The organism is Bacillus sp. iso_77, assembly GCF_056173625.1.
Genome location: NZ_CM149683.1, coordinates 1323277 through 1380947, shown reverse-complemented (window position 1 = coordinate 1380947; position 57671 = coordinate 1323277). Strand labels below are relative to the sequence as shown.

The window sequence follows — 57671 nt, the reverse complement described above, 5'->3', positions numbered from 1 at the left end:
CATTTTTACCAGTACCTGCAACTTTGTAAATTTCAACGCCTTTTTCACGCGCATATTTACGTACAGATGGCATAGCAATAACGCGTTTGTTAGGATCAGCATCTACTTGCTCTTGTGCGCCAGCACCAGTTGCTGCTGCCGCTTCTTCTTGAGCAACTTCTTTCTTTTCAGGCTCGTTACCAGCTTCAGCAGTACCTTGTACTTGAGCTTCAGTTTTCGCTTCGCCTTCTTCTTCGCTGCCTTTAAATTGAAGATTTTCGTAACCAGGTGCATCAAACGTAATGATTGTTTGTCCTACAGTTGCAACTGTTCCCTCTTCAACTTTTAATTCTAATACTTTTCCTTTAACAGGTGAAGGAATTTCTACAACTGCTTTATCATTTTGTACCTCTGCTAAAACGTCATCTTCATTGATTTCGTCGTTTGGTTTTACAAACCACTTAACGATCTCACCTTCGTGGATACCTTCTCCGATGTCCGGAAGTTTAAATTCAAATGCCACTGTTTTTCGCCTCCTAGATTATGTTAAACCCTTGTTCTGTCAACATTACACGGTCATGTAATTGATAAAGGGGAAGAGAAATAAATTCTTTTCCCCTCTGTCATTTAATTAAAATTCAAGAACTTTCTTAGCTGTTTCAAGCACGTCTTTATGGTTTGGAAGCCATACGCTCTCAGCTTGAGAGAAAGCAAATACAGTATCAGGTGCAGCTACACGAAGTACTGGTGCTTCTAGGCTAAGAATTGCTCTATCATTGATTTCAGCTACTACGTTTGCTGCAATACCAGCTTGTTTTTGTGCTTCTTGAACAACGATCGCACGGCCTGTTTTTTCAACAGAAGCGATGATTGTTTCAATATCAAGCGGGCTCACTGTACGAAGGTCAACGACCTCAGCAGAAACGCCTTCTTTTTCAAGTTCTTCAGCAGCTTTAAGTGATTCGTGAACCATTGCACCGTAAGTGATGATTGAAAGGTCAGAACCTTCACGTTTCACGTCAGCTTTACCGATTTCAATTGTGTACTCTTCTTCAGGAACTTCCTGACGGAAAGAACGATAAAGTTTCATATGCTCAAGGAATACAACCGGATCGTTGTCACGGATTGCAGAAATTAAAAGTCCTTTTGCATCGTAAGGTGTTGAAGGAATAACAACCTTGATACCAGGCTGTTGTGCAATAAGACCTTCTAAGCTATCAGCGTGAAGCTCAGGTGTGTGAACTCCTCCGCCAAATGGAGAACGGATTGTCACTGGAGAATGCCAGCGTCCACCAGAACGGTAACGCATACGAGCCATTTGTCCAGAAACAGAATCTAATACTTCGTAAACGAATCCGAAGAATTGAATTTCCATTACTGGGCGGAATTCTTGTAGTCCAAGGCCAATTGCAAGACCGCCAATACCAGATTCAGCAAGTGGAGTATCGAATACACGATCCTCACCAAACTCTTTTTGCAATCCTTCAGTCGCACGGAATACGCCGCCGTTTTTACCAACGTCTTCTCCGAAAACAAGAACGTTTTCGTCATTTTTCAGTTCTGTGCGTAACGCATCAGTGATCGCTTGAATCAATGTCATTTGCGCCATGGCTTACTTCGACTCCTTCTGTTTGTAGATTTCAAGCTGTTCAACCAAGTTAAATGGTTTCACATCGTACATGTTTTCAATCAAATCAGTGACTTTCTGCTTAGGCTGTTCGTCAGCTTCTTTGATTGCTTGTTTGATTTGTTCTTTTGCATCTTCGATGACTTTATTCTCTTCTTCTTCAGACCAAAGGCCTTTGTTTTCCAAGAATTTGCGGTAGCGTACCAATGGATCTTTTTGCTCCCACTCATTTTCATCTTCTTTTGTACGATATCTTGTTGGATCGTCACCAGCCATTGTATGTGGGCCGTAACGGAATGTAAGAGTTTCAATTAATGTTGGACCTTCACCATTTACAGCACGCTCACGAGCTTCAGCAGTCGCTGCATATACAGCTAATGCATCCATACCGTCAACTTGTACGCCTACGATACCAGCTGCAGCTGCTTTTTGTGCAATCGTTTGTGCAGCAGATTGCTTTTCAACAGGTGTAGAGATCGCATATCTGTTGTTTTGGACAACAAAAATCGCTGGCGCTTTGTAAGCCCCTGCAAAGTTAATACCTTCGTAGAAATCACCTTGTGAAGCTCCACCATCACCAGTGTAAGTGATTGCAACAGCATTTTTACCGCGCTTTTTCAAACCAAGAGCTACACCAGCAGCTTGAATGATTTGTGCACCGATAATAATTTGCGGAGAAAGTGCATTCACATCTTCAGGCATTTGGTTTCCAACAAAGTGTCCACGAGAGAACAAGAATGCTTTTGTTAGTGGAAGACCATGCCAGATTAATTGTGGTACATCACGATATCCTGGAAGAATGAAATCTTCTTTCTCAAGTGCAAAGTGAGTTGCAAGCTGAGAAGCTTCTTGTCCAGCTGTTGGCGCATAGAAGCCAAGACGTCCTTGACGGTTCAATGAAATTGAACGTTGATCTAATACACGTGTAAACACCATACGGCGCATTAATTCTTTTAATTGGTCATCTGAAAGATCTGGCATTGCCGCTTCGTTTACGACTTCGCCTTTTTCGTTTAAAATTTGGAACGTTTCAAACTGCTTTTTGATGGCATCGAATTGCTTTTTGCTATCAACAATTGCTTTTTTTGTTTTTGCAGCCATTCTAAAGTCACCTCTTCCTTTCTTTTAACAGTCAATTTGTCGTGAATCCATTTATACATACAGATATAGGATAACCCAAAATGCTCATATGACTCCTGTATATAATAGCCACAAAGATCATTGTCGAAACATTGGATGATCGCTTGCTTTTGAGTTTTTCTAACTGTATTAACGATAGTTCACAAAAAACTAATACAACTTCTGTTAACAAGGAATAGTTTACAACAAGAAAAATAGTCCGTCAATTGATTTAACGGCTTTATTTAAATAAATGTATTCGCTTTACTTTTTATGGTGACCTGTATCAATCTGTTTAATCAACAGCACAAACTGTACTAGTATAGAGTGGATCACTGTACTACAATAGCACATGTTTGTTTTTGTCGAAAAATAAAAAAAGAGCTATTTTCAGCTCTTTTGATCGTGATGGACAAAGGGCTAAAATGAACTTCATTTTAACCCTTTCTCTTCTTTTCAGTTTGACATCTTGGAAAAACGAGTAACGACACGCAGGCACTTTGGGAGTAGCAGCGATAAACAGAGCTAGCAAATATGCAAGTACTGTTTTTAGCTGTTTTGTGATTCTTTCTGAGCTGTTTTGTATAAAGCTTGTTTATATTCGTTCAATTGATCTGTATATTGATTGAACTTCTTGCTTTCTTTTCTAACTTTACTATAGGAACGATTCACTGTCTTTAATTTGGATTTCAGCTCAGCGTATCCTAAGTCTTTTCTTTTTAAGGATTCATACAAGTGCTTGTCTTGTTTCAGCGCCTTTTGATACTCACGGTAAAGCTGATCATACGATGCGTATCTTTTTTCAATTGATTTGACTGTTTGTTCTGCTTTGTCTTTTACTTCCGCATCTTTTATCTGTTCAGCGAATTCCTTTACAGATTGAAATTCTTTTTTCGATTGATCCATGCTGTCTTTTTCTGTTTTTAAATGTTCTTCACGCTTTTCTGCCGATGCTAATGCTTGATCAGACAAGTTTGAGACTGTTTTTGTGTGGTCTTTTGTTGTTTGAATCATTTTTTTATACAACTGCTGCTCTTTTTTTTCATAGCTTTGCAGTGCGCCTTGTTCTTTTTCAAAGGATGCTTCTTTTTCGCTCATTTTTGTCATGGCATCTTGCATCTCATAAAGCGGATTTTGACCTCCGCAGCCCGCAAGCAAGAGGGTGCATATCCCCGCTAAAGTTGCACCTGCTTTTATTCTTCTTTTCATCTGTTTCAATTACAAGGTCCCCCTTTACATCTCCACATACCACTATAATTTTTCAGGGCGGTTGTGACAAGGAAAGAGGATGGTTTTTTGAGGGGAAAGAAGATTTTTTTCATGCTCTAGGCTCATGACTATACAAATAGTGCATTCATACATAGTTTATATTACACGCTTCGCCTTCACTTATGAGAGGCCGAGTGTATTTCCAAAGGAGGTCAAAAGTATGTCTAATTATAGTCATGGAAGTATGTATGGTGGATACGGCGGTTACGGTTATGGATACGGCGGCGGTTGTTGCTATCCAAGTTATGGTGGTGGATACGGTTGCGGTTACGGTGGTGGACGTACATTCGCTTTAATCGTCGTCCTATTCATTCTATTGATCATTGTTGGCGCAGCATTCTTAGGCGGCGGTGGCTGCTGCTAATGGCTGAATAAGCCTCTGACCGGTCTCATACGACCGGTCTTCTTTATTTCATTGCATATGTTGTGTATCATTTTATATACTTTACATACAAAGGAAATAGGAGTGAAGTTTTGTGATTACCATGGATGATATCGTACGAGACGGGCATCCCGTCTTAAGACAAACAGCTGAAGCGGTCGAACTCCCGCCAACAGAAGAAGAAAAACAGCAATTAGCTGACATGATTGAATTTGTCAAAAACAGTCAGGATGCAGACATTGCTGAAAAATATGAACTTAGACCCGGTGTTGGCCTAGCAGCTCCGCAAATCAATATCAGTAAACGAATGATCGCTGTTCACTGTGAAGACGAGGGCGGAGAACTTTACAGCTATGCATTATTCAATCCTCGCATTGTTAGCCATTCAGTCAAAAGAGCTTATTTAGCTACTGGAGAAGGCTGTTTATCTGTTGATGAAGCCATCCCTGGATTTGTCCCGCGCTATGAAAAAATTAGGGTGAAAGGTACAACGCTTGAAGGTGAAGACATTGATATTCGCCTAAAAGGGTTTCCGGCCATCGTTTTCCAGCATGAAATTGACCACTTAAATGGCATTATGTTTTATGATCATATTCAAAAAGATCATCCATTCGCCGAGCCAGACAACGCGGTTGCGATCGGCAGATCATAACATAAAAACAAGACCCGTCCATCAGCGGGTCTTGTTTTTTATTCATCAATAAGGCCTAATTCAGTCACAGCGTGGAATATGCCATCCTCATCTACAGGTTTGGTGACAAAGTCAGCTAATGTTTTTAATTCATTGACTGCATTCCCCATCGCAACGCCTGTTCCAACAAAAGAAATCATTTCTCGATCGTTCAACCCGTCACCGAAGGCAATTGTGTCCTTTTGATCGTACGGAAGTCTTTCAATGACTCGTTTAATTCCTTCAGCCTTCGATCCACCTTTTGGCAGGACATCAGTAGACAGCTCATGCCACCTGACGAGATCAATTTCTTCACGGAACGCTTCATATAGATGTTCCTCTTCTGCTTTACAAAATAGTAGCATTTGATAAATGACGTTTTCTTTAAAGAATGACAAATCATGCTCGGGATGCTCTGTTTTTAAAGTGCCAATCCCTTCATGGATAAATGGATGGTTCGGCACAGATGCCTTCATCGTCTTCTCTCCCATGAAAACAAGCGGATGATCATGTTGATCCGCTGTTTCATAAATTTTATCCATCAGCTCTTGCTTAAGCGGATTGCCGTAAATGACTTCTCCTTCGTACATGACATACTGACCGTTATAAGCAATAAATGAGTCAAGCCCTATTTCTTCTAAAATAGGCTGGATGAGAAAAGGCGAACGGCCAGATGCAATGAAGAGATGATGCCCTTTTTCTTTTAATAAACGAACAGCTCGCTTCGTTGATTCAGGTATTTTTTTATCATGGTCATATAAAGTACCGTCGATATCAAAGAAGATGACTTTTTTATTCATATCTCGTCTCCTGTCTCTTGTTATGTATACCCTCTCCCCTTCATCATACAGAAAGATCTTCACTGACGAAACCACTTCCTCTTAAAACGCCCATTTCCCACATATAACCATGTAACATTAAGTGGAAACATCATATAATACAAGTATATAGAGAGAACGGAACAAATGGCTGAATGAGACTCATACCGAAAGGAGGCGATCCGCGATGCTTCGTCGTCTGCGCAAGAAAATTCGAAGACAATGGAAGGACATGCTTCGTAAAAAATCGATTGCTTAAAAGGATCTTCCGCACATTTGCTGAAGGTCCTTTTTTCTCTGAGACTTTTCTTATGCGCGTTTTTTTAATATAATAGAATAAGCGAGTGTAACATACGGTATTTAAGGAGAGATTTGGATGATATATAAGGTATTTTTTCAGGCAAGTACGACTGAGGTACCTGTGAGAGAACACACAGATTCACTATACGTTGAAGCGGTTTCTGAAAGAGACGTACGCGATAAGTTGAAAAAACATAACTACAATATTGAATTCATTCAGCCTGTAGACGGTGCTTTTTTAGACTATGAACGAGAAAGTGAAAATTTTAAAGTATTGGAGCTATGAGAGGAATGAAATTTGTAAAAAACGATCAGGCGGCAGTTTTTGCGCTCGGCGGATTAGGCGAGATCGGTAAAAACACGTATGGCGTTCAATTTCAAGATGAAATCATTTTGATTGATGCTGGTATTAAGTTCCCTGAAGATGAACTTCTAGGAATTGATTACGTCATCCCTGACTATACGTATTTAGTTAAAAACGAAGATAAAATCAAAGGTCTTTTTATTACTCACGGACATGAAGACCACATCGGCGGTATCCCTTACCTTCTCAAGCAAGTGAATATTCCAGTTTACGGAGGCAAACTCGCAATCGGCCTCCTTCGTAACAAATTGGAAGAGCATGGTCTATTAAGACAGACCAAACTTCACATCTTTGAAGAAGAAGATACGATCAAATTTAGAAAAACAGCTGTATCTTTCTTTAGAACGACACACAGTATCCCAGATTCTTATGGAATTGTCGTGAAGACACCTCCTGGTAACATCGTACATACAGGCGATTTCAAGTTTGACTTTACTCCTGTTGGCGAGCCTGCCAATTTAACGAAAATGGCTGAGATCGGGAAAGAAGGCGTTCTTTGTCTTCTATCTGACAGTACAAATAGTGAAATTCCAGAATTTACGATGTCCGAAAGACGTGTAGGTGAAAGCATTGATGACATCTTCAGAAAAGTAGATGGACGTATTATCTTTGCTACATTTGCATCTAACATTCACAGACTTCAGCAAGTGATCGAGTCCGCTGTTGCCAACGGTCGAAAAGTTGCGGTGTTTGGACGAAGTATGGAGTCTGCCATTGATATTGGACAAGATCTTGGCTACATTAAATGTCCAAAAAACACGTTCATTGAACACAATGAAATCAACCGTCTACCAGCAAACAAAGTAACCATTCTTTGTACTGGTAGTCAGGGCGAACCGATGGCCGCTCTTTCTCGTATTGCCAACGGTACGCACCGCCAGATTTCAATTAACCCTGGAGACACTGTTGTCTTCTCGTCTTCACCGATCCCAGGTAACAATATTAGCGTAAGCCGTACCATTAACCAGCTTTATCGTGCTGGTGCTGAAGTCATTCATGGCTCACTCAATAATATTCATACCTCTGGACACGGCGGGCAGGAAGAACAAAAGCTGATGCTCCGTTTAATTAAACCTAAATTCTTCATGCCGATTCACGGTGAATACCGCATGCAAAAAACGCATATTAAACTGGCGAATGATTGCGGAATTCCTGAGGAAAACTGCTTTATCATGGATAATGGTGAAGTTCTTGCACTAAAAGGTGACGAAGCAAGTGTCGCTGGCAAAATTCCTTCAGGTAACGTATATATCGACGGAAGCGGAATTGGTGATATCGGCAACATCGTGTTAAGAGACCGCCGCATTCTTTCAGAAGAAGGTCTTGTCATTGTTGTTGTCAGCATGGATATGAAAGAATTCAAAATTTCTGCAGGTCCTGATTTAATCTCAAGAGGTTTTGTCTACATGAGAGAATCTGGAGACCTCATTAATGACGCGCAAGATCTCATTTCAAAGCATCTTGAAAAAGTAATGGAACGTAAGACGACTCAATGGTCAGAAATTAAGAACGAGATTACTGACACTCTTGCTCCTTTCCTTTATGAAAAAACAAGACGCCGCCCAATGATCTTACCGATTATTATGGAAGTGTAATGACGTACAAAGAGACACAGCCAATTGGCTGTGTCTCTTTTTTATGCGCAATAAAAAAACCCGCATATCTGTACGATACGTGCGGGTTCAGTCATTGTTTTACGATTGAATCGGGAGATGCTGAAAACTTCTCACATCAAACAATCCTTGTGTTGTCATTTTCACATCAGGAATGACTGGCAGTGCTAAGAAGGATAATGTCAAAAACGGATTAAAGTCTAAGACAAATCCTGTTTCCTTTAAAGCATCATGAAGTGCATGAAGGCTTTCATTGACCGTATGTGCAGATTGATCTGATAATAAACCGGAAATCGGTAATGGAAGCGTATGAAGAACTTTTCCGTCTTTTACAACGGTCAAACCGCCCCCTGCTTCTTTTAACGTCTCAATGGCTTTGATCATATCAGCATCATTTGTTCCAACGGCAATTAAGTTATGCGAGTCATGGGCAACTGTTGTTGCAATCGCCCCCTCTTTTAAGCCGAAACCGCTGACGACCCCTATCCCAATTTCAGATAGACCTTTGTGGCGTTCGACAAGTACTATTTTTAATACATCTCGATCAATATCACTCGTAAATTGTCCATCGCTTCCAGAAGGAGATATTTGTTCTAATTGCGTTTCAAGCTGATTCGGTATAATGCGAATGACATTCATCTTTTGATGATCTGTTATAGGCAGCGTTAGATCTTTCTCTTGAACGTCCACTGCATGTACCGATTGCATGAGCGAAGAATTTGGCGTGATCTTGTCGACACTTGGCAAATATTCTCCATGTTCAGAGACCAATTCTCCTGCGATAAAGACGCTTGTAATTCCTACCTCATGTAAGTCAGAAATGAGCATAAAGTCCGCGTCAAAGCCTGGTGCAATTGCTCCCTTTGTTTTGAGACCGAAGCACTCCGCTGCGTTTAAACTTCCCATTTGATATGCTAAAAAGGGGTCCAACCCTTCTTGTATCGACATCCGTACTTGTTCATCAATACTTCCTTGAGCCATTAAATCATCTAAATGTTTATCATCCGTACAAAAGAAAAAGCGTCTTGCATTCTTCTCATTGACAGCAGGTAATACGTTTTTCACGTTTTTAGCAACAGAGCCTTCTCTCAGCATGACATACATGCCTCTTTTGACACGTTCAAGAGCCTCTTGAGCTGTTGTCACCTCATGATCCGTTTGGACATTAGCTGTTCGGTACACATTAATTAATCGGTCCGTTAATCCTGCTAGATGGCCATCAATGAGTTTATGTTCATGTTGAGCATCAAGCAGTTTTTGCAGCATATCTTCTTCCGCTTGTTCCACCGCGACATAATCCATCACTTCGGCAAGACCAAGCACTTCTTTCTCCTGATAAAGAGGCTTTAAATCTTTTGCTTTTAGTGTAGCACCTGATCGTTCAAAGCTGACTGCCGGTACACAGGATGGCAGCATGAAATATATATTTAGAGCAGCTTTTCTCGCTTCTTCGAGCATAAAACGGATACCTGCAACACCGGATACATTGGCAATTTCATGCGGGTCTGTTACAACAGTTGTCACTCCGTGAGGAACGACAGCTTTGGAAAATTCAGCAGGAGTCACCATCGAGGATTCGATATGAACGTGGCCGTCAATGAAACCGGGAACAAGCATTTGACCTGTTGCATCCAGCTCCTGTTCTCCTTCATACTCCCCAATTCCTACTATTTTTCCATTTTCAACAGCGACATCAGCGTCTATCCATTCCTGGTTAAACACGTCCATAACCTTCGCATGTTTAATCACTAGGGCTGCTTTTTTTCTCTTTGCAGCTACCTCAATTTGATGTCTGAAAAGCTCCTTATCCAACGACACTGCCTCCTCCGAGTAAACAATATAATGTTTCTTATCGTAAACGAATCTGATTGCCCAGTCAATGACATTTAGAGAAAATCAACCATATCAAAAGATTGATTTTCATTTCTGAATAGTGATAATTGGCTGAAAAATAACCATGTTCTATTTTGCTGTTCTTTTAGAAAGTAAACGGCTCTTTTCCACTTTGTTCTCTCCCGCAATGTCCGCCCCATATGTACACTTCTAAAGCAGAAAACACCCCTTCTCGGAGTGTTTAATAGTCGTTCTGCATTTCCCGTTTTTCAAAGCGCCCGATATCTGCCACTGCCCCAATGACAATGAGGATATCTTCTTTTTGAATCATTTCATCTGCGAGCGGTGAAACGATCACTTCTTTCCCGCGTTTAATTGCCACGATATTGATCCCGTACCTTGCACGAATGTCGAGATCTAACAAAGAGTGCCCAGCGAGTCTGCTGTTGGCGACGATTTCAATGAGGCTGTACTCATCTGACAGCTCTAAATAATCAAGCACGTTGTTAGAAATAATTTTATGTGCAATCCGTCTGCCCATGTCTCGTTCAGGATGAACAATACGGTCCGCACCAATTTTATTCAAAACCTTTTCATGGTAGTCATTTTGAGCTTTCACTGTGACCATTTTGACACCAAGTTCTTTCAGCATAATCGTTGTTAAAATACTCGCCTGAATATTTTCACCTATCGCCACGATCACATGATCAAAATTGCGAATACCTAGGTTTTTTAGGACAGATTCGTCCGTCGAATCACCAATCACGGCATGTGATGCAATTTTAGCATATTCGTTCACACGATCTTCATTCATATCCATGGCCATGACTTCAAGTCCTTCTTCGCTTAGCGCCTTGCAGATACTTCCGCCGAAGCGTCCAAGACCAATGACTGCATATTCCTTTTTCATGTTCAGACTCCTTTTATATCACTTACCATGCATTTTACTACGGTTTCATTAATGAATCCATATGCGACCGTATTTTTTTACGGAACGCTTCACTTAAGTAAAGGTCTGCTCCTTTTTCGATTTCACTGCGATAATGACCAGGAGGCGCAATTTCTCCGCTCTTTTTTAAAACGAGAAACGTTAAGCAGTCCTCATACACTTGATCACCTACTGTGACATCGACAAATGCTGGGCGATAAGTCCCTTCATTTACACCTTCTCGTTTGTACAAATAACGAATGGCATCAAAAGGCACTTCATATAGAACACCCTCTGTTTCTCCGCCGTCTTCTACCATATCTGCTCTTGATCCATCAGGGCGCACCAATGTAAACCTTGTGGTAAAACGATCAAGTGTGCCGCCGCCGATGATTTGTTTGAAATAATGTTCCACTTTCGCAAGCTTAAACCTTGCATCATCCATACAGGACCCATAGGCAAAATAATAGAAGGAAGACGGTTTGCGCTCCCATAGTTGATATGACTTCCAGCAGCCGCTTTCAATCTCCTTCAGGCTCGATGCCTTCTGCTTACATATTGTATAAGCAACGGCTGACCTTGGCCCCTGGTCTGTCATAACCTCTATTTCCTGCTGGTCATACCCTTCCTCTAGCTCATCTATCTTATGCAGCGTTTCGTCACTGACCTCATACAATTCTCCATATACTGTGTTTTGTTCCGAGACAACACAAACAGGGTAACCCTCACCTGTATCGTACAGTCTCCCTTTTATCCAAGCAGATGCTGCTAATGGACTGCTTTCTTTCATCAATGTCTCGTGATACTTTTCGTGCTTTAAAAGTGTCCCATACACAAATAACGTCTTTGTCTCTTTCGTCATCACACATCACATCCTCTCACCTTGCTACTATCTGCTTTTTTGATACACAGGTAAGTAAATATCAAAAGCCGTCCCTTTGCTGAGCTCGCTCTTTACATCCATTCTTCCATGGTGATCTTTTAAGATCGTCGCACAGATCGTTAAACCAAGTCCTGTACCTTCTTTTTTAGTCGAAAAGAAAGGATCATATATTTTCAGAATGTCCTCTTCGGACATTCCTTTTCCTTCATCTTGAATCGTGATTTTCCATTCATTCATCACTTTTTCTGTTGATATGTATATATTGCCGCCTTCAGGCATCGCCTCGATCGCATTTTTGATTAAGTTAATGAACAGTTGCTTCATTTGATTGGCGTCTGCTAATATCGTGCCAGCATCCTGCTTTTTAAATGGCTGTTTGAGATCAATATTTGAAAGAACGGCATTGGTCTTTAATAACGTAATCACCTGCTCTAGCAAATCATGGAGCTGTACTTCTTGAAATTGAACCGATTGAGGTTTTGCTAAGACAAGCAGCTCACTTAAAACAAAATCAATGCGTTTAATTTCAGAAAAGATGATATCAAAATAATCGGTTCTTTCAGGATATTGCGTTTTCATCAGCTGCAAAAATCCATTGACTGAGGTGAGCGGATTTCTGACTTCATGGGCAATGCCAGCGGCTATTTGTCCTGCAACAGCCAGCTTTTGTGCCTGCATTTGTAATTGCTGATTTGATCTTTCAAGTTCAAGCTTTGCCTGCTTTTGTTTCGTGATATCTGCAACCGTTCCAATACCTCCAGTAAACTGGTGCTGTTCATCGAAATAAAGCTTATAATGCACATCTCCCCATACCTTTTTTCCTTCTTTATGGAGAAGCTGCAGCTCCACCCGCCCTTCATCCTTATGCTCTTTGATCACAGACAACAAATGCTGAACGACATGCTCTTCTTGATCAAAGTACTGATTGTACATCGTACCTAGACACTCCTCTATGTCGTAACCCGTCATTTGTTTCCATGCTTGATTTAAAAAAATGATTTCACCTTTTTCATTAGTTTCAAAAACGATTTCTTGCAAGTTATCTGTTATTCGATTCAGCCGCTCTGTCAGTTCGTGTGCTTCTTTTTCTCGTTTATTTAAATCTGATACAAGCAAATTCAACCGGTCCACATAGCCTGAGATGGTCCAAATACCGGCCAAAACAACGACTGTAAAGGCTAGATCGAGCGGCCAATTAATGTGATAGCCGCTAAGATAATAAAAGAAATCCCAGCTCAAAATTAATATAAATGCAAGAACGGATAACAGGATCCGTACTTGATATGTTTTGTTCAAATAATTCCACCTGCCGCCCTGAGATTCTTTGTCAATTGTACCATTTTCCACTTATTTTTTGAGGGAGATGCGGCATTTTTAAGGAACTTTTTTAGAAAAAATAGCCTGCTCTCAGCACAATGGGAGAGAACAGGCTATTTTTATTTACTGCTGAAGGGCTTCTTGAAGCTCTTTTAGCAGTAGTTCTGCGCCTTCAGCGCTTAATGTAATTTGACCATTTCCATACTCGTGGTTCTCAGAAGTAATCTCACCAGTCATCAGGCAGACGCCCTCTGGCTGATATTTTTTCAAGACGATTTTATCTCCATCTATAAAAAATTCCATACTGTCTTTAATAGCGATATCAAGTGCTCTTCTCAATTCGATTGGCATCACAATACGCCCTAGTTCATCTACTTTTCTTACAACTCCGATAGATTTCAATTTCGTTCCCTCTTTCTTTCATTAGCTCAAGATCAATCTGTTTTTCACCAATTGATATATCGTAGACGTAAGAGATTCTTAAAAGGTTTCTCCTGCATAAAAATTTTTTTCAAAATCGAAAAACCAAAGGGAAAATTTATTGTGATTGTCAAAATGAGACTTGAATTTTACAGATTCATTTCAAGGTGATCACAAACCCCCACAAATGACCTCAACCCTCTGAACTTTTAAATGTAAAATTGTTTAAAACAGCAAAAATAGAGATTGGGTGAAAACATGTTTCAAAATGCCGAAATTGGAATTGATTTAGGAACAGCTAACATATTGGTTTACAGTAAAAATAAAGGAATTATTCTCAATGAACCATCCGTTGTGGCAGTAGATACGGAAACAAAAACTGTCCTTGCAGTGGGGTCAGAAGCAAAAGAGATGATTGGGAAAACACCTGGAAAAATTGTAGCGATCCGTCCGATGAAAGATGGTGTCATCGCTGATTATGATATGACAACCGATTTACTTAAACAAATTATGAAAAAAGCAGGAAAAAATATTGGGTTTACCTTTAGAAAGCCGACTGTGGTTGTTTGTACACCATCAGGTTCAACAGCGGTCGAACGCCGCGCGATCAGCGATGCTGTCAAAAATTGCGGAGCAAAGCATGTGCATTTAATTGAAGAACCCGTCGCAGCTGCAATCGGTGCTGATCTCCCGGTGGACGAGCCTGTTGCCAACGTCGTTGTAGATATTGGCGGAGGAACGACAGAGGTAGCGATCATTTCATTTGGCGGAGTTGTCTCTTGCCACTCGATCCGAATTGGCGGAGATCAACTGGATGAAGATATCATTACTTTTGTGAGAAAGAAATACAATTTACTGATCGGTGAACGGACAGCTGAGCAGGTAAAAATGGAAATTGGTTATGGACTCATTGAACACGAACCTGAGTCATTAGAAGTACGTGGACGCGACCTTGTCACAGGTCTTCCAAAAACAATTACACTTGAATCAACAGAAATTCAAGGTGCTATGCGAGAATCACTTCTTCATATTTTAGAGGCGATTCGGGCTACATTAGAAGACAGCCCTCCAGAACTGAGTGGTGATATCGTAGATCGCGGCGTCATTCTAACTGGCGGTGGTGCACTATTAAACGGTATTCAAGAATGGCTCTCTCAAGAAATTGTCGTCCCAGTTCATATCGCAGCAAATCCTCTTGAATCTGTCGCAATTGGAACAGGTCGTTCATTAGAAGTAATCGACAAATTGCAAAAAACATTAAAATAATCTTCATGTTCTACTTCTTTTTTCATCATTTCGATCATATCGTGATGAATGGATAAACGTGAAGGAGGAAGAACATGTTGCTTGATTTAGGTAAACGGGTCGTTGTCACAGTCATTTTAACCGGTATTATTTTAGGAGGAATGAGCCTGTCGTTTTCACATATGCCCCCTTCTAATGCACAGCCTGTGAAACAACTGAACCGCTAAAAAAGCCGCACGAAAGCGGCTTTTTTATTTTGCTTCGGGACGGCTCCCCATTTTCCTTTTCGGTCTTAAATCTGATATGATGAACATGACTAAAGGAGGGTTTTTTATGAGTTCATTCGAAAAACAACTAGATCAATATGCAAAAACCATCGTTGAAGTAGGTGTAAATGTTCAAAGTGGTCAAGAAGTGGTCGTATCTGCGTTCACTGAATCTGTAGACCTTGTCCGCCTTGTGGCAAAACACGCATATGAGCGCGGAGCAAAAAACGTACATATCCGCTGGAGTGATGGTGTTCTGACCCGTTTAAAATATGAACATGCCCCACAAGATGTGTTTGAGCAATTTCCAGAATGGGAAGCACAGATGATGGAAACCATCGCAAAACGTGGCGGTGCTTTTATTACGATCTTGTCAGAAAGCCCTGATCTTCTAAGTGGCATTGACTCGAAAAAAATTGCTTCACAGCAAAAAGCTGCAGGTTCAGCACTTCATACATATCGTCAATACGTTCAATCTGACAAAGTTGCATGGACAGTCGTCGGGGCTGCATCAAAAGATTGGGCGAAAAAGATTTTCCCTGAGCATGCAGATGAAGAAGCTGTTGCATTATTATGGGAACAAATCTTTAAAGTCGCCCGCGCTGATCAGCCAGATCCTGTTGAAGCGTGGAAAAAGCATGATGAATCACTAAATGAAAAAGTAAAAGTATTAAATGAACGTCACTACCACAAGCTGCACTATGAAGCACCAGGTACAGATTTAACGATTGAACTTCCAGAGCAGCATATTTGGGTAGGTGCTGGCAGCGTAAGTGAACGCGGCGTATCATTCATGGCCAATATGCCAACAGAAGAGGTCTTTACCGTACCTAAAAAAGATGGTGTAAACGGAACTGTCTCTAGCACTAAGCCACTTAGTTATGCAGGAAACATTATCGATGAATTTACGTTAACCTTTGAAAATGGGCGTATTGTAGATGTGAAAGCAAAAGAGGGCGAAGACATTTTAACCTCTCTCGTTGAAACAGATGAAGGCTCACATTATCTAGGTGAGGTTGCCCTTGTACCAGATGATTCACCAATTTCTAACTCAAATATCCTCTATTACAATACACTTTACGATGAAAATGCATCCAATCACCTTGCCATCGGCAGCGGTTATGCATTTAATATCGAAGGCGGTAAAGAGATGAAACGTGAGGAATTAGACGCAGCTGGTGTGAACAGCAGTATTACACACGTCGATTTCATGATTGGTTCAAAGGAAATGAATATTGATGGGATCACAAAAGATGGTAAACGTGAACCGATTTTCCGAAATGGAAATTGGGCTTTTTAAAGAAAAAAGACATCCTCATGTGGATGTCTTTTCTTTATGTTTATGCATACAGTTCTTGTAGTCTTTTTTGAATCTCTTGATCTGATAAGAACTCATCATAAGTTGTTTGTTTATCAACGATGCCATTTGGCGTCACTTCGATAATCCGGTTTGCAACTGTTTCAACAAACTGATGGTCATGAGATGAGAAGAGCATAGCCCCTTTAAAGCTCATTAGACCGTTATTCAGCGCTGTGATGGACTCTAGGTCTAAATGGTTCGTCGGCTCGTCTAACAGCAAAATATTCGCTCCAGACAGCATCATTTTTGATAACATACAACGAACCTTTTCTCCACCTGATAAGACGCTTGCTTTTTTCTTCACTTCTTCCCCAGAGAAAAGCATACGGCCTAAGAAACCACGCAGGAAGCTTTCACTTTGATCATTAGGAGAATATTGACGAAGCCAATCAACAAGATCTAAATCGCTTCCTTCAAAATATTCGCTGTTGTCTTTAGGGAAAAAGGCTTGAGATGTTGTCACGCCCCATTTAAACGTCCCGCTGTCTGGCTCCATTTCACCAGCAAGGATTTTAAATAAAGTAGAGACAGCAAGCTCATTACGGCTTAAGAACGCAATTTTATCCTCACGATTCATAATAAAGCTGACGTTATCCAGTACTTTTACACCGTCAATCGTTTTTGATAGACCTTCTACTTGAAGGACATCATTTCCGATTTCACGCTCTGGCGCAAAATGAACATAAGGATATTTACGAGAAGATGGTTTAATGTCATCTAGCGAAATCTTATCAAGCAATTTCTTTCTTGATGTCGCTTGCTTCGATTTAGATGCGTTCGCACTGAACCGAGCAACGAATTCTTGAAGCTGCTTAATTTGTTCTTCTTTTTTCTTGTTGGCATCCTGGCTGAGTTTTAATGCCAGCTGGCTTGATTCATACCAGAAATCATAGTTTCCGACATACACTTGAATTTTTCCAAAGTCAAGGTCTGCAATATGCGTACATACTTTGTTTAAGAAATGACGGTCATGCGATACGACGATGACGGTATTCTCAAAGTTAATGAGGAACTCTTCTAACCACTGAATGGCTTGTAAGTCCAAATGGTTCGTTGGCTCATCGAGAAGGAGAACGTCAGGTTTGCCGAATAAAGCTTGTGCTAAAAGCACTTTTACCTTTTCAGATCCACCAAGCTCAGACATTTTCTTCGATTGTAGGCTCTCTGGAATGCCAAGACCTTTTAATAGGATCGCAGCTTCACTTTCCGCTTCCCATCCGTTTAACTCAGCAAATTCACCTTCAAGCTCTGCTGCACGAATCCCGTCTTCATCTGAGAAATCAGGTTTCATATAAATCGCATCTTTTTCTTGCATCACATCATATAGACGTTTGTGACCCATGATGACGACTTTTAACACTTCAAACTCTTCGTATTCAAAGTGGTTCTGTTTTAAAATCGCTAAACGTTCACCAGGACTCATATGAACATCGCCCGTTTGAGCTTCAATTTCTCCAGAAAGAATCTTTAAGAACGTTGATTTACCAGCTCCATTGGCACCAATTAGTCCGTAGCAGTTGCCAGGAGTGAACTTAATATTTACTTCTTCAAATAATTTACGATCAGCAAATCGCAAACTAACATTATTCACTGCAATCATTTATTAATCCTCCATCACTCATTCATCAATATGAAGTATAACATGAATAACGATTGATAGAAACGTCTCTCGCTAAGAACAAAGGCTTTTTGTCCAATATGGTATAATAAGTGGGAATGTTTTTGTTGAAGGAGTTCGGGCGATTTGAGATTACTCACACTCATGGAATACTGTTTATTGATTTTCTTTATGGGCATTTATTTATCGGCGACTGGCTTTAATGCAAGAGACTTTGGCCTTTATATTGGACTTGTCCTCATTTACACACTGGTCCATATCTTTTCAAAACGCTTTTTACAAAAGCGCGGAAAAGACAATGTGAAAATTGGATTATTCCGTTCTGTTGTGGCGATTACCGGGTCCGTTTTCGCTTCTGTTTTGGCCATTGTCATCATTGTCACGATGCTCACACCAAATTAAAAACGACCCTACATGAAGGGTCGTCCATTCAAGCACCTTTCTTACGCATTGAGAAAGGTGTATTTATTGTGTTTGTCGAATATCGCCAAATGGGAAGAAAACAAATTCTGATGTGCCGACAATCCGATCCTTTTCAATGAGTCCGAGTCCATTTCGACTGTCCATAGAATTCAGTCTGTTGTCACCCATAACAAAGTAATCGTTGTTCGGTACTTTCACTGGACCAAAATCTCCTGTTAAATGTACCTCATACTCTTTGGCATGCGCCTTGTTCTCTTTTAAATAAGGCTCATCTACTTTTTTACCATTAATGTAAAGCGTATCATCCTTCATTTCAATCGTGTCGCCTGGAAGGCCGATCAATCGTTTGACATAATGAATTTTCTGACCGTCTTTTCCATTAATAATCACGATGTCACCACGTTTGACTCCACCGAGATAGTTGATGGTTTTGTTAACAAACAGCTTTTCTCCATCATGAAGGGTTGGTTCCATTGACTCTCCTTCCACCACATACGGCTCAAAAATAAACGTACGGATGATGAGGACGAGGGCAAGTGCAATTAAAATGGCTTTGATCCATTCAAACAGAGAACTTTTCTTCTCTTTTTTGGCTTGTTTCCCATCAGATTGAATGTCATTTTCGTTTTGTTTGTTTTCTTCGTTCAAAATACTGCTTCCTCCTAAGACTTTCTGCTAAAAGACTTGAAACGCGAATTGAATAACTTTACTTTATCACATGTTATTTAAAAATTCACAAGACAACCATTCAATTAGATATTTTTTCCTAATTTGCTGATGATTAAACAAAAAGAAGCACCGCTCTTCACGATGCTTCTTTTCAAATTAAGCTTCTTGTCGGACTGGTTTTTTTAGAATTCCGAGAAGTAGCGCTGTAACAATGGCACCGATTAAGATGCTGATGATGTAAAGAACTGGATGATTTGTTACCCAGAAAACGAATAGTCCGCCGTGTGGTGCAGGAAGCGTCACTCTAAAGAATTCTGTTAATCCACCTGCAACTGCTGCACCAATCACAGCTGAAGGAATGACGCGCAGAGGATCTGCCGCTGCAAACGGGATCGCCCCTTCCGTAATGAACGCAGCTCCCATGAAGTAGCATGTAATACCTGCTTCGCGGTCACGTTTAGAGAATTTGTTTCTAAAGATCGTTGTCGCTAGGGCAATTCCTAGAGGCGGCACCATTCCACCTGCCATAATCGCAGCATGCGGTGCATAGTTGCCAGCAGCAATCATCGCAAGACCAAATGTGTAGGCCGCTTTGTTAATCGGACCACCCATATCAATGGCCATCATACCAGCTAAAATAATCCCCATTAATACAAGGTTTCCAGTACCAAGTGATTCAAGCCAGTGTGTTAATCCGTCCATGACCATTTTAACAGGTGTGTTGACGATGTAATGCATGATAATCCCTGTAAAGAAAATACCGAACAATGGATAGAGCAGAACTGGTTTAATACCATCGAGCGACTGTGGTACAAAAGTGAATACTTTTTTGAGTAGCACCACAATGTAACCAGCAAGGAAACCAGCAATCAATCCGCCTAAGAATCCAGCACCTGCTGCAGAGGCCATGAATCCGCCAACCATACCTGGTGCGAAACCTGGACGGTCTGCAATACTCATTGCGATAAATCCAGCTAATACAGCAACGATTAAGGCAAGCGCATTATCTCCGCCAATTCCTTTTAATACAGCTGCAAATGAATTGAAAGAAGGATCTTTAGGGTCAGCTGAGTTAATTCCCCAGAAGAATGAAATCGCAACGAGGATACCGCCCCCAACAACAAACGGAAGCATGTTGCTTACACCGCTCATTAAGTGCTTATAGAATCCACTTCTTCCCTTACCTGACGATTCATTTTCATCTTTTGAAGAACTGCCGCCTGAACCTTTATAAATCGGCGCATCTTGATTGATGGCTTTTTCGATCAATTCTTGCGGACGGCGAATTCCAGCTGTCACAGGTACTTCAATGACATGTTTGCCTTTAAAGCGTTCCATTTCCACTTGTTTATCAGCTGCCACAATAATAGCTGGCGCTTCTTCAATTTCTTTTGCTGTCAGGGCATGTTTAATTCCACTAGAACCGTTTGTCTCAACTTTAATGTCAACGCCCATTTCTTTTGCTTTTTCTTTCAAAGCATCTGCGGCCATAAATGTATGCGCGATGCCTGTTGGACAAGCTGTCACCGCTAAAATTTTAGCAGGTTTTCCCGGTGCAGCCGGTTCCTCTTTGACTTCCTCTTCTTCTTCATCGTCTTTATCATGTGTATTGATAATTTCAATGATTTCATCTTCAGTAGCCGCTTCAAGAAGTTGCTTTCGGATCTCTTCACGCATGAGAAGTGTGGATAAACGAGAAAGTGCTTCTAAATGCGTGTTGTTTGCGCCTTCAGTTGCTGCAATCATAAAGACAAGATGACTTGGCTGTCCGTCTAATGATTCATAATCTACACCAGCTGTTGAACGACCAAATGCAATAGCAGGTTCTTTCACACTTGCTGTTTTCGCATGAGGAATCGCAATTCCTTCTCCGATTCCCGTAGAGCTTTGTTTTTCACGATTAACAACAGCTGCTTTGTAGCCTTCTTTATCATTTAATTTACCAGCTGTATCTAATACAGTGACCAGTTCTTCAATAACGGCTTCTTTTTGCTGGCTGTCTAATTGAAGCTTAATCGTATGCTTCGTGAGTAGTTCTGTAATTTTCATGATGACTCCTCCTTTAAATGCGTGTGACTTTTACTTGTGGCAATAATGTATCGACAAGCTCTTTTGTTCCAAGTTCCTCAGAAAATGCTGTAGCACTTCCTGATGTGACGCCAAGCTTAAATGATTCTTCTATGGAAAGGCCTTTAGAAACGCCAGCTAAGAATCCTGCAACGACTGAATCCCCTGCACCAACTGAGTTGATCAACTTGCCTTTTGGAACATTAGATTGAAAGATCCCTTCCTTACTAAATAAGAGAGCGCCGTCTCCAGCCATAGATACAATGACATGTTCAGCACCTTGTTCCAACAGCTTTTCCCCATAAGGAATGGCTTCTTCTGCAGATGAAATACTGGTTTCAAACATTTCACCTAACTCATGATGGTTCGGTTTCATTAAGAATGGTTTCAGATCTGCTGCTTTTTTTAAGGCTTCTCCAGAAATATCAAGTACTACTCTTACCCCTTGCTTCGCACATACTTCAGCAATGCGCTCATATGTGTTATGAGGCAGTGAAGAAGGAATGCTGCCTGCTAATACAACGACATCGCCTTCTGTTAATGAAGTGAATTGGGATAAAAACGAATCGAACTGTGCTTCAGTAATACTTGGACCGAGCCCGTTGATTTCCGTTTCTTCGCCTGTTTTTAGTTTCACATTGATACGTGTATCTTCTGACACCTCATGAAAGGCTGTTTGTAATTGTTCGTTTTGTAAAAAGTCTTGAATATATTTGCCTGTAAAACCGCCAATGAATCCAAGTGCTTTTGATTCAACACCGTGCCGTTTTAAAAGCCTTGAGACATTGATTCCTTTACCACCTGGATATTTTTTGTCATAGGTTGAACGATTTAAACCGCCGACCGCAAAATCCTCCACGTGTACGATGTAATCAACTGATGGGTTTAAAGTAACTGTATAAATCATGTTTTCACTACCTTTATAACCGTTTTTTCATGGTAATTATCGAATGAATCCTCTTTTGCGTCGTTTGTGATAATGGTGGCTTCCTGTAAACTAGCAAAGGTTGAAAACGATATTTCGCCAAACTTTGAGGCATCTGTTAAAATGTAGGTTTTTTTCGCCTGCTTTATAGCTCTTTTTTTAATGAGCGCTTCTTCTGGATCAGGTGTTGTAAACCCTGCCTCGGGATGAATGCCGTTCGTCCCAACAAAGCTTTTGTCAAAACGGTAATTTTCCATAGCTGTCAAAGCTGCGGCTCCCACCATGGCTCCTGTTCGATGTTTCACTGATCCGCCTATCAGGTAAAAAGAAATGCCTTTTCTCATGAGTGCTTCAATGTGCATGACACCATTTGTCACCACCACGATATCTTGATCTGGATCGATAAAGTCAATCATTTGCTGTGTTGTCGTACCAGCATCTAAGTAAATACAATCGCCTTGTTTTAAAAGTGATGCAGCTGCCTCTGCAATCAATGACTTTTCATGAAGGTTTTTGGCAGATTTCTCAAACACATCTGGCTCAAGACGAATACTAGATATTTTAGCAGCTCCTCCATGAACTCTTTTAAGAAAACCTTTTTCTTCGAGGGCTGACAAATCTCTTCTAATTGTAGATTCAGACGCATCCGTCATAATCGTTAAGTCCTGTATTTTGATGACATCGTTTTCTTCTAAATAGTCGATAATGAGTTGATGTCTTTCTGGTGTTAGCATTGAAAACACCCCCTTTTGAAAACGTATTCATTTTGCGCGCACCTTTATTGTAATCGCTTTTTTCAACATTATCAATACAAAACAATCAAATACATTCAATAACTATCAAAATCTTTCACAATGGTCATCTTACCTTTATATGTACCATTTGTAAACTGAAAAATATGTGACATTGAGAAGAAAGTCATGATATTAGCATTTCTATCATTTTTCATTTCATTCAATTGAACGAAAAAAAGCCTTTATGCGTTTTGCATAAAGGCTTCAGGTGCGGAACAGCAGGCAACATATCTCGTTCTACCTTCTTGTCAGCACCTTGAACGTTAACTTTAGGATTATTCATATCTAAGTGATTCAATAGGATCGAGCCTCGCTGCTTTATTGGCAGGAATCAGTCCAAAAATAATACCAATGAGCATACTAAATAGGACGCCTCCACATACGATTTGCCACGATACAAGAGAGGGCCACCCTGCAAACAGTGACACAAGTGAAGCACCTCCTAAGCCAAGCGCGATTCCAAGTAACCCACCGATCAGTGTAAGGACGACAGACTCAATTAAAAACTGAACGAGTATTTGAGCCCTAGTTGCCCCAAGTGCCTTTCGAATTCCAATTTCTCTTGTTCTTTCTGTGACAGATACGAGCATAATATTCATGACACCAATGCCGCCGACAAGTAATGAGATACCAGCAATTGAGCCAATGATTGTTGTCATGACAGACGTAATCTGACCAATGCCTGCTGCAATCTCTTCCAGATTGATCATTTCGTAAGCATTTTCTGTATGGTGATTTTCATTTAAGCGTGCAGCCGCACTCTTTCCTACTTCTTTCATTTGATCAACATGTGCGACTTGAATAGACAACTTATCATATTCTTTCACACCAAATGCAGTTGTCAGCATTGCAAAAGGGACATATATTTCATTCATATCAAATGAAAACAGCCCTTCCTGTTTTGCTAGAACTCCGATCACCTCAACCGGCTGTCCATTCATCCAAATCAACTCGCCTACTGCCTTCTCTCCATTAAACAATTCTTTTTGTATCCCTTCTGAAATAACAGCTGCCCTTCTTCCGCTCCTAAAATCGATTTCACGTAAGTCCTGTCCTTCTGCTATATGTAACGAGTGTACATTCGTGTAACCTTCATTAATCCCATTGACCGTTGCATCTATTGTTGTATCTTGGAATCTTAATTGCATGCCTTGTGCCGTGGAGGAGGCAACCTGTTTAACCCCATTCAATGCTTGAACACTTTGAATGTCTTCTTCAGTAAATGTGGCTTCAAATAACGCATTCGGATTCGCATTTAACTCCTCATCAGAGGGTGTATAGGTCATATCAATGGTATTGTTTGGCCCTGAAATTGATTCTTTCAGCATTTGCTCGCCGCCTTGACCGATGGCAACGACTGCAATCACCGAGCCAACCCCAATAATAATGCCAAGCATCGTTAAAATAGACCGCAATTTATGAGCAAGGACAGAATTCAGCGCTATTTTGATATTTTCAAAGAGTTTCATTCATTCGTCTCCTTGTATCAATCTATCTTGAGCGAGGCGTCCATCTCTCACAACGACTATCCGGTTTGTATACGCAGCTATTTCTTCTTCATGAGTAACGAGCACAACCGTTGTTCCTTCCTCATTGAGCTTTGTAAACTGTTCCATAATCGAGCCGCTCGTTTTTGAATCAAGAGCGCCTGTTGGTTCATCTGCCAAGATAAGCTCCGGCTCATTGACAATCGCACGTGCGATGGCTACTCTTTGCTTTTGACCCCCTGACAACTCGTTTGGCATATGCTTCATTCGATCTGCCAAACCAACCTTTTCAAGTGCCATTTCCGCACGTTCTTTTCTTTCCTTTTGACTGATACCAGCGTAAATCATCGGAAGTTCAACATTTCGCCTCGCATTTAATCTAGGCAGTAAATAAAATTGTTGAAAAACAAAACCAATGGATCGATTTCGAATCACTGCCAGTTCTTGATCCTTTGCTGCCGACAGCTCCATACCTTGAAAATGGTACTGTCCGGAGGTCGGGTGGTCCAGACAGCCAATGATATTCATTAACGTTGATTTCCCAGAGCCGGACGGGCCCATAATGGACATATACTCGCCTTTACCAATGACGAGGTCCACTTCACTTAATACATCAAATGTCTCCTCAGCGACTTCGTAGCTTTTTGTCACGTTTGAAAGCTGAATCATTCAGCATTCACTTCCATTCCGTCATACATATCATCTGATGGCTCTGCAATGATTTGATCTTCTTTTGTTAAACCTTTCGTCACTTCAAGATCTTGACCTGACGTTTCACCTAATGTCACTTTTACTTTCTTCAGTGCATTCTTTTCAACAACATAAACGTATGAACCATCTTTCTCTTTTTTCACAGCTGTTTCAGGAATTGTGTGCACTTGACGCTTGTCCGTTTCAATTTCCATGATCATTTTAAAGCCTGGTTTTGCATCCGGCTTTTTCCCTTTTATTTCAATTTCGACTGGATATTGTACGGTTTGATCACTAGCAGCTGTTTCTGCTGTTGACTGGGCAGGCACAGCGCCCACTTTTTTCACCACTCCTTGCCAACTCTTTCCGCGAATGACATCAGACGTTACCTTTACTTTTTGTTTCTTTTTGACTTTCATAGCATCATACTCACTGATTAAGCCTCGTACAATCATTTTTTTCTCATTGGCAATATGGATTACCGGCTGTCTCTCTTCTAGCTTCCCTGCGCCAGCATCTTGCTCGATGGAGATGACTGTTCCTTCAATTTTGCTATGTATCGTTAAATCTTCTATTTGTGCCTTTACTTTTTCTTGGTTAAGCTCCGCTTGTTTTTGCTCTAATTCAGCAGCTTTGAGTTCGAGTTCAAGCTGATCTCGCTCGTTTTTCGAATCAGAGCCCGCCTTTTTTCCCTGATTTTCATCTAATGAATTGAGTCTATTTTGTAATTGTTCAAGCTTTAGTGTACTTGATTCAGCCGCAAGTGCTTGCTGCTGTTCTTCAAGCTCCAGTTCCTTATTTTCATATGTAAGGAGCGGTGTTCCAGCTTTCACTTTTTCTCCTTCTTTCACAGCGATATGATTCAGGCTTCCCTTCTCCTCTTCTGTATAAATAAATTGCTCCTCCGAGAATGAAAGTGTTCCAGGCGTCATCACCTTAGAGGTTATTTCTTTTGATGCAAGTTGGACTGTTTTAAATGATGCCGTAGAAGCAGGCTTTGATTGGTTTTTTGCAATATTAAATCCAATAAATAGACCAATCACAATAATGATAATGGATCCGATGATGATTTTCTTTCTCATAAAAACATTCTACCTCCAGCTTACTGCATGTTGATGGTGATCGTAGTTCCTACATATTGAAAAATTAAAGATAATACATAAAAGACACTCACAATAATCCAAGATATTCTTGGCGAAATGCGGCCGACCTTGATCAATAAAAAGCCTGTTAAAACAAGATTCCAGATCACAAAAAGGTCAATATTTCCTAACACAGCATGCCATGAACCAGACATTCGAATGAATGCGTTTAATGAGGTAATAGTGATATCTTTTGGCACATGAAACATAATGATCGCTAAATGAGAAATGATCGTACCAATGATCGTAATAGGTGTGATATAAAGCACACCTGAAAATAGCTGCTGAAACGTTGCATCACCTTTTGCTAAAAAGACGATGAACTTGTATACGGCAGTATTAATGACAATCCCAATGACCAAACCAATGAGCGTGATCACATAAACGAAAGGGATTGGTAAAATTAAATCTGCCCACATTCCTTCATTCACTAGCTGAGACAAATAAGTGACAACAACTGTTAATACAAGCACACATGATAAAGGCCACCAAACGAATGGCTGCTCCCACACTCTTTTTAAATGCTCTGATGGTCTTGTGCTTACGCCTATAATTGTGGGTTTTTGCGTTGTTTCTTTCATCAAATGTCATCCTATCCATGTGCTGTAAGTATGGAAACGTTTTTTCATACTCTTGTTGTTTCTATTTTATCAAAAGATTGCCAATAAGTGATAGATCATTTGATTTTCTTATTTTCATAGTGATAGGATTGAATCTATTATTCTATTTTCATGAACGACATCCTTCAAATGATACTTGGACCGACCATATTCATATGAAAAAATCCTGATTTTACTGACTGAAAAACATTTTATGAAGTAAACAACATGTCTTTCGGAATAAATATCCTTTTCCTTTGGATTCAGATGGTCTCAGTTAGACACAACAATTTTTTGTTAAAATATTCCTAGTAATTTCAATGAATCCCGGCTTTATAGGACTATGTTTAGCGCCTTTTATAGAACAGATGAGCCTTTAGTAACAATACTTTCATATTAAAAAAATAAAAATAAAAGGATTTTACTTGATCAAATGTTATTTTTTCATATAATGTAAAATAGAGGTAGGTTAAATGATAGTGGAAATGGAGTCAAGTGAATGTTAAGAGAAAAATTGAAACTGCAATTGATTTTACTTTATGAAAAGGAACAAGAAGCATGGCAATACTTTCGAAAGGAAAGAGAACTGATTTATCATGAGCTTAAATTACTTGATATGAAAGAGAGCAGACCTTCTAATGACAAAATATACTACGCAGCAAGGTGTGTAGATATTATTAAAGAAAAAAAGGGAAGCATTGTGAGCACAAAAGAATTAAAAGAACAGCTTCAAGCACGAACAGATTTCAATGTGAGACGAATCAGCGAATTGTATGATCTCATTCAACAGCTCGATCCTCACATTTCTAAAGCACGCCGGGGATGTTTTATTTACGAAGATCATACCCAAGTACCTCTACAATCTTTTCACACATAAAAAAATTGGTTACAGCCGCCGGCCATAACCAAGTCCTCTAATATCTATTATCCACCACTTACAGGAGGAATGAGTGCAACAGTGTCCCCGCTACGCACTTCAGCATTTCCCCTCGTATATATTTCGTTGACTGCAACCATCACGTTTTGTGCAGTATCAACACCATATACCTCCTGTAATTCTATTTTAATCTCATCAACCGTTGTTTGATCTTTTTGAATGATGATTTGTTGTTTACCGGCCTTCTCAGCAAGGCCGGCGAACAATAATACGCTAATCATGCCGCTTCCCTTCTTTCTCGTTAAGTTGGAGAGTACTAGGTTTTCCTTCCGGGTATGAAACGGTTTCAAGCTGATCACCTATCCAAGCCTCTCCATCTTCCCAGTATTCCTTTTTCCAAATAGGAACTATTTCCTTTATTCGTTCAATCGCATATTCATTGGCTTCGTATGCAGCTTTCCGATGAGGTGATGAAACAGCTATTGCCACTGCAATGTCACATATCTCAAGAGTGCCAATACGATGCACAATAGCAGCTTCTGTATCGGGCCAGCGTTTTTTAATTTCTTGTCCAATTTGACTCAACATATTTTCCGCCATTGGTATGTATGCTTCATATGTTAAACGCAGCGTTTTTTTGCCATTTGTCCATTCTCTTACCGTGCCTATGAATGTCGTAATGGCTCCCGCTTTGCGTCTTGTGACATGCTGAATCAATTCATTCACATCAATCGGCTCTTTTGTGATGTTAAAAAGTTCATTCATACGAGGCTTCCCCCTTCAATAAATTAAAAGCAAATGTGATCCCGCGCTTATCAAATGCTGAAAACACAGGAAACGGGTATTTCTCAGTGAATTGTATTTCTTTATTGAAATAAATGGCTGCTTGTATATGAGAAAGTGTTGAAAGATCAATGAGTTCCTGTTCGTCTTTGACACACAGGATTTTGCGGTAAGGCGCCTGTTTGTATCCTTCGATCAAGACGGCATCTAAAGGAAGATGCTGACACATGTTGAGTAGTTGCGCGAATGTCATGTGCCGTATGAAAAAGTGACATTCACCTTCTCCCTCCACACCTGCGGCAAATGCACCCGCTTGAACATATCGATCCGTATCTTTTTGTTTGAACAGACGGTCTGGTTTTCCGCCATGTCCATGATGTTTAAAACAGCCTAGCTTCAGTTCTTCTTGATCAGCCAGCTGACATAATTTTTCGATCAGCGTCGTTTTACCACTATTTTGATAGCCCACGACTTGTAGAATGTTTAATTTGTCATCCAACATGAAGCACCGCCTTCGTGGTGAAATAGCAGAACGCTGACCTGGTCACCTGCACTAAACCCTCTTGTTCCTCCGGGCAAAACAATGAAACAATCAGCATGAGCAATAGATGTCACCGCACTAGATTTATCAAGACCTGTTGGCGTCACACTCAGCTGACTGCCAGCGAAATCAAGTGATGCTCTAACAAATCGTGTGAATGGATTGGCTTTTGGAAAATCATGTGTCAGCTTCGCCTCAGCAAAAACGGGAAATGGATTTTCTTTCAAACACCATTTATAAATGATCGGTTTGACAAATAGTTCAAAGCCAACAAAACAGGCAGCCGGATTTCCTGACAGCCCATAAAGCAATTGACCATTTGGCAACGCAGCAACGGTCGTCACACTTCCAGGTCTCATGGCCACTTTATTAAACAACACATCTGCACCTAGTTTTTCATAAATAGCAGGTAAAAAGTCAAAATCACCTACCGATACACCACCTGTTGTGATGAGCATATCAACTTTGCTTAAGGCTGCTTTTACGGCTTCATAGCTTTGATCAAAATCATCGGATACACCGCCTAAATCAAGCGGTTCTCCTCCAGCTTCAAGAACCTGGGCGTACACCATACTCAGGTTACTATTTCTAATTTTACCGTCCACCATGGCATCACTTACTTGTAGGAGCTCGGTACCTGTTGAGATGATACCGATGACCGGTTTTTTGACGACCGGCACAACCGCATACCCGAACGTTGCCAATATCGCCGTCACGCCTGGGGTTACTTTTGAGCCTTTTTTGATCATGACGTTCCCTTTGAGGGTCTCTTCTCCTTGGCGAGAAATATTGTCACCCTTTTTCAGAGGTCTTTTAAGTGACATCATTGATTTGCCGTCTTTTTCAAACGTTTTCGTCAATTCGAGCATGATCACAACATTTGCTCCTTTTGGAATCTTCGCTCCTGTCATGATGCGAATCGCTTGAAAAGGGCCGATCGTTTTTGCAGAAACAATACCTGCCCCTATATGATCAATGACCTCAAATTCAACCGGATGCTCGCTCGATGCATCCTTTGTATCTTCTGCTCGAAGTGCAAAACCATCATACGGAGAACGATCAAAGGCAGGAACATCGTGATCTGCTAAAATATCCTCTGCAATCCATCTTCCAAGGCTGTTCTTTAAAGGAACCCATTCGACTTGTCCATGTTTTTGAAATTGGTGGACTTTCTTTACTGCCTCTTCTACTGGAATTGGCTGTCGTCTTTCCATCACTTCTCACTCCTATATGCCTAGCAGTCTTGCTAGTAATGAATTGGCTACTTTTTCATCATTTGTCCCATGGATTAATACACGTCCTCCTTTAAAACAAACGATACGATGTCTTTCATAGCGTATATGAATTAAAAAATCGTTCACTTCCACCTCACAAATAGAGGACAGACGCTCTTTTACATGCTGAAATGAAAGGTTTTCTAAATCCTTCGATATGATTTGAACGGTGTCACGTCCGCAAAGAACCGCTGTTTTTTTGCGCTGTTCCTGTAAATATGGATACGTTCTATTTGTGCCGCAAGAAGGACAGCTCTCCTGCTTCGTACGAGATACATCCATTTTAAACGAAGACGACTGCCACAAATCAAACGTGACAAACTTTCGCTCCATTTGCTCTTCATGCCCTGTTAAATATTTTAATGCCTCTGTTTGCTGATAAGCCGACACCATTTGGACAGCAGGAGAAATAATACCAGCTGTATCACATGTCAAACCCCCAACAGGCACTGAGGTAAACACACATGATAAGCAAGGTGTTTTGCCCGGCAAAATGGTCATATACATTCCCTGACTGCTCACACAGGCACCGTAAATCCAAGGCGTATTTGTTTCTAAAGATAAGTCATTCATCACCATTCTTGTCTCAAAATTATCAGTCGCATCAATGACGATATCTGCCTTTCGGAATAAAGGTCTTAACAGCTCTACTCCTGCATCTTCAATAAGAGCGTGAATGGTCACTTCATGGTTGATCTCTTGGAGACGTTTTTTAGCTGCTGCCGCTTTTGGCACATGCATCTTTGCATCGTGTTCAGTGTACAGCTGCTGCCGCTGTAAATTTGAGAATTCGACATAATCACGATCTACAATCGTCAAAGTACCAATTCCTGAACGGACAAGCCCTTCAGCAGACGCTGTTCCAAGTGCACCAGCTCCAACAATAAGGACATGACTTTCGGCAAGCGCAGACTGCCCTTTTTCCCCTACCGGAGGGAACAAGATTTGCCTTGAATATCGCTCGTTCAATATTGTTCTCTCCTCCTCGTTTTTATGTATCATATCATACCGTTTTCAGGTAAATCGCTTCTTTTATTGATATTGTGAAATTCATTTGGTGCCACGTTCAGTTCGTCGGCTGGAACAACCTGGACGTGAAGTTTTTGTAATAAGTCTTTAATAGCTAATTGATTCTCTTTTAAGCACGCATAAATAAACGGAAGACTGCGGCGGTGATAAAGCGCAAATAACGGCTGTAATCTTTCCTGCACCATCGGGACCACAGCATCTACATGCTCATGGCAATAAGAAGATAAAGCGACGGCTGTCTCTTTTCGTATGAATGGCATATCACATGCCGTCACTAAATACCACTCTGCTTCTTGCTTTTGCATAGCGGTATATATGCCTGCAAGCGGGCCATACCCACGCATCTGTTCATCATCTAACCAAACAGCTTGTTCCCCTCTCGCTTTGAAAAAAGGCAGAAGCTTCGGGTGACTGATGATGATGGTTTCCCCTTTCAAAAGTTGCTCTTTCACATGTTCATATAGTGGTTTCCCCTGATAGACATGACTTGCCTTTGGCTCTCCAAAACGCCTAGAAGCACCTCCGGCTAGTATCACATTCACTATTCTCATCATCTCATCCCCTTTGATATGGTTGTTCTAATCGCACTCATTTCGCATACTTTATTGATAACATGAATAAGGAGGGTCTACCTATGAACCGGCGCCATGCTTCTCCCCTATTCCATGATCTGTCTCAAGAAAATCTATTTTTAAAAGCTGAAACGGCCAAATATCAACAGATGATTTCAGATTTACAGTCCACATATACGTATGCTAAAAACAAGAAGCTATCTCAAGAATATCATGAGATGAAAAAGGATTTCACTCAATTAAAACAACAATTGGATGAAATGACCATTGACCAAGACGAAGCATCATCTAAAATACAGGATCTCTCTTATAGCAAATCGGAATTATTACATAAAATCGTCCTTCTTCATGAAATGCTGCAAAAGGAAACCTATCATAGACGAAAAGAAACAGAGGAAAAGCACCGATTGCATTTGAAGGTTGTAAAATATAAGGAAATGTCTCAGCAACTACAGGAGCGATTACTAGACCAAGATAAACAGCTTGCAAAAGAGGAGAAAAAAGGAAATACTTTATCCGCTGTGATTGAAAAACTGCAACAAACTCTAGGCGATAAAAACGCAGAGCTTCATTTATTACAAGAAGGCGTGCGGCATCTACAGGAGCGTTTTTATGAAACACAAGAAAAATTACTGCAAATCGAAAAAGCAAAAGAAGCCATTTTTTATGAAACACTCACGAGCTACCAAAAACAGTTAGCCGAAAGCGAGGAATGGATCGCTTCTCATTTTGCTGATATCGACCAGTCAGCCCAAACAAATGCCGAGCCGATCTCACAAGACCCTATTTTGCAAACAACCGAAGAAATAGGACCGATTTTGAAGAAACTAAACGAACAAGTAGAAACGCTCCAGGCAAAAGTTGATGCGGTGCAGCGGAGTGGAGAGGTCATGACAGTGAAGATCGATGGATTTAAAAAACAGCGCGACAACATGCCCAAAGAACGAAAGATTGTCTATACAGTTGATCAAAAAAAGTGATCAGTTCATCACGTACGCAAGAAAAAACTGCTGGCATTTACGCCCAGCAGTTTCTTTTTTATTTATTCGTCTTCTGTTTGAATGTCGCCTTCTAAAATATACTGTCCGCGATAAGGTTTCTTCACTTCTGGGTACATTTTAATTAAGCTTTGCATAAACGTTGTCATATTTGGAATTTCAAGACCGCTTTCTTTTTCAATCTCTTTTTGAAGTTCAGAGCTTTTAATTGCCGCATTATGACGCTTTAATGTTTTGATTGCAGCTTCACGAAGCTTAGCTGCCTTTGATCCAGGTCTAGCTGTGCCTCTTCTGCGTCTTGTAGATCCTTCAGGAATACCTACAGGTGCACCATTTAGCTGACCTGTTCCTAAAGATGATGTAACGTTTGACTGCGTTTGCGCAGGCTGATTGTAGCTTCTCATTTCTTGTGCAGCCAGCTCAGCTAATACAGGCAGTGAATCTGTTTTTCTCTCTGTACGCACTTCTTTTTTTGTATCTGTGACGAGACCTGTACCTTGACGGTCTAATTCTCTTAGTTTTGCGTAAATCGCATCTCGTTCAATTTGATATTCACGGATGACCTTTACTTCTGCTTCATTTAATTGTTCCAATCGTAAACGTAACGCTTCCCTCTCATTAAACAATGGATTTCCCCCTCATCATATAAAAAATATTCTATAGTAAATATTAGATTAGAAAACTAATTTTATCAACTATTTTTTTATCATTTTACAGTTTGCTATCAGATAGGTATTTCCAACTAAAATTTTGCCAAAGAAGAAAAATCGGCACCCATTTCATTGCCACTATAGGCTTTTGACCACCTTTAAAATATTGTAAAAATTTTGAATAAATGCTTATACTACTTGATTTATATAGTTATTTACCAAACTGAAATTTCTTTTGTGCAAAAACGTTCTGAATAGTAAAAAGTTAAAATCTTTACATTTTCATTTCAAAACGAAAATGTAAATAGGTCATAATACCTTTTTGTTTCAGGAAATTTTTTTAATGAAATCCCTCATTTTCTCTTTTCTTAGGCATTCCACCTACAATCATATTCATCCAGTGCAATATGTCTCCTATTTTTCCCCATGAAAAAACCCCCATGAATGGGGGGAAAGCCTATTCTGCAGCCTTTTCAGACTCAGAAAGAACTCGATTGACACGTTTTTCAAGCATTTTCATACCGCTGCCGCCAGCTTGGAAGTGGCGTAAAGCACCTGTTTTATCGAATACATAGTAAGCTGGTACATATTCGTTCTCAAATGCTTCTGTTAATTTATGGTCGCTGTCTACAAAGATTGGCTGTGTGATTTCATGCTCATTTGCAACCTCTTTGATTTTTTCTAGATCTAGGTCATCCTCTGAACGTGGCATATGAACTGCAATCACGTTTAGTTGATCCTTGTATTCATCACGGAATTGGTTCACTTGCGGCATCGCCTCTTTACAAAGGTGACAGCTAACTGACCAGAAGTGGATCAATGTTGGTTTATCACCAATTAATTCTTCTCTTGTTACTTCTCCATTTAACCATTCTTTTGCACCAGTTAGTTCTGGCATTGGTTGACGTAATTTCATTTTGAAGCGCCTCCATCCATTGTATGTCTCGAAACAAAAAGGTCTAACATCAGTTAGACCCCAGCATGTAGACAAACCCTCGCATTCTTTGTCAGTCCTGCGTGCTGGTGCTCACGAATGTCAAATTCGCTTCGCGCCAGTACTCGTCCTTCCTAGGGCTGCAAAGGTTTTCTATCACGCTGAAAAGAAGACAAAGGGCTAAAATAAACAACATTTTAGCCCTTTGTCAACAATCTGAAGGTCTAACATCAGTTAGACTGTTTCTTCAACTATCAATTAAAGTGTTTTTTGACCAGGCTTCCAGTTCGCTGGGCAAAGTCCACCAGTTTGTAATGCTTGAAGAACACGTAGTGTCTCATCTACATCACGACCGATATTGTTGTGGAATACTGTTTGATATTGAAGTTCGCCTTCTGGGTTAATGATGAATAGACCACGAAGTGCAATTCCTTCTTCTTCAATTAAAACACCGTATTCTCTAGATACTGTGTGGTTTGTGTCAGCAGCTAGTGGGTATTTTAATTCTCCAAGACCATTGTCTTTACGATCTGTGTTGATCCAAGCAAGATGCGTATGGATTGTATCAGTAGATACACCGATGATTTCTGCATCTAAATCTTCAAACTCATCATAACGATCGCTCATTGCTGTAATTTCAGTTGGACAAACAAAAGTGAAATCCATTGGATAGAAGAAAAGAACTGTCCATTTGTCATTCTTGATGTTTTCCTCTAAACTCACTTTACCAAATTCCTTATTAGCAAGTACTGCTTCCATTTCAAAACGTGGAGCTTGTTTTCCTACAAAACGCTCTGCCATATGTAAATCCCTCCAAAAATAATATCTTTATACAGACTTCTTAGCTGTATATAAAATGAGAATCAAAAGGTTAAATTCTCATTTAGTTAATAACTTCACAAATATAATTATAATACTTAAGCGATTTTTAGTCAATATTAATTAATAATAAATTTAATTAACGATTTGTCACAATCTCTCGCTCCAACTATTAAAAGTTTAACATGACTTGCATAAGGGAACAAATGATTAGCTTCTCATTTCGCACATACATAGAAAGGTTTTGAAGATCATGAAAGCACTTGAACAAGTAGATTGGGTTTCCATCATCATGAATATCAGTATAATTTTGTTAAAACTAATCGCTATTTTTGTGATTTATTTTATCATCAGAGCGATTGGAAACAAGATGATTAAGCGTGCCTATTCAGCATTCTCTGAAAAGCATGATGTCTCTTTATCACGAGCTCAGACGCTGCAAAGTCTTACCTTAAATATTTTCGCCTACTTGCTGATTTTTATTCTAGTTGTGATGATCCTCGACTTATTTCATTATAACCCAACCGCCTTGCTGGCTGGGGCAGGTGTTGTAGGACTTGCCATTGGATTTGGCGCTCAGGGATTAGTGAGTGATATTGTGACAGGCTTCTTCATACTGCTGGAAAAACAATTTGATGTCGGCGAGTATATAACGGTTGCTGGTTTCGATGGGATCGTTGAACAAATTGGACTGAGAACAACACAGCTTAGAAGCTTTGACGGCACTCTTCATTTCATTCCGAACCGAAGTATACTTAATGTAAGCAATCATTCACGAGGGACGATGCAGGCACTCGTTGATATCGAATTATCCCCAGATGAAAATGTGGATCAGATGATCACCACTTTGCAAGCAGCCTGTGATGAAGTTCGTGAGAGCATGCCGCAAATCATCGAAGGTCCTCAAGTCGTTGGAGTGGAATCATTTGGCTCCTCATCCCTCGTCCTTCGTATCATTGCAAAAACTGAAACGATGGAGCAGTGGCGTGTCGAACGAATTCTGCGCAAAAAAATGAAAGAAGCACTTGATCTAGAAAAAGAGCAAAAAGAACCAGGATCATAAAATCCTGGTTCTTTTGTTTGTTTTATTGAACACGCTGTTCTACTTCTTGACAAATTTCATCAGCCGTCATACCTGACGCTGTAATGACAGATGCCTTTGTCGTTGTGTCTGAAATGCCAAGAACATTTGAATCTAACCCTGTAACCACATAGCAGTCACACTGATCCATTTGCTGTTCATTTTGAATACGTACGACATCATACCCTTTTTGCTTCAAAAGCTCTTCTACATCGGATAAAGATTGTTCTACACCAATTCTTGTCATAATCAAGAACACCTCCTGTACATAAGGTGTACAGGAGGTCATTTGATTATTCATTCACCTGCTTGCTTTTTAAAATAAGCCGTCATGACGTTCACAGCTGTTTCAATCGCATTTTCGTCAGGAGTCAGCTTGGCATGGTGCAGTCCATATTCTGAATCTACCCCTAACCAAAACATGAACCCAGGGTATTTTTTCAGCATGTAGCCGAAATCTTCTCCTGTCATCGCTTCTCTGCATTCAATGACATTCGCAAGCCCTTCTTCGGCTACATATGACATAAATTCCTCTGTCAAATCCTTTGAATTGTCCACTTCGTAATAAGCTGAAGGGTATCGAACTGTCGCCTTGCATTCGTAGCCAATTTCAATTCCCTTTGCCAGTGCTTCAATTCGTTTTCTCACCTTTTCCATAGACTCTGGCGAGAGCGTGCGAATGGTTCCATCCAGCTTTGCGTGCTGCGCAATGATATTTTGAGCAGTGCCACCTGTAATCGTGCCAACTGTAATGACGGCACTATCAAGAGGGTCCACATTACGTGAAATCACCGATTGCAGCTGCCCTACTAATGCACTTGCAGCCACTACCATATCATTTGCTAAATGAGGGTATGCGGCATGCCCGCCTTTTCCTTCAAGATCGATCACAAGCTCACTCGTATTAGCAAATAATAGGCCCGGCTTTGTTGCAATCGTGCCGACTGGATATTCAGGTGCAATATGCAGCGCTGTAATAAAGTCTGGCGTCCACTTTTTTAGAACATCACTTGCAAGCATTGGTTCAGCTCCGCCTGGCCCTTCTTCTGCCGGTTGGAAAATAAATAGCAGATCTTCTTTGATTGGCTGATGCACGAAATGATCAATGATACCAAGAGCAATGGTCATATGAAGATCATGTCCACATGCATGCATGTGGCCTTCATGTACCGATTGAAATGGGTAGCCCGTTTCTTCAGGGATAGATAATCCGTCCATATCTGCACGATACGCAAAGACGCGCGTAGGATTTGTCCCTTTTACTTTCACAAAAAGTCCAGTCCGCCATGTTTCCATCTCGATTCGATCTGTTGGGTACGATTCGAGATGCTTGATGAGGTAAGCTTGTGTTTTAAATTCCTTAAAACCAAGCTCAGGAATTTGGTGCAAATCTCTTCGAATGGATATTAATTGCTCACGATTTAACAAGTGAACTCGCTTCCTTTCCTCTATACGAATAAGACGTGGATATATCATCCACGTCTATGTCTTCAGCTGCGAATTGTGTCAATTAAAGCTGACGCAGTTCTTGTTTGATTTCAGTTTTACCTTTTGTTTTTTCATCAATGTCTTTGATTTTCTTTGCAGGTGTACCTGCTACAACCGTGTAAGGCTCGACATCGTTCACAACGATCGCTCCAGCTGCTACAACTGCACCTTTTCCAATTGTCACACCTTCTAAAACAACAGCGTTTGCACCGATGACAACATCATCTTCTACTACAACTGGCTTAGCAGAAGGCGGCTCAATAACACCTGCAAGAACAGATCCCGCACCGATATGACAGTTCTTACCTACTGTCGCACGGCCGCCAAGAACAACGTTCATATCAATCATCGTACCTTCACCGATGACTGAACCGATATTAATAGATGCACCCATCATGATGACTGCATTATCGCCAATTTCCACTTGATCACGAATAATTGCACCTGGCTCAATACGTGCTTTGATGTTTTTCAAATCCAACATAGGAATCGCAGAGTTACGACGGTCATTTTCCACGACAACATCTTCAATTTTGTCTTTGTTTGATGCTAGAGCTTCTTGAATTTCGCTCCACTCACCGAAGACAACACCAGTGTTACCTGTGATAAATGTTTTTGCATGTTCACCAAATTCAATACCTTCTAAGTCCCCTTTAATGTAGACTTTAACAGGTGTTGATTTTGTACTATTTTGAATAAATGAAATAATTTCATTAGCGTCCATTTGTTTCATGTATGTATGTCCTCCTCTTAATTTATACTTCATTACTGTACCAAAGGAGAGTTTTAATGACAAGTGAAAGAATTGTCTGCGCCTTGGCAAATAAAACAAGCGGGCCTCTTTATCCCGCTTCTTGCTGGTGAAGATGAACAAATTGTCTACCAAAAGAAATCAATTCCTCTTCCTCGTTTCCTTCTGGATTCAGCTCAATTTTGATGGATGGTAGGACGATATCACCGCCCAGCTCCTTCACTTTTTCTTCAATTAAATCCACAGCTCCACAAAAATGTTCATAAGATGTATCTCCAGAACCGAATACAGCAAATGCTTTACCCGTCAAATCAAGCTCTTCCATTTCCTCATATAGATCAATAAAATCATCTGGAAGATCACCATCTCCCCAAGTATATGCACCTAACAGAATGTGCGAGTAATCATGAAGAAGTTCAGCATCAATATCCATCGCTTCATGCCGGTCCACGCTAGCACCAGCTTCCTTTAATCCTTTTTCGATTAAATCAGCCATTGCTTCTGTATTTCCTGACATTGTGGCATACACCAATAAAACTTTTTTCGTCACTTTTTCTTCCTCCTTATTAATGAATCAGTGCAGGTTCCTCATAAGGCCTGACAAACTTACTTTCATATAAACCCGCACAGAAAAAATTCTCCTTTTGATTGGCGACACGAAAACCGTGCCCTTTGATCGTATCAAACCATTTGAGCTCTTTTTGCTCTATATCAAGCTGATACACTTTAGAAAATCCATGCTCATCCTGTGAAGTGGTCACGTACACAATGCCGTTATCCTCTGACACATCCAAAAATGATTCCTCTCGCGCAAAAGCTTGTGATTGAATATCATGCAGCATATTTGTATGTAAGTCTAAAATTTGAACAGACCCTCTTTTCCCTTTTTTAGAGCCCAACGCACAGACAAGGAGGTGTCCCCTGCAAAGCAGCATAGAAGCAGTCATTCGGTGCTCTTCTCTGTTTAGGAGAAAAATCTGTTCACTTTGCAAGTCATACACCCATATTCCTCCATGCACCTCATGAATCTGCGTTCCAATATAAAGATAATCACCGGCTACACATAATGAACGAATCACAGGGGGCTGATTCACATGAGCAAACGGCTTCATAATTTCCCAGGAAATTCCGAAATCGGTTGACACATAAATACTATGCTTTCCATGTGCGCATACAAACCCATCTTTGCGTCCTGTAATAGACCAAACAACTGCATTTGTCGGAAAAGATGATAGCGCCCACGTATGGCCCTCATCTCCTGATCGTATGACAGTTCCATTTTCACCAACTCCGAACAAATACGGACCAATATAACTGATAGCGTGGATTTTATGCTTGAGCTTAAAAAGCTGCTGCCATCCGCCCTCCACACTGTAATGAAAAATACCTTCTCGTTTGACAGCAACAAAGTAGCCGCCACTTTTAGACGCAGCAACAGCTGTCGCACCTTTATGAAACATGATTTTCAACTCTTTTCTCAGACAATGATGCCCACGTTAAAAAGCTCGTTGCAAACTCCTCACAGCACGCCACATCTTCATCTGTATCTGGCGCAAGTTCCATTTTCAATGTTTCAGGAAATACGGATGCACCTGTCGATTTCAGCATGTCATGAAAGGTATGAACAGCCTCGCAAAACTTCGGATAACTGTAATCGCCTGATCCAAATACCGCCGCTTTGATGTGACTAAGTTCAAGAGCTGAGACCTCTTCATAAAAATCTTCAGCTTCATAAGGGAGATCACCGTCACCCCATGTGTAAGAGCCGATCATGACATAATCGTATGAAGAAAGATCTTCTGCACTTGTGTCGTCAAATTCCATCATCTCTGTCTCTATCCCTTTTCCTTCAAGCGTTTGTTTTAAGATCGCTGCCATGTCTTCCGTATTGCCAGACATACTCGCAAATGCAATTAGTGCTTTCATCTATTGGTCACCTCATCTAAATGATAATCATTTTCAATTATTATATGTACACTTTAAATGATAATGATTTTCATTGTCAAATGTTTTATGAAAAGGTGCTGTTCAAAATAAACATGACGTACATCAAAAAACCGCTCATTCCAATTGGAAGGCGGCTATAATTGATTATCACTCTATCTCTTTGTGATTTACTCTTTTTTTATTTCTGAATAAAATATGGACCGCAATCGGATTCGTGCGTCATCACAAATGTCCAATTTTCTTCCCAATCCATGACATACAGATCGCTATAGTCCATGTGTCCGTCTGTATATGGCAATTCCTTCACTGACAGTTCCTTGGCGTTTTCAAACAGATACGCTTCTTGAGTAAATTGATAAAAAATAGTACATGTATGCTTTGATTGCTGATGAAAGGCGTTTATCGCTGCCTCTTTTTCAAGGCATTCAACTTTTCCCCAGCTGCATAAGTGCCATAGGAAACCATCCATCCCAATCTCTTTTTGTTCTTCTAAAGAAAGATGACTTGCAAAACGTCCACGCCATCTCTCGCGTAAATAAGTTCCCCACTTCGGTATATCCATCTTCTTTTTTTGTTGATTTCTCATCATTTCTTCCAGCTTTCTGCTTTTTCAGTAGATAAATCTATTAGAAACCTAATCAAACCACTTATCCTAAAAAGCACCTCCTCTTCCAGAAGTACTTACACTGCCTCACTTTCAAGCATTTCTTTCACCACACCAACAAATGCTTGAACTTGTTTTAACTGAAAAGAGGCTTCATATCCTAACAGCCATGTGTCACGTCCGATTTGCTCTCCATTTGCGTCTACGAGCGGGGTTTTGTGTACACTTTTCTCATGATCATATAAGGTGACCGAAGGCAAAATGGCGTAGCCGATACCGTGATAGGCCATTTGTTTACATGTCTCAATCTGGTCCACAAGAATCGTCTGTTTTGGCGACACTTTAAACTTTTGATGCCACCAGTGCTGAATTTCTTGATAATAGGTGCTATCACTTTTAAATTGAATAAACGGGCGTTCTGTCTCAATTAACTCATCCACGTCCTTGATGACAGAATCGACTAAATATAAATGATCGGTCATTAAGTATTCCTTTGTGCCCTTCCAATCAGGATTCCCGCGAATGATGCCAATGTGGACATGGTCTTCATACAGACTTTTAAGCATCTCACTGCTCCAGCCTGTCACAAGAGATACTTTGGCATTTGGGTATTTCTCGACATACCGCTTCAGCACCTTTGGCAGCCAGTGCTGACCAATAATGGACGCAACTGCAAGCTTGAGTGTACCGTGAATTTCTCCTTCAAGCTCGTCAATTCTCTCTCGCACTCGATCCTGCTCAGTCGTGACCTCTTTGGCGAATTGAATAATCTGTTCGCCAGCTGAAGTGACTGTCAAGCCTTTTTGTGAACGAAAAAAGATTTTGGTTCCCCACTCTTTTTCAATCGTTTGCAGTCTTTGAGATAAGGCAGGCTGAGAGACAAAGAGCCGCTCTGAAGCCTTTCTCATATTCAATTCCTCACTAAGTACAACAAGCATATGTAACTCTTGAAGCTGCATGGGCGCCCTCCTTCTCTTGATAAGTTTTTCTTATTTTATATAGTCATTATATAAATAATAGCTTATGAAGGCAAAAAAAATAAGCTGGCTGCAGCTCATTTTTTTGCGGAATGAATGACTTCATTTAAGCGCTTTAATACAACACGCCGAGTGAAAATTCCTTCGAATACTTGCTCTTCATTTTCCACACAAACAAATCCATTATTCGTCACAGCGTGAACGCCTTTTAAAACAGGATCCGTCGTTTTCAGTCTTGGAATATCTGATAGCATGACCTCTTCTACCTTCAATTGATCGAGCTTTTCAAATTCAATTCGTTCTAAGCCAAAGATTTTATCCATGATCATATTTGTTCCAATTAACCCATGAAGGTGATAAGAAGCATCCAGAACAGGTATGGCTGTATATCCTGTTTTTGTCAGGACCAATAGGGCGTGCTCAAGATTATTTCCAATTTGAACGTGTGCCACTTTATCTGCATCAATCATATGCTCAGCTACTGTTGACTCAAGTAATTGAGCCGGTTCTATCTCTATCATGTTTCTTCGACCCCTTTTCTCTCAATCATCAATCATACATTCCCCTTTAACATTAAGCATAAACTAAAACGAATTTTGTCGAAAGATTTTTTTCTGCATAAAAAAGATACTCAGCGTAGAGTATCTAATAGAATGTTCAATCGATATTAATTCTCAAACCTTACTCTGTCATACAATGTGATCAATTTCTTATACGTATTGTCGTCGACATTTTTTGTTCCACATTCTATATCATTGATCTCACTGCTTAGTAATTCGACAGCATATTCCTGATTCAGTAATACGTTTAATAATAGCTTTTTCTCTTCTTCATTAAAACGATTTTCGATGACGCTCATTCAACATCAGGCCCCCTGTTTCATATATGCTTTTATATTGATTAGCAGGCGTTTGAATGTCTGCTTCCTCTCTATACAGCTAGAATAAGGAACTAGAATCGAATCGTCAACCGCACGTTTCGACAACGTTTGGAGAAAAATGACGGAATTTATTTTGTGTATCGATTGGCGTAGCAAAATGCTGCGTATGAGTCGGGTTTTATTTTTGCTTCAATTCCCATGGCTGTGATCATTCCGGTCATTTCCTGGATCAGCTCTTTTGTACTTCCTTTTTTGCCAATATCTAGATGGACTTCAAAACGAAGGTCTGCCCCTTCCTCAGCAAACGGAAGAAGCAAATCCATCAGTTCTGTTAAAGGTCCCTCAAGGATGTCTGCACATACCTTTTGGCTAAACGCTGTCTCTAATGAAATTTTTTCTCTAAGACTTTGTACAGGCCGATTCAACACTTGCTGCGTGAGACAGCCCCAAGCTCCTTTGCCGATCCGGTGAAGATGAATTGCAGTCATAAATCTTGTGACATTCTGATTGACCTGAGAGTCCGTACCAATTGATAGTACATAAACAGATCTCGGGTCTTTCTGAATAAAGTCTTTCATTCTCATGACAACATCAGAAAACGCTAAATGCTCTTCAGAAAGATTAAAGAAAAAAGAATCACTCACAGAAAGGAACTCCTTTTTAATGGTCTCTTATCCGAATATTGCACTGAATGATCATCTTCCATTTGTTCATCACTTATGAAGTGTATGCTTCCGCAATCAACGAAGGAATTCTTAGAAAAAACATTTCATACGATTCAGCTTAGGATTGTAGAAGCTCAAAAATCTCAATCGAAATCATATCAATGTTGTCAAATGGGAAAGTGTTTGGCTTATCCCCTTGTTGAAAAACAGTCAATTCAAACGTTTGATTCTTTTCGAAATACTTAACACTACAGATTTTCTCACCGTTCACTTCGAAATAACGCTGTGCCGGCTCGTTTGCAGCTTCTGCTGTCTCTTGAAGACTTTGCAGCCTTGTAATGATACCCATTAATTGTGACATTCTAAAAAAAGACTCCTTTCAAAAAAACAACTCAAGATGAACCCGTATTGATTATACACAAGTCCTACAAAGCATCATACCATAAAGTGTTCTCAGATGATATTTTTCCTCTTGAATTCAAAAAAAGAAAAAGAATCTGTTTTTTTATTTTGAGTCTTTTTTCTTTTCTCATGCATCTTGTTTTTTATAAACCGGCCGATCTCATCAGGCGTTTCGCAATTTCGTCAAAATCTTCTTTCGAAATACCTGGAGCAAACTCTTCCGGCAAATCTCTATAATCTGGCACGGGTGCACCTTTTGGCGTGCCCTCAATAACTGTCAGCGGCTTTCCATCAATCGGGTGGTTTCCTTTCCAAATTTGATTGATATCCTTATAATCCGTATCACTAAATGTATACAGTTTTGTATGAATATTCTGATCTTCAAACTTTCTTGCAGAGTCAAAGTATTTATTGTCGAGATTTGGAATTGGCAGCATCTTCCCAACATCTACCCCTGTCGCTACCTCAAGGGCTTTTGCATACGCCACAACATGAACGCCGCCTCTGACAAGTAAATAACCGATCATTTCTCTTGCCGTAGGGTGATCCGTCATTTCATATACACGCATTTTATGCGTGCGAGCTCCGCACTCTAGGAAGAAGTTATGAAGAAGATCCAGAATCAGATTACCACTTGAGAACACATTCTCACCTGTCCACGGCTTTGCCATGGAGTCAAACGGATAGCCTGTTTGTGCCGTTTGGATAAAATGCTGCGTATTTCGTTTATCAACAGCCGCTTTCATCGGGGTCGTATCTGGATCGCCCCCATGGGTGGTTCCCGTAATCATGAGATTGACTGCAGTTGTCACAAGCTCTACATGACCGAATTCTTCAGCTGTAATACTTGATACAAGATCATAAAATGGTTTGAGCTTTCGTTTCCCTCTAAAGTTAAACGATTGAAACATGTAGTTATTTAATGTGGACATTTCACCAAATTTTCCGCCGAGTAATTCTTGCACAGCCGCTGCACCATTTGCATCTGGGTGATCTGGCATTGGTAAATCAATCAGCAGCCGCTTGTCACGTTTGATCATGACTTTTCCCTCCTACTGTCTAACTATCATCATTTAAGGTGTATGGATGAATTGGGATGTCCTATGCATGAAGGGAGTGATTGGCGCACAAAAAAAACTTGGCGGGGGTAGCGCCAAGTTTTTTGGATCTTGATCTGATAGAGGGGTTGGGGAACAGAGAGTAGCTTCTCTCTATAACTAAATGATAATGATTATCAGTTTCATTGTCAACCATTTTTTCTATCTTTTTTCTAATAAAAAAAACAGCCTTGACGGCTGCTTTTAAATTAATCCTTCCTGCTCATATAGATAAGCATACGGAAGATCTACAAACAAATACACGTCTCCCTCTAACGGATAAGAAAACGTACGTATTCGTTCTCCAGTTTCTAAATCACTGTAGATATCGCTGAAAAATCCTTTTCCGCTAATTCTCATTTGAAGAATATTTGCTAGAAAATAAGGGCGCCAGCTCCAGTTTTTCTCTATATACTCTGGCTGAAACAGCCATTCTTTCTCTTTCTTAAACACATTTCCAGTGATTTGAAACCCTTCTTCATTACACATATAAATGCGAAAGCTGCAATCGGTTAGTTCAAGTGCCAGTTTTTGTATAAGTTCATCATTTGTGCTGCATGATTTTTTTAACGTACTGACGGCTTGATGAATTCGCTTATAAAAGGTTTCAGAATGTTCATAGACAGCTTGGAGTTTCTTTTTCTCATGGGCAATGAATTGTTGAAATTCTTCTTTAAGCTTCTCTTTTCGTTTGTTACGGTCAATTAATTGTGCGGCAGGCTCGTGAAGGTAGAAGCCTTGAAAATATCTTCCGCCATTTCTCCATGCATATTGCAGCTGAAAATTTGCTTCAATGTCTTCATAGATTAAAGCCGCTCCTATTTTTCTTGCAAGAAGTGAAATGCTGTATAACACATATTCATAGGAAGGAGATGGAGACGAAGCCCTTAAAGCCTGAAGATCTATTTTTAATAGATCAGGTGAAAGCAGAGCAATCCGGTCAAGATTGCTGCTTTCTTTTCCTATATTAGATACGGCGATTTTGATCCCATATGTACGATAATACGTTAACGTATGGTAAAGCTGTTCAATGTCGCCGCTAAACGTATGTTCAGTAATTTCAATGACAAACCGGTTAAGCTGAATACCCCTTGCTTCATATTCTTTTAAAAGTTCTAAGAAACTTTCGCCATGATCAAGCATGAGGACATTCGCATCATGATTAATAAAGATGAGCAAATCTTCATCTGCGGTCGTGAAGAGATCAAGCGCTTGACTTAATACTTTGTGATCTACTTCCAATTTATATTCGTCAGGAATAGATGAATCCGTAAAGAAGGAGCCTAGACTAACTGTTCCCGACTCAAGCTTCATTCTTCCAAGAATCTCATAGCCTATCACTTTTTGTTCCTCCGCACTGAAGATCGCTTGATAGTGCGGGAAAACATCTTCAATATTCGTTAAAATATCCAATGGATCGACCATTTTCATCACCTGCTTCTCTCTTTGTGTGATTATACCATATCAAAAGCAGGTCTTACACGGTCATTCAAAATGGTGATTGGTTGAGCCATTGCCCCCCATCCATCGTGATACAATCTCCATTAATATAAGATGCATGCTCAGATAATAAGAAACTCGCAAGTTCTGCAATTTCTTCTGGTGTGCCAAGTCTACCGAGCGGAACACTATCTAATGTTCTTTGGGCAGCCTCTTCTGATTCCCACAGTTTATCTGCACCACCTGTTCTTTCAATGGGTCCCGGCGCAATGGCATTTACGCGAATCCGATATTGCTTTCCCCATTCCACAGCAAGCGTTCGGGTAAGCGACAGTACGCCTGCTTTTGCGGCTGCTGAATGCGCTACACCAACACCAGCCCCCCATGCATATGTGGCGACCATGTTGATCATACTTCCGCTTTTCTTTTGACGAATCCAATAGTTGCCCACTGCATGGCTGCAAAAAAAGGTGCCATTTAGCACAATATCAATGACCGCTTTCCAGCCGTTAGGAGACAGTTTTTCTGCTGGAACTAAAAAGTTGCCTGCCGCGTTATTAATAAGTGCATCCACATCACCAAATGTATCTACCGCAAACTTCACCATTTGATCAGCATCTTCTGGATGTCGCACGTCCATTGGAAAATAAGCGATCGAACCACCTTGCTGTTTGATTTCATTTGCCGTTGTTTCAAGGGTCTCTTCTGTTCTTCCACTAATCACAACATTCCAGCCCCCGAGTGCCAAATGAGTCGCCATCGCCTTTCCCATTCCGCTTGATCCTCCTGTGACAATCACTGTTTGCTTCGTCATTTGTTCTCCCCCTTTGTGTGTTTTGAATGACTATTCATTCATTATCCATCTATCATATCATGATTTCCCCTCCATACACCATATGGGAGATTCATCAAAAATCATGCTATACTTAATTTTATTTTTAAAGGAGTCTTATATGAAGCAACTTTCCCGTAGGCAGTTTTTAAAAGGAGCAGCTGGTGCGAGTATTCTCGGACTTTTGGCGACCACATCCGGTTATGGCTATGCTCGGTACATTGAGCCGCACATGATCGACACCGTATCACTCACCATTCATGATGCTCAGCTACCGGCTTCTTTTGACCAATTTAAAATTGCGCAATTTAGTGACGTTCATTTAAGTGATACATTTTCGGCAAAAGATTTAGAGACTGTTGTCCAAAAGATCAACGCTGCATCTCCAGATCTCATTGTGTTTACAGGTGACCTTGTTGATTTTGAAGCATCGATTGAAGAACATGAAAAAGCCAAAGCCTCTTTGTCTAAGCTTGATGCTCCGTTTGGAAAGTTTGCCATATGCGGAAATCATGACTACGGACCCTTTGGCATTGATGTATATGAAGAAACGATGAAAGCTTGCGGTTTTACATTATGTAAAAATGAAGTGTTTCACTTAGAAAAAGAAGGCGGACGCATACAGATCGCTACACTGGATGATCTCATGATGAGTATGCCTGATTACCATTTCATCAAACGAGAAGTCTCTTCTGATCTCTTTACGTTATTGCTTGTGCATGAGCCTGATGCCGCACTAGAACTTGAAACAACACCTATTAACTTGCAGCTTTCTGGGCATACGCATGGCGGTCAAATACAGCTTCCTTTCTATGGACCGATTCTCACAGCACCTTTTGGGCGTATATATGTCGAAGGCTTATACGGTAGCTATCAGCACCGTATCTATGTCAACCGCGGGCTTGGGACAACTAGACTGCCGCTTCGGTTTTTAGCCAAACCTGAAATCACTTTTTTCACCTTAACATCTCACGTGTAAAGAGAAGCCAAATCACCTTTTCCTGCATATGTATAAACAAAGATCATTCTCATGACAAATGTTAGGAGAAACCTTACTGGGCCTGATCCCGTCCATATAGTATATGTGAGGCGGGGATCATGGCTTCTTTTATTTGAGTAAAAGGAGTGTACTTTCGTGCTGCGATACACGGTAAAAAGTGGAGAAACACTTGCTTCTATAGCACTTGATTTTCGAACAACGACAGATGATTTAAAGGCTGCAAATCCGTCACTTCAAGCCCGCGAGCCAGAACAAAATGAAGTCATCATCATCCCTGGATTACCGGATCCTAACACGATCCCTTACCGCATATCTGTGTCAATTTCAGCGAAACGTCTCGTGCTGTTTTCTGGATCACAGCTCTTGCGCTCATACCCGATTGCAACCGGCAGAATATTAAACATGACACCGACAGGTTCTTATTATATTGTCAACAGACAGCCAAACCCAGGAGGTCCCTTTGGCGCCTATTGGCTGAGCCTTTCAAAAATTCATTACGGCATCCATGGAACGAATAACCCGTCTTCAATTGGTAAAGCTGTGTCTAGAGGGTGCATTCGCATGTACAATCAGAATGTCATCGAACTTGCTTCAATTGTTCCAAATGGAACACCTGTGACCATTAGCCAGTAGGAGAAATTAATTGTACGAATGGTTAAAATTTTATATGATAGAAAGTGGGATCTTCAGGTTAAGGAGCGTATTTATGGATATTTTTAAAAACAGAAATTTTGTTCGTCTCTTTTTTGCAGCACTTGCCTCGCAAATGGGGACAACAGTAGGCAATATGGCGTTTGCCTTTTATTTGCTCGACCATTTTAGTCATCAGCCCGCTTACGCCACTTTAGCAGAGTTAATGTATTCACTGCCTACGATCTTTGTCTTTTTTATGGTCGGTGTGGTCGCAGACCGTTTTGATCGTAAAAAAGTCGCAGAGAATTGTGATTGGATACGAGCTGGGCTGACGATCGTTTTATTTATCGTCATTTATTTTAATTCACTGCCGCTTATTTTCTTGATCTTGTTTATACGAAGTGCCATTACGAAGTTCTTCTATCCAGCTGAAGCCTCTCTCGTTCAGGCCATTTTAAATAAAGATCAATATGCAAAAGCTGCAGGTTTAAATCAGATGCTGTTTAGTTTGTTTATGGTATTTGGTGTTGGAATTGGTGCCATTATGTATAAAACGATTGGACTTCACGGTGCCATTACCATTGATTTGGTCAGTTTTATTATTTCCGGTATTCTCATTCGATCATGCAATATTCCAATTGAAGCACGTCAGCCAAATGGACAAGCAGGCTGGAAAGGCATGACCGTTAAAACATCTCTAAAAGATTTTAAAGAAGGCATTCTCTATATTTTAAAAAATAAATTATTGGCTTCTTTAATTTTTGGCTTTTTTGTTTTTGGTCTTGTGAATGGCGCATTTGCCGTTCTTCCGATGTTTACAATGAAATACGGTCTTTCACCGGACCATTTTGAACTGCATACATCCTTTTTTACGATCGCGATCGGTGCCGGACTTCTAGTTGGAAGCTTACTTGGCTCTATTCTTGCGAAAAAGGTAAAGATGCAATATCTCATGTCGATTCCAATTCTAGTTGCAGGTATTTTAATTTTTGTCCTTGGTTCTACCCATACATTATGGTTATTTTATGTCACATCATTTGTCATTGGTACATGTATTGGTCCAGTCAACATTGTCATTGGAGGCTGGCTCCCAAGAATTGTTCACCCTCGTCTGATGGGACGCGTATCAGGGTGGGTTGATCCGCTCACCATGTTTGCACAATCAATGACGCTAGGTTTAATTGCCGTGTTATTTCCAAAGCTCATCACCAATGTTTCTTACATTTATTACGGAATGGGTATTATTATTTTACTCGTCTTCCTTTTTTACTTCATTACACTGCCAAAGTTCAGCAGAGAAGCTGCTGACTTAGATGTACAGCGTGAATTAAAAGGTCAGGGAGTACAATAGATGAAGCAAAAAGGGCTAAAATAATGTTTATTTTAGCCCTTTTTCTTCTTTTTAGCGTGATAGAAAACCTTTGCAGTCTAGGAAGGACGAGTACTGGCGCGGAGCGAATTTGCCACAGGACTGACAAAGAATGCGAGGGTTTGACTACACGCTGAGGACTTTCTTCTATAGAAAGTCCTTTTTTCATGGAAGTAACAACATAAACGACGCTTATTTTTTCTGCTCATCGAAATGATTTGAAGCAAAATGAACGATTCTATCGACTGTATAAATGCTAATAAATAAGATGAGAAAAAGAAGAAAAGGATGAATCGGCTGATCATCTATCACGTACACAATGCCTCCAACGACAAAAGCGACCAATAAAGGCGTTAAAATATCTTTCAATCTAAACCGTCCTTTCTGTTCTCATTGACTTTGCTCTTCTTATCTTATAACAAATTTTTCTTTTTATGAAATAAAAGGGATGTGTATAAACGCAACATTTTTAATAAAAATTCTTTACAATATTGGAAGTTTTATAGTAATATAGTCAGGTTGGAGGTGAGAGGTATGCTAAAAAGCTATTATTTTATTCATTCAAAAAATGAACAAGGACAATATGTTGTACATACAGAAGACTGCGCATTTTTAGGTGATGCAGCAAGCCGTACGTTGATTGGTCTGCACATGAACAGTGAAAGCGCCATGGATGAAGCCAAAAAAATGACGAGTGAAACTGATTTTAACGGCTGTTTTTACTGTGCTTATTCTAGCCATACGAAATAGTCCATGTTTTTAAGCCATATGTTCGACTTTGATTGTCTTGCATATGGTAAATTTTACACGATGAACCATCTATACATTGATAAACTACCCATTGATTCAAATAGGTAGTTATCTTGTTATGATAGTTCACTTTGTATACATTTCACTACATCCTCTAATGATCGAAAACAAACGATCTTTTAACTTATGCACCCCTACTGCATCTTCTACCAATGCTCAGCCAATTCCTACCACTTGAATATTTAACATAATGGTATGCTTTTCATCTAAAACAGCGAGACATTCATCATAAAAGTGATAGAAAGATGTGTCGACCTCTTCAAATTTCAGCAAGGTTTCAACATTATGATTTTTGGCTATTTTAAATAATAACCATGTAATCTCATTGCTTTTTACAATAAGACTATTTGCAATTTACTAATAAAAACGTATAATTTATACTAAGCACAGGAAGACGAAAGACAAAGGAGAGAAAAAATGGACGATTATGCTCATACTAAAGACATAGAACCTACAGCAGAAAACATCGCAAAAGCCATTTATACTGTTAACCGCCATGCTAAAACCGCACCAAATCCCAAGTTTCTTTATCTTTTGAAAAAACGTGCGCTGCAAAAACTATTGCAAGAAGGTAAAGGAAGAAAAGTGGGCCTACATTTCTCTAACAATCCCAGATATAGTCAACAACAGTCCGACGTGCTGATTGAAATCGGAGATTATTATTTTCATCTGCCACCAACTAAAGAAGACTTCGAATTTTTGCCACACTTAGGAAATTTAAATCAATCATATCGCAATCCGAAAGCGAATATGTCATTAAATCGAGCAAAACAAATACTTCAAACGTATGTCGGTTTAAAAGAAAAACCTGCCGCCACAAAACAAAAATCACATTATACAAAACCCGTCTTCAAACGGCTCGGGGAAAGTTATTTTTAAACAGAAAAACCACTCAAAGCGAGTGGTTTTTTTCTTTAGATAATAAAATGATCTACTTTTTCAATCAGCTGATGAATTTCTGGTTTACTAATTTGATCATCTGCACCGATGGTTTCCCCTTTATGACGCAGATCGTCCGTAATTAATGAAGAGAAAATGAGAATTGGAATGGACTGTGTTAAAGGATTGTCCTTCAGCAGCTTTGTTAATCGATGTCCATCCATTTTTGGCATTTCTATATCTGTAATAATCATATCAATTTCTTCTGTCACACTAATGCCTTTACTGACAAGATCCATGACATGGTCATATGCTTGTTTCCCATCTTCAAAGGTTACAATGTTTTTATAGCCTGCCTCGGTTAATTCATTTGTTAATAAGCGCATGAGAAGCGGAGAATCTTCAACAACATACAGCTTCTTCCCTGTTCTTCTCTCGTCTTTCTCACCGTCAAACATATGATATGTGTCTACGCCAGATGCGGATTCAATATCATAAATGATTTTTTCGTAATCTGGAAGGAAAATCATTTTCTCGTCAAGCTTGATGATCCCTGTTAAATGACGGTCCATTCCTTGATTGAGTGCAGTTGGTTTTTCAATCTCTTCCCAGCTGACGCGGTGAATTTGTGATACCGTTCCTGTATGGAACACAAATTTCCGTTGGTTGAATTCAGTCACAATGTATTTCTCTTGTTCTGACTGATCTGACTCGACATTAAAAAAGGAAAATAGATTGATGACTGGTAAAATCTCGCCTCGTAAACTAATCATCCCTTCTACATCTTGGTGAGAGTGCGGTATAACTGTCACCTCAACTGGCTGAATAATTTCTCTTACTTTCATGACGTTAATGCCGAATTGATTTGAACCAATTTCAAACTTCACAATTTCCAATTCATTAGTACCAGAGTCAAGTAAAATTTCTTGTTTGTTTAAAGCCACGGAAATCCCTCTATTCTTCAATATAAGATTGTACTTTTTATATCGGCAGCATGGGTAAAAAGTTGACGTTTCTTTACGCTTTCTCTCGCACGAATTGATGAATCACAAGTCCTATGGCTGCAAGGATGAGCAAAGACCCTAATGCAAGACGGCTTGCGAGATTCCCATGTGCTGCAAATAGCAGTGTGACGGAGCCATAAATGATGGGACCAACAATTGAAGACACCTTTCCCGAAAACGCAAAGAGACCAAAAAATTGCCCTCGTTTTTCTTTAGGCGTCAGCTCAATAATGAGGATTCGTGATGATCCCCAGCTTGCGCCAAGTGAAATTCCGAATAGACTGCCTGCTACCCAGAAGACCCATTCAGTTGTCGCTGTCACAGCTAGAATGAGCGCCACAATTAAAATGACATACACGACTGTAATCGAGCGCTTTGCCCCGATGGCCTTTGTGACATATCCGAATAGAAACGAGCCAATGATACTTGAAATCGTGGACACAAGATAAAGCAAAATAAATTGACCTGCCGTAAAGCCAATGATAATTTTGGCATAAACCGCCATCATCGCAATCGCTGTCTGCAACGCATCATTCATAAAAAAGAAAGCGATCATAAAAATAAAGGCCGGTTTGTACTGCTTCATCTCTTTAAACGTACGAATAATCTCTTTATACCCGCTGAAAAAAGACGCCTTTTTCTCTTGCTGCGGGAGAGGTTGAGGATCTTTTATAATAAAGAGAAAGGGAAGAAAAAAGAGAAAGAATAAAAGGGCTGTCGGAATAAATGCTTCATGAAACTGGTCATTTCCTACAAGTAAATAAACAGAAAGGCCGACAAGTGTACCTAAATAGCCGACAGCAATACCGAATCCAGAAATGAGGGGGATTTCATCCTTTGTCCCAAGATCGGGCAAAATGGTGTCATAAAAAACAAGACTAGAGTGATAGAAAAATTTGGCGATGACGAACAAGGTAACCACCACCAATAAGGAAACAGGAAGACCAAACCATTCGCTTGAGAAATCAATCCCAGCAAAGATCCCCATCATAAAGGTACAGGCAATACAAATCAGGGTAAACACCGTGATATACCGCTTCTTTTTCCCTGTACGATCAATCAGCACACCGTATAAAGGCGTAAAAATGACGAGGAAAAAGCTTGCAAGTGCGTTCGCATAAGAAATAAATGTACTGGCGATTTGATCCATCCTCGCACTGTCGCCTATCGTCTCCTGCAAGTAAAATGGGAAGAAAATGGTGATCATATTCGATGAAAATATCGTATTTGCAAAATCATACAATGCCCAGGCCAAAACAGGTGCGGTGAAAAAGAGCCCGAAGCTTGCCCCTTTTTTTTGAACGATCATTTTCCCTCTTTTCAATAGATTGACTCCCTTCTCTGCTTTATTTTCACTATCATTCTACTTTATGTGACGTTTCCCTCTTCCATACAAGCAATCTATACAAAAAGCACCCCTAACTATTTAGCAGAGGTGCTTCTTTTCATTATTTCTTTACGACAATGGTACTTGCAATCAAATCGTGAAGTGCTTGTTTTTTTTCTGTGAAAAACGCAATGATGTAGCCAATACATAAGATTGGAGACAAAAAGCCTTTTGCAAAAAAGCGACCTGTCGCGCGCCCGAATGTTATTTTTCCACCCGTTACTTTTGTCACTTTGATTCCAAGAGCCATTTTGCCAAGAGTTCCTTGCAGCTTTGATGATTCCATGATCGCATAATACAGCCAAGTCACCGCGATACCGACTAAAATCGTTACGCCATAGAAAAAGATAAAGCCCATTATGACTGCCCATTCTTCATCCGTGATCACCGTTGAAGAATAGTAATAGCTATCATCATACATTAAAAATGCCGCCTCAGGGCTTGAGACAAAAAAGAGTGTTGCGAGAATAAATACAATGAATGAGAATGGTACACTAATAATGACACCGTCTAAAAGATGAGCAAGAAAACGATAACCTACACCAGCTAGTTCAGGATGTTTTTCTTCTTGAATAGGTGCTTCTGACATGTTTGTTTCCATCCTATTTCTCCTTTATTATGTATGTTTTCTATAAATTTCTTATAATCATTCGTTATTATATCTTATGAATATCGCAAGATCAATGGAGCTTTACATTTTTACATGAATTTTAGATCATTTTTCAATGATGATTTATGTGAATAAATACTGAAAATTCACAGAAATTATGGCACATCTAGTTCTTTCAACGCCTGATTTTTTAACATTTTGTGATATTTTTGTCTCATTTCGATTCTTCTGTTGACAATCACATTTCACATGGTACAATAGTCAAGGATTTTTTAAAGAAAGGTGTTCATGATGGGAACTGTCGTACTATTAAAGAACAACGAAATGACTGTGATTGAAGATATTTGCGAAGCTGATTTTTTAGATATGAAACATGGTTTATCTAATGAAGATGCTGCATATATCTCTTGGTATGAAGATTACGATACTGCTTATGGATATTGATTTCATTTCATAGATGAAGCGTAAAAAAAGGCGATACAACCTTCAAAGAGGTGGTATCGCCTTTTTACGTTTGTGTGCTTCTTTCACTTTCAGGTTCTACATGAATAAAGATTTGTGCATGCGGAAACGCCTGCTGAATGTTCTCTTCAATTCGATCACATAATTGATGAACATCTTCAATGGTTGTTTTTCCATGAACAATCAAATGGAAGTCAATATATTCTTCAGCACCGGATCGTCTTGTTCGAAAGTCATGATATTCAATGAATTCTTGACTGAATGTTTGAATGATGGCCTCTATCGCTTGTTCTTCTTCCGGGGTTAACCGGGCGTCGACAAGCGGCGGGAAGGCTTCCTTCATAAGTTTAAATGCTTCACGCATAATATAGAGCGCTAGCACCATTCCAATAATCGGATCGAGGAAATACCAGTCCGTTAATGCAACAAGCAATAAACTAATGGCGACTCCTAGTGACGTAAACACATCTGTTAAAAGATGCAGTGCATTCGATTTCATGGCAACAGAATGTACTCGCTCTGCCTCTTTGTTCACAACTCTCGACACAACAAAATTGATAAGTGCCCCGATCAGCATGACCACAATACCAAGTACCGGCAGTTTAACAGGCTCAGGATGCATTAATTTATGAACACACTCATAAATGATCCAAATCCCAGCTACAAAAATCAACAAAGTTTCAATCGTTCCAGAAATATTCTCAACTTTCCCATGTCCATAAGGATGTTTTGAATCTGCCGGCTTTCTTGAAATACGAACAGAGATAAATGCAATAAAAGAGGCCATTAAATCGAGAAAAGAGTGAATGGCTTCTGATAAAACCGCAACAGATCCAGTTAACACCCCTACAATGATTTTAAGGACCACTACAAACGTATTACTCATGACGGATAAAAAGGCTATTTTCGATGTCTTTGCTGATTGATCCATCTATTATCGTCCTCCTTCTGGAGATCGTATGCCTGTGAAAGCAATTCCCATGACTTGATTCTCTCGTTCTTTCAGTTTATACCGTTTTGTCTTATTCTAATCATCTTAAGCAGAGCTGTATTTTCCGAGCAGGTTACGCTATAATAAATGTTGCTCTTTCTTCATATATCACTCATGCTGTGATGGATAGGAGAATAGACTACATATAACGATATCCGAAGCCTTTCCGCAGGTGACATTTATGCAGTGAATGGTAAAATAGGATAAAAACATAAATTTTTAAGGTGATGAGAAATGGAGCATTTGCTGAATCCAAGAGTAAAGGATATTGAAATTTCAGGCATTCGAACATTTTCAAATCTCGTATCTTCATATGAGGATGTTGTTTCATTGACCATAGGTCAGCCCGATTTTTATACGCCGCATCATGTCAAAACAGCTGCCAAAACAGCCATTGACGAGAATTTCACCTCGTATACTCATAATGCTGGATTTTTAGAGCTAAGACAAGCAATCCAGCAGTACATCAAAAAGAAAGTCCATCTTGATTATGATGCAGAGACAGAAATCATTGTGACAACAGGTGCGAGTCAAGCAATTGATGCTGCGTTTCGAACCATTTTGACTGAAGGCGATGAGGTCATCCTGCCCGGCCCTGTGTACCCTGGCTATGAACCGATCATTCGGATGTGCGGTGCGGTGCCTGTGCATATCGACACAACAAATGCCGGTTTTAAATTAAACGCCAAGCTGATTGAAGATGCATTAACGGAAAAGACAAAGTGTGTTGTCCTTCCATACCCTTCAAATCCAACTGGGGTCACGCTATTAGAAGAAGAATTGAAAGAAATTGCACAGCTTCTTGAAGGAAAGGATATTTTTATTCTATCTGATGAAATTTATAGTGAGCTGACATTTGATCGTCCGCATCACTCCATTGCTTCTTTCTTAAAGGAACAGACGATTGTCATCAATGGACTGTCAAAATCTCATAGCATGACCGGATGGAGAATCGGCTTTTTATTTGCTTCCGCTCCTATTGCTAAACATGTATTAAAAGTACATCAATATAACGTGTCTTGTGCCTCGGCTATCTCACAAAAGGCGGCACTTGAAGCAGTGACAAATGGTGTGGATG

At 40.1% G+C, this 57671-nt stretch carries 66 protein-coding genes (2 of these 66 only partly in view); 18 read left to right on the top strand and 48 right to left on the bottom strand.

Features of this window, described 5'->3' with window-relative positions; genetic code table 11:
• The 4 genes from AC0VYC_RS07015 to AC0VYC_RS07000 form a co-directional block, all read right to left on the bottom strand.
• On the bottom strand, positions 1-502 hold the start of the coding sequence (locus tag AC0VYC_RS07015; protein WP_008345100.1) for a dihydrolipoamide acetyltransferase family protein. The gene continues 842 nt to the left of window position 1, outside the view; the window shows 502 of its 1344 coding nt (coding positions 1-502); the start codon lies at positions 500-502; the stop codon falls past the left edge of the window.
• A gap of 108 nt (positions 503-610) precedes the next feature.
• Positions 611-1588, bottom strand: a complete 978-nt coding sequence (pdhB, locus tag AC0VYC_RS07010; protein ID WP_007498597.1) for a pyruvate dehydrogenase complex E1 component subunit beta — start codon at positions 1586-1588, stop codon at positions 611-613.
• 3 nt (positions 1589-1591) lie between these two features.
• Positions 1592-2707, bottom strand: coding sequence for a pyruvate dehydrogenase (acetyl-transferring) E1 component subunit alpha (gene pdhA / locus AC0VYC_RS07005; RefSeq protein ID WP_007498599.1), 1116 nt, complete (start codon positions 2705-2707; stop codon positions 1592-1594).
• A 567-nt stretch (positions 2708-3274) separates the two neighbouring features.
• Entirely contained in the window at positions 3275-3943 is a 669-nt protein-coding gene (locus AC0VYC_RS07000; protein WP_046343450.1) for a YkyA family protein, read from the bottom strand.
• A 235-nt stretch (positions 3944-4178) separates the two neighbouring features.
• On the opposite strand from AC0VYC_RS07000, the gene AC0VYC_RS06995 reads away from it, so the two are divergent.
• Together AC0VYC_RS06995 and def are read left to right on the top strand one after the other, a co-directional pair.
• A complete protein-coding gene (locus AC0VYC_RS06995; RefSeq protein WP_026050085.1) occupies positions 4179-4358 on the top strand; it encodes a YjcZ family sporulation protein in 180 nt (59 codons plus the stop codon).
• A 112-nt stretch (positions 4359-4470) separates the two neighbouring features.
• Positions 4471-5028 (top strand): peptide deformylase, encoded by a 558-nt coding sequence (def, locus tag AC0VYC_RS06990; protein WP_008345111.1) that lies wholly within the window; start codon positions 4471-4473, stop codon positions 5026-5028.
• 38 nt (positions 5029-5066) lie between these two features.
• Here def and AC0VYC_RS06985 read toward each other — a convergent pair whose 3' ends face one another.
• Positions 5067-5846 carry a Cof-type HAD-IIB family hydrolase gene (locus AC0VYC_RS06985; RefSeq protein WP_024719544.1) on the bottom strand — a complete coding sequence of 260 codons (780 nt, stop codon included), beginning with the start codon at positions 5844-5846 and terminating at the stop codon, positions 5067-5069.
• 394 nt (positions 5847-6240) lie between these two features.
• On the opposite strand from AC0VYC_RS06985, the gene AC0VYC_RS06980 reads away from it, so the two are divergent.
• Both AC0VYC_RS06980 and rnjA read left to right on the top strand, forming a co-directional pair.
• Positions 6241-6450 (top strand): DNA-dependent RNA polymerase subunit epsilon, encoded by a 210-nt coding sequence (locus tag AC0VYC_RS06980; RefSeq protein WP_008345114.1) that lies wholly within the window; start codon positions 6241-6243, stop codon positions 6448-6450.
• A 5-nt stretch (positions 6451-6455) separates the two neighbouring features.
• On the top strand, positions 6456-8123 hold the full coding sequence (rnjA, locus tag AC0VYC_RS06975; RefSeq protein WP_012009818.1) for a ribonuclease J1: 1668 nt from the start codon (positions 6456-6458) through the stop codon (positions 8121-8123).
• 99 nt (positions 8124-8222) lie between these two features.
• Here the strand turns inward: rnjA and ade are convergent, their stop codons facing one another.
• The 5 genes from ade to AC0VYC_RS06950 form a co-directional block, all read right to left on the bottom strand.
• Positions 8223-9953 (bottom strand): adenine deaminase, encoded by a 1731-nt coding sequence (gene ade / locus AC0VYC_RS06970; RefSeq protein WP_458155285.1) that lies wholly within the window; start codon positions 9951-9953, stop codon positions 8223-8225.
• 262 nt (positions 9954-10215) lie between these two features.
• A complete protein-coding gene (locus tag AC0VYC_RS06965) occupies positions 10216-10884 on the bottom strand; it encodes a potassium channel family protein (RefSeq protein ID WP_008345123.1) in 669 nt (222 codons plus the stop codon).
• A gap of 37 nt (positions 10885-10921) precedes the next feature.
• Complete coding sequence (locus AC0VYC_RS06960; RefSeq protein WP_475389783.1) at positions 10922-11764, bottom strand: gamma-glutamylcyclotransferase family protein; 843 nt, start codon at positions 11762-11764, stop codon at positions 10922-10924.
• A gap of 27 nt (positions 11765-11791) precedes the next feature.
• A complete protein-coding gene (locus AC0VYC_RS06955) occupies positions 11792-13081 on the bottom strand; it encodes an ATP-binding protein (protein WP_007498613.1) in 1290 nt (429 codons plus the stop codon).
• A 144-nt stretch (positions 13082-13225) separates the two neighbouring features.
• Entirely contained in the window at positions 13226-13504 is a 279-nt protein-coding gene (locus tag AC0VYC_RS06950) for an AbrB/MazE/SpoVT family DNA-binding domain-containing protein (RefSeq protein WP_017359400.1), read from the bottom strand.
• Between the two features lie 276 nt (positions 13505-13780).
• Here AC0VYC_RS06950 and mreBH point away from each other — a divergent pair, with 276 nt between their 5' ends.
• The 3 genes from mreBH (at position 13781) to AC0VYC_RS06935 (ending at position 16333) form a co-directional block, all read left to right on the top strand.
• The gene (gene mreBH / locus AC0VYC_RS06945) at positions 13781-14788 is read left to right on the top strand and encodes a rod-share determining protein MreBH (protein ID WP_017359401.1); all 1008 of its coding nucleotides are present in this window, start codon (positions 13781-13783) and stop codon (positions 14786-14788) included.
• Positions 14789-14862: 74 nt separating this feature from the next.
• On the top strand, positions 14863-14994 hold the full coding sequence (locus AC0VYC_RS06940; RefSeq protein WP_003210922.1) for a protein YkpC: 132 nt from the start codon (positions 14863-14865) through the stop codon (positions 14992-14994).
• A gap of 106 nt (positions 14995-15100) precedes the next feature.
• Positions 15101-16333: an aminopeptidase gene (locus AC0VYC_RS06935; RefSeq protein WP_046527027.1), complete on the top strand. Its 1233-nt coding sequence runs from the start codon at positions 15101-15103 to the stop codon at positions 16331-16333.
• Positions 16334-16373: 40 nt separating this feature from the next.
• Here the strand turns inward: AC0VYC_RS06935 and AC0VYC_RS06930 are convergent, their stop codons facing one another.
• Positions 16374-17993, bottom strand: a complete 1620-nt coding sequence (locus tag AC0VYC_RS06930) for an ABC-F family ATP-binding cassette domain-containing protein (RefSeq protein WP_007498620.1) — start codon at positions 17991-17993, stop codon at positions 16374-16376.
• 144 nt (positions 17994-18137) lie between these two features.
• On the opposite strand from AC0VYC_RS06930, the gene AC0VYC_RS06925 reads away from it, so the two are divergent.
• Complete coding sequence (locus AC0VYC_RS06925; RefSeq protein ID WP_024719551.1) at positions 18138-18413, top strand: hypothetical protein; 276 nt, start codon at positions 18138-18140, stop codon at positions 18411-18413.
• A 63-nt stretch (positions 18414-18476) separates the two neighbouring features.
• On the opposite strand, the gene lepB is transcribed toward AC0VYC_RS06925, so the two are convergent.
• From lepB to yknW, 8 genes are all read right to left on the bottom strand, one after another.
• Positions 18477-19049 carry a signal peptidase I gene (lepB, locus tag AC0VYC_RS06920; protein ID WP_039168702.1) on the bottom strand — a complete coding sequence of 191 codons (573 nt, stop codon included), beginning with the start codon at positions 19047-19049 and terminating at the stop codon, positions 18477-18479.
• Positions 19050-19259: 210 nt separating this feature from the next.
• The gene (locus AC0VYC_RS06915; protein WP_008345139.1) at positions 19260-21152 is read right to left on the bottom strand and encodes a PTS fructose transporter subunit IIABC; all 1893 of its coding nucleotides are present in this window, start codon (positions 21150-21152) and stop codon (positions 19260-19262) included.
• Between the two features lie 13 nt (positions 21153-21165).
• Positions 21166-22077, bottom strand: a complete 912-nt coding sequence (pfkB, locus tag AC0VYC_RS06910) for a 1-phosphofructokinase (RefSeq protein WP_047946873.1) — start codon at positions 22075-22077, stop codon at positions 21166-21168.
• Positions 22074-22829, bottom strand: coding sequence for a DeoR/GlpR family DNA-binding transcription regulator (locus tag AC0VYC_RS06905; RefSeq protein WP_024719553.1), 756 nt, complete (start codon positions 22827-22829; stop codon positions 22074-22076). Before AC0VYC_RS06905 ends, pfkB begins: the two co-directional genes overlap by 4 nt.
• Positions 22830-23164: 335 nt before the next feature.
• Complete coding sequence (locus AC0VYC_RS06900; RefSeq protein ID WP_058337396.1) at positions 23165-24358, bottom strand: ABC transporter permease; 1194 nt, start codon at positions 24356-24358, stop codon at positions 23165-23167.
• Positions 24359-25045, bottom strand: coding sequence for an ABC transporter ATP-binding protein (locus AC0VYC_RS06895; protein WP_045034218.1), 687 nt, complete (start codon positions 25043-25045; stop codon positions 24359-24361).
• Positions 25042-26148 carry an efflux RND transporter periplasmic adaptor subunit gene (locus AC0VYC_RS06890; protein ID WP_024719556.1) on the bottom strand — a complete coding sequence of 369 codons (1107 nt, stop codon included), beginning with the start codon at positions 26146-26148 and terminating at the stop codon, positions 25042-25044. Before AC0VYC_RS06890 ends, AC0VYC_RS06895 begins: the two co-directional genes overlap by 4 nt.
• A gap of 20 nt (positions 26149-26168) precedes the next feature.
• The gene (gene yknW / locus AC0VYC_RS06885; RefSeq protein ID WP_024719557.1) at positions 26169-26789 is read right to left on the bottom strand and encodes a YknW family membrane protein; all 621 of its coding nucleotides are present in this window, start codon (positions 26787-26789) and stop codon (positions 26169-26171) included.
• A 517-nt stretch (positions 26790-27306) separates the two neighbouring features.
• On the opposite strand from yknW, the gene AC0VYC_RS06880 reads away from it, so the two are divergent.
• Positions 27307-27684, top strand: coding sequence for a Rok-like winged helix domain-containing protein (locus AC0VYC_RS06880; protein ID WP_039168668.1), 378 nt, complete (start codon positions 27307-27309; stop codon positions 27682-27684).
• A 47-nt stretch (positions 27685-27731) separates the two neighbouring features.
• Here the strand turns inward: AC0VYC_RS06880 and moaD are convergent, their stop codons facing one another.
• Genes moaD through AC0VYC_RS06850 form a run of 6 tightly spaced genes read right to left on the bottom strand, consistent with a single transcriptional unit; the run spans position 27732 to position 31862 of the window.
• A complete protein-coding gene (gene moaD, locus AC0VYC_RS06875; RefSeq protein ID WP_008345159.1) occupies positions 27732-27965 on the bottom strand; it encodes a molybdopterin converting factor subunit 1 in 234 nt (77 codons plus the stop codon).
• The gene (locus AC0VYC_RS06870; RefSeq protein WP_041092418.1) at positions 27958-28449 is read right to left on the bottom strand and encodes a molybdenum cofactor biosynthesis protein MoaE; all 492 of its coding nucleotides are present in this window, start codon (positions 28447-28449) and stop codon (positions 27958-27960) included. Before AC0VYC_RS06870 ends, moaD begins: the two co-directional genes overlap by 8 nt.
• On the bottom strand, positions 28442-28969 hold the full coding sequence (mobB, locus tag AC0VYC_RS06865) for a molybdopterin-guanine dinucleotide biosynthesis protein B (protein WP_475389773.1): 528 nt from the start codon (positions 28967-28969) through the stop codon (positions 28442-28444). The genes AC0VYC_RS06870 and mobB overlap by 8 nt, the downstream gene beginning before the upstream one ends.
• The gene (locus AC0VYC_RS06860; protein WP_475389772.1) at positions 28951-30225 is read right to left on the bottom strand and encodes a molybdopterin molybdotransferase MoeA; all 1275 of its coding nucleotides are present in this window, start codon (positions 30223-30225) and stop codon (positions 28951-28953) included. Before AC0VYC_RS06860 ends, mobB begins: the two co-directional genes overlap by 19 nt.
• Positions 30226-30234: 9 nt before the next feature.
• On the bottom strand, positions 30235-31251 hold the full coding sequence (locus tag AC0VYC_RS06855) for a thiazole biosynthesis adenylyltransferase ThiF (RefSeq protein WP_045034214.1): 1017 nt from the start codon (positions 31249-31251) through the stop codon (positions 30235-30237).
• 29 nt (positions 31252-31280) lie between these two features.
• Positions 31281-31862: a molybdenum cofactor guanylyltransferase gene (locus AC0VYC_RS06850; RefSeq protein WP_208755865.1), complete on the bottom strand. Its 582-nt coding sequence runs from the start codon at positions 31860-31862 to the stop codon at positions 31281-31283.
• Between the two features lie 83 nt (positions 31863-31945).
• On the opposite strand from AC0VYC_RS06850, the gene AC0VYC_RS06845 reads away from it, so the two are divergent.
• Positions 31946-32863 (top strand): coiled-coil domain-containing protein, encoded by a 918-nt coding sequence (locus tag AC0VYC_RS06845; protein WP_144678863.1) that lies wholly within the window; start codon positions 31946-31948, stop codon positions 32861-32863.
• A 62-nt stretch (positions 32864-32925) separates the two neighbouring features.
• Here the strand turns inward: AC0VYC_RS06845 and AC0VYC_RS06840 are convergent, their stop codons facing one another.
• From AC0VYC_RS06840 to ahpA, 3 genes are all read right to left on the bottom strand, one after another.
• The gene (locus AC0VYC_RS06840) at positions 32926-33507 is read right to left on the bottom strand and encodes a Rok-like winged helix domain-containing protein (protein WP_007498648.1); all 582 of its coding nucleotides are present in this window, start codon (positions 33505-33507) and stop codon (positions 32926-32928) included.
• A 481-nt stretch (positions 33508-33988) separates the two neighbouring features.
• A complete protein-coding gene (locus AC0VYC_RS06835; RefSeq protein WP_008345174.1) occupies positions 33989-34447 on the bottom strand; it encodes a TlpA disulfide reductase family protein in 459 nt (152 codons plus the stop codon).
• 276 nt (positions 34448-34723) lie between these two features.
• Positions 34724-35266 (bottom strand): biofilm-specific peroxidase AhpA, encoded by a 543-nt coding sequence (gene ahpA / locus AC0VYC_RS06830; RefSeq protein ID WP_007498654.1) that lies wholly within the window; start codon positions 35264-35266, stop codon positions 34724-34726.
• Between the two features lie 271 nt (positions 35267-35537).
• Between ahpA and AC0VYC_RS06825 the strand changes: the two genes are divergently transcribed.
• Complete coding sequence (locus AC0VYC_RS06825) at positions 35538-36347, top strand: mechanosensitive ion channel family protein (protein ID WP_144678864.1); 810 nt, start codon at positions 35538-35540, stop codon at positions 36345-36347.
• 22 nt (positions 36348-36369) lie between these two features.
• On the opposite strand, the gene AC0VYC_RS06820 is transcribed toward AC0VYC_RS06825, so the two are convergent.
• From AC0VYC_RS06820 to fadH, 15 genes are all read right to left on the bottom strand, one after another.
• A complete protein-coding gene (locus AC0VYC_RS06820) occupies positions 36370-36612 on the bottom strand; it encodes a YkuS family protein (protein WP_024424725.1) in 243 nt (80 codons plus the stop codon).
• Between the two features lie 50 nt (positions 36613-36662).
• Positions 36663-37841, bottom strand: a complete 1179-nt coding sequence (locus AC0VYC_RS06815; RefSeq protein WP_045034211.1) for an N-acetyldiaminopimelate deacetylase — start codon at positions 37839-37841, stop codon at positions 36663-36665.
• A gap of 34 nt (positions 37842-37875) precedes the next feature.
• Positions 37876-38586, bottom strand: a complete 711-nt coding sequence (gene dapD, locus AC0VYC_RS06810; protein ID WP_008347987.1) for a 2,3,4,5-tetrahydropyridine-2,6-dicarboxylate N-acetyltransferase — start codon at positions 38584-38586, stop codon at positions 37876-37878.
• A gap of 109 nt (positions 38587-38695) precedes the next feature.
• A complete protein-coding gene (locus AC0VYC_RS06805; RefSeq protein WP_008347989.1) occupies positions 38696-39154 on the bottom strand; it encodes a flavodoxin in 459 nt (152 codons plus the stop codon).
• Between the two features lie 16 nt (positions 39155-39170).
• Entirely contained in the window at positions 39171-40064 is an 894-nt protein-coding gene (locus AC0VYC_RS06800) for a WD40/YVTN/BNR-like repeat-containing protein (RefSeq protein ID WP_039168689.1), read from the bottom strand.
• Positions 40054-40530: a flavodoxin gene (locus tag AC0VYC_RS06795; protein WP_008347992.1), complete on the bottom strand. Its 477-nt coding sequence runs from the start codon at positions 40528-40530 to the stop codon at positions 40054-40056. Before AC0VYC_RS06795 ends, AC0VYC_RS06800 begins: the two co-directional genes overlap by 11 nt.
• A gap of 199 nt (positions 40531-40729) precedes the next feature.
• Positions 40730-41137, bottom strand: coding sequence for a DUF4275 family protein (locus AC0VYC_RS06790; protein WP_058337405.1), 408 nt, complete (start codon positions 41135-41137; stop codon positions 40730-40732).
• 95 nt (positions 41138-41232) lie between these two features.
• Positions 41233-42114, bottom strand: coding sequence for a LysR family transcriptional regulator (locus AC0VYC_RS06785; protein ID WP_039168691.1), 882 nt, complete (start codon positions 42112-42114; stop codon positions 41233-41235).
• Positions 42115-42209: 95 nt separating this feature from the next.
• Complete coding sequence (cbpB, locus tag AC0VYC_RS06780) at positions 42210-42653, bottom strand: cyclic-di-AMP-binding protein CbpB (RefSeq protein WP_007498671.1); 444 nt, start codon at positions 42651-42653, stop codon at positions 42210-42212.
• Positions 42654-42799: 146 nt separating this feature from the next.
• Positions 42800-42991, bottom strand: a complete 192-nt coding sequence (gene abbA, locus AC0VYC_RS06775; protein ID WP_008347999.1) for an antirepressor AbbA — start codon at positions 42989-42991, stop codon at positions 42800-42802.
• 149 nt (positions 42992-43140) lie between these two features.
• Positions 43141-43656 (bottom strand): ribonuclease H-like YkuK family protein, encoded by a 516-nt coding sequence (locus AC0VYC_RS06770; RefSeq protein ID WP_024719568.1) that lies wholly within the window; start codon positions 43654-43656, stop codon positions 43141-43143.
• 139 nt (positions 43657-43795) lie between these two features.
• On the bottom strand, positions 43796-44038 hold the full coding sequence (locus AC0VYC_RS06765) for a YkuJ family protein (protein WP_003212254.1): 243 nt from the start codon (positions 44036-44038) through the stop codon (positions 43796-43798).
• Positions 44039-44222: 184 nt separating this feature from the next.
• Entirely contained in the window at positions 44223-45119 is an 897-nt protein-coding gene (locus AC0VYC_RS06760; protein ID WP_019743902.1) for a manganese catalase family protein, read from the bottom strand.
• Positions 45120-45380: 261 nt separating this feature from the next.
• Positions 45381-46601, bottom strand: a complete 1221-nt coding sequence (locus AC0VYC_RS06755; protein ID WP_475389764.1) for an EAL domain-containing protein — start codon at positions 46599-46601, stop codon at positions 45381-45383.
• A gap of 64 nt (positions 46602-46665) precedes the next feature.
• Positions 46666-47430 (bottom strand): 2,4-dienoyl-CoA reductase, encoded by a 765-nt coding sequence (gene fadH / locus AC0VYC_RS06750; protein WP_475389762.1) that lies wholly within the window; start codon positions 47428-47430, stop codon positions 46666-46668.
• Between the two features lie 139 nt (positions 47431-47569).
• On the opposite strand from fadH, the gene AC0VYC_RS06745 reads away from it, so the two are divergent.
• From AC0VYC_RS06745 to AC0VYC_RS06735, 3 genes are all read left to right on the top strand, one after another.
• The gene (locus tag AC0VYC_RS06745) at positions 47570-48427 is read left to right on the top strand and encodes a metallophosphoesterase (RefSeq protein ID WP_475389760.1); all 858 of its coding nucleotides are present in this window, start codon (positions 47570-47572) and stop codon (positions 48425-48427) included.
• Positions 48428-48583: 156 nt separating this feature from the next.
• Positions 48584-49081 carry a L,D-transpeptidase family protein gene (locus AC0VYC_RS06740; RefSeq protein WP_041507380.1) on the top strand — a complete coding sequence of 166 codons (498 nt, stop codon included), beginning with the start codon at positions 48584-48586 and terminating at the stop codon, positions 49079-49081.
• A 73-nt stretch (positions 49082-49154) separates the two neighbouring features.
• Complete coding sequence (locus tag AC0VYC_RS06735) at positions 49155-50432, top strand: MFS transporter (protein WP_008348012.1); 1278 nt, start codon at positions 49155-49157, stop codon at positions 50430-50432.
• Between the two features lie 210 nt (positions 50433-50642).
• Here the strand turns inward: AC0VYC_RS06735 and AC0VYC_RS06730 are convergent, their stop codons facing one another.
• The gene (locus AC0VYC_RS06730) at positions 50643-50819 is read right to left on the bottom strand and encodes a hypothetical protein (protein WP_162837046.1); all 177 of its coding nucleotides are present in this window, start codon (positions 50817-50819) and stop codon (positions 50643-50645) included.
• A gap of 165 nt (positions 50820-50984) precedes the next feature.
• On the opposite strand from AC0VYC_RS06730, the gene AC0VYC_RS06725 reads away from it, so the two are divergent.
• Together AC0VYC_RS06725 and AC0VYC_RS06720 are read left to right on the top strand one after the other, a co-directional pair.
• Entirely contained in the window at positions 50985-51200 is a 216-nt protein-coding gene (locus tag AC0VYC_RS06725) for a hypothetical protein (RefSeq protein WP_058337408.1), read from the top strand.
• Between the two features lie 477 nt (positions 51201-51677).
• A complete protein-coding gene (locus AC0VYC_RS06720) occupies positions 51678-52139 on the top strand; it encodes a YkyB family protein (RefSeq protein ID WP_007498684.1) in 462 nt (153 codons plus the stop codon).
• Between the two features lie 35 nt (positions 52140-52174).
• On the opposite strand, the gene AC0VYC_RS06715 is transcribed toward AC0VYC_RS06720, so the two are convergent.
• The 3 genes from AC0VYC_RS06715 to AC0VYC_RS06705 form a co-directional block, all read right to left on the bottom strand.
• Positions 52175-53083, bottom strand: coding sequence for a chemotaxis protein (locus tag AC0VYC_RS06715; protein ID WP_024719666.1), 909 nt, complete (start codon positions 53081-53083; stop codon positions 52175-52177).
• A gap of 73 nt (positions 53084-53156) precedes the next feature.
• The gene (locus tag AC0VYC_RS06710) at positions 53157-54467 is read right to left on the bottom strand and encodes an MFS transporter (RefSeq protein ID WP_096881341.1); all 1311 of its coding nucleotides are present in this window, start codon (positions 54465-54467) and stop codon (positions 53157-53159) included.
• Positions 54468-54591: 124 nt separating this feature from the next.
• Positions 54592-55131 carry an RDD family protein gene (locus AC0VYC_RS06705; protein ID WP_045035146.1) on the bottom strand — a complete coding sequence of 180 codons (540 nt, stop codon included), beginning with the start codon at positions 55129-55131 and terminating at the stop codon, positions 54592-54594.
• A 297-nt stretch (positions 55132-55428) separates the two neighbouring features.
• On the opposite strand from AC0VYC_RS06705, the gene AC0VYC_RS06700 reads away from it, so the two are divergent.
• A complete protein-coding gene (locus AC0VYC_RS06700) occupies positions 55429-55584 on the top strand; it encodes a hypothetical protein (RefSeq protein ID WP_155720694.1) in 156 nt (51 codons plus the stop codon).
• Between the two features lie 64 nt (positions 55585-55648).
• Here the strand turns inward: AC0VYC_RS06700 and AC0VYC_RS06695 are convergent, their stop codons facing one another.
• Positions 55649-56533, bottom strand: coding sequence for a cation diffusion facilitator family transporter (locus tag AC0VYC_RS06695; protein WP_017359428.1), 885 nt, complete (start codon positions 56531-56533; stop codon positions 55649-55651).
• 294 nt (positions 56534-56827) lie between these two features.
• On the opposite strand from AC0VYC_RS06695, the gene AC0VYC_RS06690 reads away from it, so the two are divergent.
• Positions 56828-57671: the 5' portion of an aminotransferase A gene (locus tag AC0VYC_RS06690; RefSeq protein WP_007498694.1), read on the top strand. It continues 329 nt past the right edge of the window; only the first 844 of its 1173 coding nucleotides appear in the window; it begins with the start codon at positions 56828-56830; its stop codon lies beyond the right edge, outside the window.

Excerpts from the sequence above, each read along its gene's own strand:
- AC0VYC_RS06700 (WP_155720694.1), top strand. The coding sequence starts at position 55,429 with ATGATGGGAACTGTCGTACTATTAAAGAACAACGAAATGACTGTGATT.
- AC0VYC_RS06940 (WP_003210922.1), top strand. The coding sequence starts at position 14,863 with ATGTTGCTTGATTTAGGTAAACGGGTCGTTGTCACAGTCATTTTAACC.
- AC0VYC_RS06695 (WP_017359428.1), bottom strand. The coding sequence starts at position 56,533 with ATGGATCAATCAGCAAAGACATCGAAAATAGCCTTTTTATCCGTCATG.
- AC0VYC_RS06985 (WP_024719544.1), bottom strand. The coding sequence starts at position 5,846 with ATGAATAAAAAAGTCATCTTCTTTGATATCGACGGTACTTTATATGAC.
- AC0VYC_RS06705 (WP_045035146.1), bottom strand. The coding sequence starts at position 55,131 with ATGGAAACAAACATGTCAGAAGCACCTATTCAAGAAGAAAAACATCCT.
- AC0VYC_RS06935 (WP_046527027.1), top strand. The coding sequence starts at position 15,101 with ATGAGTTCATTCGAAAAACAACTAGATCAATATGCAAAAACCATCGTT.
- pdhA (WP_007498599.1), bottom strand. The coding sequence starts at position 2,707 with ATGGCTGCAAAAACAAAAAAAGCAATTGTTGATAGCAAAAAGCAATTC.
- moaD (WP_008345159.1), bottom strand. The coding sequence starts at position 27,965 with ATGATTAGCGTATTATTGTTCGCCGGCCTTGCTGAGAAGGCCGGTAAA.
- AC0VYC_RS06870 (WP_041092418.1), bottom strand. The coding sequence starts at position 28,449 with ATGAATGAACTTTTTAACATCACAAAAGAGCCGATTGATGTGAATGAA.
- AC0VYC_RS06895 (WP_045034218.1), bottom strand. The coding sequence starts at position 25,045 with ATGATTCAGCTTTCAAACGTGACAAAAAGCTACGAAGTCGCTGAGGAG.
- rnjA (WP_012009818.1), top strand. The coding sequence starts at position 6,456 with ATGAAATTTGTAAAAAACGATCAGGCGGCAGTTTTTGCGCTCGGCGGA.
- AC0VYC_RS06735 (WP_008348012.1), top strand. The coding sequence starts at position 49,155 with ATGGATATTTTTAAAAACAGAAATTTTGTTCGTCTCTTTTTTGCAGCA.
- mobB (WP_475389773.1), bottom strand. The coding sequence starts at position 28,969 with ATGTTGGATGACAAATTAAACATTCTACAAGTCGTGGGCTATCAAAAT.
- mreBH (WP_017359401.1), top strand. The coding sequence starts at position 13,781 with ATGTTTCAAAATGCCGAAATTGGAATTGATTTAGGAACAGCTAACATA.
- AC0VYC_RS06835 (WP_008345174.1), bottom strand. The coding sequence starts at position 34,447 with ATGAAATTACGTCAACCAATGCCAGAACTAACTGGTGCAAAAGAATGG.
- AC0VYC_RS06815 (WP_045034211.1), bottom strand. The coding sequence starts at position 37,841 with ATGATATATCCACGTCTTATTCGTATAGAGGAAAGGAAGCGAGTTCAC.
- AC0VYC_RS06820 (WP_024424725.1), bottom strand. The coding sequence starts at position 36,612 with ATGACAAGAATTGGTGTAGAACAATCTTTATCCGATGTAGAAGAGCTT.
- AC0VYC_RS06825 (WP_144678864.1), top strand. The coding sequence starts at position 35,538 with ATGAAAGCACTTGAACAAGTAGATTGGGTTTCCATCATCATGAATATC.
- AC0VYC_RS06880 (WP_039168668.1), top strand. The coding sequence starts at position 27,307 with ATGTTAAGAGAAAAATTGAAACTGCAATTGATTTTACTTTATGAAAAG.
- AC0VYC_RS06725 (WP_058337408.1), top strand. The coding sequence starts at position 50,985 with ATGCTAAAAAGCTATTATTTTATTCATTCAAAAAATGAACAAGGACAA.
- yknW (WP_024719557.1), bottom strand. The coding sequence starts at position 26,789 with ATGAAAGAAACAACGCAAAAACCCACAATTATAGGCGTAAGCACAAGA.
- AC0VYC_RS06845 (WP_144678863.1), top strand. The coding sequence starts at position 31,946 with ATGAACCGGCGCCATGCTTCTCCCCTATTCCATGATCTGTCTCAAGAA.
- AC0VYC_RS06915 (WP_008345139.1), bottom strand. The coding sequence starts at position 21,152 with ATGAAAATTACAGAACTACTCACGAAGCATACGATTAAGCTTCAATTA.
- cbpB (WP_007498671.1), bottom strand. The coding sequence starts at position 42,653 with ATGATAGAGATAGAACCGGCTCAATTACTTGAGTCAACAGTAGCTGAG.
- AC0VYC_RS06960 (WP_475389783.1), bottom strand. The coding sequence starts at position 11,764 with ATGACGAAAGAGACAAAGACGTTATTTGTGTATGGGACACTTTTAAAG.
- AC0VYC_RS06760 (WP_019743902.1), bottom strand. The coding sequence starts at position 45,119 with ATGATCAAACGTGACAAGCGGCTGCTGATTGATTTACCAATGCCAGAT.
- pfkB (WP_047946873.1), bottom strand. The coding sequence starts at position 22,077 with ATGATTTATACAGTTACTTTAAACCCATCAGTTGATTACATCGTACAC.
- AC0VYC_RS06900 (WP_058337396.1), bottom strand. The coding sequence starts at position 24,358 with ATGAAACTCTTTGAAAATATCAAAATAGCGCTGAATTCTGTCCTTGCT.
- AC0VYC_RS06745 (WP_475389760.1), top strand. The coding sequence starts at position 47,570 with ATGAAGCAACTTTCCCGTAGGCAGTTTTTAAAAGGAGCAGCTGGTGCG.
- AC0VYC_RS06765 (WP_003212254.1), bottom strand. The coding sequence starts at position 44,038 with ATGTCACAATTAATGGGTATCATTACAAGGCTGCAAAGTCTTCAAGAG.
- fadH (WP_475389762.1), bottom strand. The coding sequence starts at position 47,430 with ATGACGAAGCAAACAGTGATTGTCACAGGAGGATCAAGCGGAATGGGA.
- AC0VYC_RS06720 (WP_007498684.1), top strand. The coding sequence starts at position 51,678 with ATGGACGATTATGCTCATACTAAAGACATAGAACCTACAGCAGAAAAC.
- AC0VYC_RS06905 (WP_024719553.1), bottom strand. The coding sequence starts at position 22,829 with ATGCTAACACCAGAAAGACATCAACTCATTATCGACTATTTAGAAGAA.
- AC0VYC_RS06890 (WP_024719556.1), bottom strand. The coding sequence starts at position 26,148 with ATGAGAAAGAAAATCATCATCGGATCCATTATCATTATTGTGATTGGT.
- AC0VYC_RS06800 (WP_039168689.1), bottom strand. The coding sequence starts at position 40,064 with ATGTTTCATAAAGGTGCGACAGCTGTTGCTGCGTCTAAAAGTGGCGGC.
- AC0VYC_RS06965 (WP_008345123.1), bottom strand. The coding sequence starts at position 10,884 with ATGAAAAAGGAATATGCAGTCATTGGTCTTGGACGCTTCGGCGGAAGT.
- AC0VYC_RS06785 (WP_039168691.1), bottom strand. The coding sequence starts at position 42,114 with ATGCAGCTTCAAGAGTTACATATGCTTGTTGTACTTAGTGAGGAATTG.
- AC0VYC_RS06995 (WP_026050085.1), top strand. The coding sequence starts at position 4,179 with ATGTATGGTGGATACGGCGGTTACGGTTATGGATACGGCGGCGGTTGT.
- AC0VYC_RS06980 (WP_008345114.1), top strand. The coding sequence starts at position 6,241 with ATGATATATAAGGTATTTTTTCAGGCAAGTACGACTGAGGTACCTGTG.
- AC0VYC_RS06930 (WP_007498620.1), bottom strand. The coding sequence starts at position 17,993 with ATGATTGCAGTGAATAATGTTAGTTTGCGATTTGCTGATCGTAAATTA.
- pdhB (WP_007498597.1), bottom strand. The coding sequence starts at position 1,588 with ATGGCGCAAATGACATTGATTCAAGCGATCACTGATGCGTTACGCACA.
- AC0VYC_RS06795 (WP_008347992.1), bottom strand. The coding sequence starts at position 40,530 with ATGAAAGCACTAATTGCATTTGCGAGTATGTCTGGCAATACGGAAGAC.
- ahpA (WP_007498654.1), bottom strand. The coding sequence starts at position 35,266 with ATGGCAGAGCGTTTTGTAGGAAAACAAGCTCCACGTTTTGAAATGGAA.
- dapD (WP_008347987.1), bottom strand. The coding sequence starts at position 38,586 with ATGAAACAAATGGACGCTAATGAAATTATTTCATTTATTCAAAATAGT.
- AC0VYC_RS06755 (WP_475389764.1), bottom strand. The coding sequence starts at position 46,601 with ATGGTCGATCCATTGGATATTTTAACGAATATTGAAGATGTTTTCCCG.
- AC0VYC_RS06790 (WP_058337405.1), bottom strand. The coding sequence starts at position 41,137 with ATGAGAAATCAACAAAAAAAGAAGATGGATATACCGAAGTGGGGAACT.
- AC0VYC_RS06850 (WP_208755865.1), bottom strand. The coding sequence starts at position 31,862 with ATGAGAATAGTGAATGTGATACTAGCCGGAGGTGCTTCTAGGCGTTTT.
- abbA (WP_008347999.1), bottom strand. The coding sequence starts at position 42,991 with ATGAGCGTCATCGAAAATCGTTTTAATGAAGAAGAGAAAAAGCTATTA.